The sequence below is a fragment of the Bradyrhizobium sp. AUGA SZCCT0169 genome, assembly GCF_018130085.1.
Classification (GTDB): domain Bacteria; phylum Pseudomonadota; class Alphaproteobacteria; order Rhizobiales; family Xanthobacteraceae; genus Bradyrhizobium.
In genome coordinates this window covers 1-57,671 of sequence record NZ_JAFCMC010000023.1, presented here as the reverse complement: position 1 = coordinate 57,671, position 57,671 = coordinate 1, and the positions used below count along the sequence as shown (strand labels likewise).

Here is a 57,671-nt window from a genome sequence, read left to right as displayed (position 1 = left end):
GATGCCGTGGCGGGCATCGATCAGCACATAGACCCGCGCCAGCGTGGCGCGCCCCTGCAGGAATTGATGGATCAGCTTGGTCCAGGACGCGACCTTGGCCTTCGGCGCCGAGGCGTAGCCATAGCCGGGCATGTCGACCAGGCGCAGCCCGGCGTTCTCAGGGCCTTCGAAGAAGATCAGTTCCTGGGTGCGTCCGGGCGTGTGCGAGGTGCGCGCCAGCGCGTTGCGGCCGGTCAGCGCGTTGATGAGGCTCGATTTGCCGACATTGGAACGGCCGGCAAACGCCACCTCCACGCTGGCCATCGGCGGCAGCGTTTCAATCGACGGCGAGGCCCAGACGAACTGCCACTCGCCGGCGAACAGTTTTCGCCCCTCTTCGATCAGCTTCGCATCGGTTTCCGCGGTCATGCGAAGGTTTCCTGTTCTTCGTCATGGCCGGGCTTGTCCCGGCCATCCACGTCTACTCTTTTCGCGGGTCCCAAAGACGTGGATGCCCGGCACGTCTAGCGCGAAGACGCGCTTCGCGCTTCTGGCCGGGCATGACGAGTTGGGAGTATCCGCGTCCAACAACCAGATGCCGGTCGTCAGGTTTTTGAATCGGCCTTCTTGGCGAACGTCGCCTTGAGATTGTCGAACAACTCCACCTTCACGCCGTTCTTGCGCATGATGAAGCCCTGCTGCAGCACCGACAGCAGGTTGTTCCAGGCCCAGTAGATCACGAGACCCGCCGGGAAGCCCGCCAGCATGAAGGTGAAGATCAGCGGCATCCAGTCGAAGATCATCTTCTGGGTCGGATCCGGCGGCGTCGGGTTGAGCTTCATCTGGATCCACATCGTGATGCCCATGATGATCGGCCAGACGCCGAGCATCAGATACGGGCCGACATGCGGTCCGAGCACCATGGGATCCCACGGGATCAGCCCGAACAGATTGAAGATCGTGGTCGGATCGGGCGCCGAGAGGTCCTTGATCCAGCCGTAGAACGGCGCGTGGCGCATTTCGATGGTGACGAACAGCACCTTGTAGAGCGAGAAGAAAACCGGGATCTGCAACAGAACGGGAAGACAACCGGCGACCGGGTTGATCTTCTCCTTCTTGTAGATCTCCATCATCTCCTGTTGCTGCTTCTGGCGGTCGTCGGGATAGCGCTCCTTCAGTGCGGCCAGTTGCGGCTGCACCGATTTCATCTTGGCCATCGAGGCGTAGGATTTGTTGGCGAGCGGGAAGAACAAGAGCTTCACCAGCACCGTCACCAGCAGGATCGAGACGCCGAAATTGCCGACCAAATGGAAGAAGTAATCCAGCGCCAGGAACATCGGCTTGGTGATGAAGTAGAACCAGCCCCAGTCGATCAACAGGTCGAAATGGTTGAGCTCGAGCTGCTTGTTGTAGCCGCCGTGGCCGGCGAAGGGAAAGTTGATGCCGACGACGTTGGCTTCCTTGGCGCCGGCGAACAGCCGCGCGTTGGTGCTGCCGGTGCCGCCGATCGCGACGGTCTGCGGATCCTGCAAATAGTCGGTCTGATAACGGACCTTGGCGCCCGGTTCGGCGAGGAAGCGGGCTTTCAGGCGCGCCGACGTGTCAGGCAACAGCGCCGCAGCCCAGTACTTGTCGGTGATGCCGAGCCAGCCATTGGTGACATTGAACTCGAAGCCTCGGCCGCCACTGCCCAGCACCGGCGCCTCGGCGACGGCCTTGTACCCGTGTTCCTGCAGGCCCTTGTCGCCGAGATAGCCGATCAGGCCTTCATGCAGGATGTAATAGCCCGAGACCTCAGGCGTGCCGTGACGAGAGATGAGGGCGAACGGATAGAGCGTGACCGGCGCGGTGCCGACATTGGTGACATCGTCCTTGACGCTGAACAGATAGCGGTCGTCGATCGAAATGGTGCGGCGGAAGGTGAGGCCTTCGCCATTGTCCCATTTCAGCGTCACCGGGTGGGTCGGTGACAGCGCGCCGGAGCCTTCCTGCTGCCACACCGTATCGCGGTCGGGAAGCCGTGCCGTCGAGCCTGCGGCCCCGACCCAGCCGAACTCGGCATAATAGGGATGAGCGGTGTTCGACGGAGAGAACAGCACGATTGCAGGTGATTTGGGGTCGACGGTGTCGCGGTATTGCACCAATGCGAGATCGTCGATGCGGGCGCCCTTCAATGCGATGCTGCCCGTCACCCGCGGCGTGTCGATCTTGACGCGGGGGCTTGCGGCAATCGCGGCCTCGCGGCTGATGACGGGCGCGGCCACGCTCGGCTGGGCGGGTGTGGTGGCGGACGGCGCCGAACCTGGCGTCGGCGTGGTGGTGGAGCCCGGCGCTGTCTGCGGCGAGGATTTTGCGAGCTCGGCCTGGGTCTGCGACTGCAGGCGCTGCCGTTCCATCTGCGGCGCGTTGTAGAAATATTGCCACGCAATCAGCACGAGGCCGGACAGAATGACGGCGAGGATGGTGTTGCGATTGTCGGTCATCGTTTCAAGGTCTCGTCATTCAACTCGGGTTCCGGCTCGCGCCGTCGTCTTTATCTTGGTGTCTTGGACGCGTTGTCTTGACGCGAACCGGTAGCGCCTTCGTTCGGAAGCGCTTTGGCCACTTTTGCCGGCTGCCGGTCGAGGCGAAGCAGCGCCTGGCGAAGGTCGTCGAGCATGGTCGTAAAGTCGCGGTGCAGCGCCGCGCGCCGCCCGACTAGCACATAATCATGGTGCGGTCGCATCGGTATGACGTCCAGCCGCTTCACCAGTTCGCGAAGCCTGCGCCGGATACGATTACGCTCGGTAGCGGTACCGTTCTTTTTGGTAACGGTAAAACCGATCCGGATCGGGCCATCATCGTCGCGGCAGCGTCCCTGCACCACGAAGGCGGCGCTGTTGGCTCGCGCGCCATTGGCAACGGCGAGGAAGTCCGCCCGCTGCCTTAGCCGATCCATAATAAGGTCTCCGGAGACGTCCGGCTCAGGCGCTCAGACGCTTGCGGCCACGCGCACGGCGCGCAGCGAGAACCTTGCGGCCGCCGGTCGTGGCGAGACGGGCGCGGAAGCCGTGACGGCGCTTGCGCACCAGTTTGCTGGGTTGATAAGTCCGCTTCACGGGTAGTTCTCCGCTAACCTGGCAAGCTGCCGCTGAATTGCAAACTGCCGCTGAATTGATGGTAAGTCCGGTAATGCTGGCCGGCCCAAGACGGGCCATTGACGGCCCCAAATGAGCCGCCCCCGGAAAGAACCGGGCCATAGCGGACAATTGCGCGGCTTATACGGGAGCGACCTGTTTTCGTCAATGTTGCGCGGTGCCACAATCGGGCTTCTTTGAAATGGCACAATTGGGGCGAATATTATTGTTTTCGCGGGGTTTTTAGGGACGGGACGGCAGCTCGCCCCAGTCATCGGAACCGGCGGACATTAGCGATCGGTAATTTGACCGGTCCGTGGCCGGAACGCATCCTCGCAAATCAGCGTGCGGGCGGCGGCAATGAGGCCGATCCTAAGGTCCGATCCTGCGCGTCAAACAAGGTTATCAAGGCGGATATTTCGTGTCAGCGACCGACGACCAGCCGACCATTGAAGCGCCGCGGCCCACGACGCCGCGCCGGCTCGGCCTGTCCGGCAAGCTGCTGCTGCTCACCATTCCCCTCGTCATGATCGCCGGCCTGATGATCTACGTGCCCGCGATCGCGAATTTCCGCATCAACCGCCTGAACGACCGCATTGCCGCGGCGAGCACCGCGGCGCTGGTGCTGGACGCCGCCCCCTCGGGCATGGTCCCTGAATCGCTGGCGCGGCAGATTTTGAAGAGCGTCGGCGCCCGCGCGGTCGCCATCAAGATGGGGCAGCAGCGCCGCCTGCTCGCCAGCGCCGATTTGCCGACGGCGATCGACCATGACATCGACATGCGGACCATCACGGTATGGTCCGCCATCGTCGATTCCATCGAAACCATGCTGGAGACGGATAATCATGTGATCCGCGTGGTGGGGCCTGCGCCCGGCGGCGGGCAATTCATCGAGGTCGTTGTCGACGAGGCGCCGCTGCGGCAGGCGATGTACCGCTTCTCGCGCAACACGCTCCTGGTCTCGTTGGCGATCGCCATGCTGACAGCGGCGCTGGTCTATTTCGCCATGCATCATCTGTTCGTGCGGCCGATGCGGCGGCTGACCGCGAACCTGGTCGGTTTCCATGAAAACCCGGAAAGTTCGGCGCGAATCATCGTGCCGAGCCAGCGCGGCGACGAGATCGGGGTCGTGGAGCGCGAATTGTCCGACATGCAGCGCGACCTGGTGTCGATGCTGCATCAAAAGAGCCGGCTCGCCGCGCTCGGCCTTGCGGTCTCCAAGATCAACCATGATTTGCGCAATCTTCTGGCGTCGTCGCAATTATTGTCGGACCAGCTCGCCAGCGTGCCCGATCCGCGGGTGCAGCGCTTTGCGCCAAAGCTGATGCGTTCGCTGGAGCGCGCCATCGATTTCTGCCAGTCGACGCTCTCCTACGGCCGCGTGCAGGAAGCTGCCCCCGACCGCCGCATGATCCTGATCGAGCCCGTGGTGGCCGAAGTGCGCGAATCCGCAGGCATTGCCGCCGACGCCTCGATCGCCTGGGTCAGCGCGATCGAACGCGGGCTCACTGTGGACGCCGATCCCGATCAGCTGTTCCGCGTGCTGCTCAATTTGGTGCGCAACGCCGCGCAGGCGCTGGAGTCCCGTCCGAAGGACGATGCGGCGGCGCTGCAGATCCGCATCACCGGCCGCCGCGAAGGCGCGGTCGCGATCATCGAGGTTTCCGATACCGGCCCCGGCGTGCCGGCGCGGGCGCGCGAGCATTTGTTCGAGGCCTTCCAGACCTCCGGCCGGCCCGGCGGCAGCGGGCTTGGCCTCGCCATCGCCGCCGAACTGGTTCGCGCCCATGGCGGCGATATCCATCTGGTCGAAGGCACCATCGGCGCCACCTTCCGGATCTCGATTCCCGACCGCCCGGTGGAACTGCAAAGCGTCCGCAACGAGCGGGCACGGGCGTAAGTCACGCTATTTGCTGCCTTTTGTGACCGATCTGGCCGGTTTGCCCCGGCCAAATCGTTTGCCAAAACCCGCGCTCCGGAGCTTGCCAATCGAACGCGGAGCGGGTAGCTAAAGCGCTCTTTCGCGACGTTTCCGACACCATTCGGATGCATCGGGGCGACTAGCCCACGATGGCCCTAGCGAAAAACGCGCCCGTAGCTCAGCTGGATAGAGCACCAGACTACGAATCTGGGGGTCAGGAGTTCGAATCTCTTCGGGCGCGCCATTTCGGAATACGCCATTGACGCCAACGTGCGCTGATCGAGCGTCTCACAATCTCAGTGCTACGGCGAAGCAGTAGTGCCCCATCTTCATCGAGCGCGGGGCGCCATTTTGCTACCACTCCAGAATAAGATGGGCACCAGGGGGCAGCTTTCGAGCTTCGACCGTCGCGTCAGTTCAGCCGGAAGCCGGGTGGGCGCGGTGAGCGCAAGGCCGCCTTCAGGACCGCATCAGCGTATCGCGCGGCGCTTCGGATTTCCGATTCGAGGATGGTCAGATAAGCGGACACAGCCCCCTCGTTGAACCGGTCGACCATGTTGTTCGTCGCGGCCGCGAGGCGATACTCGCCGATGTCGGCATATAGCCGGGCAATGTCCGACTTTCCATAGACGAAGAAATCATCGATCGATCCGTCGCTCGATTTGCGGAACAGGGCAGGATCGTTATCGTCCACCAGGTCGAAGGACCCGTCGAGAAACCGCTTGGCCTGCGCGGGAGCGCGTTTGGCCAGGGCATCCGCAATGCCGAGATAGAAGTCGAGCATCTGGGTGCCGGAGGCCGGCGATTGCTTCGGCAGCACTGCGTCGAGAAGTTTTGTGGACTGCTTTTCATGCCCGAGCCACGTCCAGGCCAGCGCCAAGCTGGCCCATCCGCACCTGGCGTCGGCGATGTCCATTTTGCCGGCTGTCGTAGGATCGATGAACTGCGGCTGTTTGAGCTCGTAATCGGTCCGAAGCGTGACCAGCCGCTTCACCTCCTCACGGTCGCGCGGCGTGAGTTCGTCCAGCCGGCGATTCATCGCCAGCATCTTCCCTCCATATCCGCTGCCTATCGCGGCGACGTCTTCGCGGCAGATCGGGGACTGCTGCTCAGCTCCTGATTTCCAGACATCGGATGTCCACCACGACAAACGGTCCTCCTCGGCAGATGGGATCGGAGGTTCGCTCCGCGTATCCGGCGACGCCGGCTCGCTTGCCCGTCGAAGGCAGAGCTGCAGGTACGCGATCCGGCTGTCCAGCGGAGAGAGACAGGACGGCAGGTCACTGCCGTACCGGCTGCCGTAATTGGAGATTTCTGTAAGCAGCGCATGTGCCGGCGTCGCTGGACTATACGTAAGCTCGCGCTGCTGCATGTCTTTGAAGATGGGAGTGAGATTTTTCCGGTCTTCCTCGCAACGGATCATCGCATTGGCTGCGCCAAGAACCTCTGATTTGCAGGACTTCAACTCGGAACCCGGAAGGGCCTTGATAACTTGACGCAGAACCGTCGAAGGAAGCGAGAAGTAGTTTCGGTAATCGTGGCTTTGTCCCGCCACATAGTCCTCAATCGGCGCATCCAGACAGTCTCGCAGCTTGCTCGGAATGCTATTGGTCGGGACTCCGTCGGGAGACTCACGCGCCCAATCTCTGACTCCGTCACAGAACGACGAATTAACCGCGGCGAAGCGCTCCGCCAGTTCGAAGGCTCCCGCATGCAGCATCACGCGTACGAGATACTCCGGCGACCAGGTATCCCGGCTCGCCTTTGACACCATCTCCTCGAGTTGCTTCTCCGGGATTCGGTGAAAGCCGTTTCCCGCTGCCCGTCCGCCAGCAGCCGCGTGCGCCAGGAGATATGCGGTCACTTCATCCTTGTTCCGGCCCTCGAGGCAGGAGGGTCCCCTCTTCGCGCAAAAGTCGCTGCGAAGGAGAAGAGCGAGATCGGCCGCCGAGCCTTTCGCGCCAATGGCGAAGGCGATGTCCTGCAGTCGCTCAAGCCTGGCGTTCACGCCCATGTATCGGATCATGTCGTCGAGTTTCAGTGCGGTGGATATCGCCATCTCGGTGCGGTCGAGCAGCACCCAGTGGATCAGAATTTTGTCGAGCCCCTGCATGAGGCGAAGCGATGTGGCTCGCGCCTCGAACAGGCTCGTGTAGATTCGGTCGATCTGGAACGCGTTCGTGTATGGCCAGAGCCAAGCCCGTTCGATGGCTACAGTGGAGATGGACGCGGCAGCGCAAACCGCGGCCGCCGCGCCGGTCAGCGCCAGGTATAGATATCGTGGCCGGAACAGCCGCTGCTTGCGACTTGCCGGCCCCGCTGATGCCGCGGAAGAGGTCGGCCCCGCCGCCCCGGCAACGCCGCCGCTCTCAATTATCCTCTGCGCAACGATCGCGGCGACGCCGCATCCCGGCTCGAAGTAGGCCGTGTGAATCACCTCTCTCCAGGAGAGCGCGCTGCTGAACGCAGACACGGGCGAGGTTCCCTCGCCGATCGCCGCAAGCCGGCTGCGGATGTTTCGTGCGGTGCCTGCCGCCGAGGAGTCCGCCAGGGTGGAGAGCTTGGCGAGAAAGTCCGGCGAACCCTCTTTCCAACAAGAGAGGAGTTCGGGAGGCGCACGGTCGCAGCGGATCAGGCACTCGCCCGCGACATCATTCCCCTGGGCGACCTGCTTCGCGGTCTCCCACAGGAACTGGTCCAGCAGCGGAGCTACGATCCTGTTGTAGAACGGCGCGGCGATCAGCGATACCACCGCAGTTGCTGCGGTGCCGAGCGTGATGGGCGGGCGGGCCGGCCTCCTGTCGGCAGGCCCTTCCTCGCGCGCGGTCTCGAATTTCCCCGCTTCCCGAACGCCGAGCCCTGCCTTCAATCGGGGCATGAACGGCTCCGCTGGCTGTATGACTGACGCGCGGAGGGCGTTGATCGGCTCGTCTTCTGGATGCGCCAGCGGGAGCCACCGCTCGCCCAGGAAAACAGCGTCGTGCGCCGAGATCTGTCGCGAGCGGCCATGCACTCGCCTCCACAGCTGGAGCGCGAACACCACGAGCGAATAGGCCACGAGCGCAACCACTACCGCACCGCCCGCAAGCGCGCCGACCAGAGCGAGGGGCGGTACATCGCGAACGATGCGTCCAAGCTCGGTTGCATAGATGCCAGGTAACGAGCCGAGCAGGAGGTAGGCCATGCCAACCGTGAAGAGCGAAAGGAAGAGGAATAGCACCAGGTAGAACGCACCTCTGTCGCCGAAGGTTAGGAAGGGGGTGCCAACGGTGGTCCAGCTTCGCAGCGATCGCGGCCGCCCATCCCGAAGCATGCGTCGCATCGCGTGCCAAATGACCGACCCGCCATGGCTGTGGCCGACGAGGTGAAAGGGGATACGTCTGCCTTCCAGATCCTTCAGCCGCTCGGCGAGAGTCTGGCCGGCGATTCGCCGTTCACGCTCGGAGTTGGCGCCCGACCAGACGAAGGCCTCTAGCCGGAAGTGCCGATCCGCATTGTCCGAGGCCTGCCTGGAGAGTTCGGTCAGTATTTCCTGTGCGAAGGCGCTCTCCGGCTGCCACCAGCGCTCCTGACCCTTCGGGCCGCGCTGCGACGCGCCCGTTCCATGGACGAGGATCACAAGTTCGTCGCAGCCTGCCCCCATTGCCATCCCCGTTCGAGTAGCCGGAGTGATCCCACGCAGCTTGAGGATGCATCACAACGGCTTCACTGTCTATGTTGGAGGCAGTCTGATTGCTACTTGCAAGTTGCAGTCGCGTGCTCACCGTCAGTCGGACGAGCCGGAACGGCCTTCGCGCTCGGGATGATCGCCTCCACCCAGGTCTTCGCCTTGCACGCCCGTCGGCGCCGATGCGCTGCGGGATCGAATGACGATCGCGATGATGTCGACCTCGACCTTGAGCAGGTCGAGGTCGCGCGTCATCTCGCGCAATTCCTGACCCTTGCGGGCAATCTCTTCCGAGACGTCGATAGCCATGTTGCGCTCGGTGACCCCGCCCGAACTGCCGGTGAACATCTTGGCCTTGATCCAATCCAGCCGCGCCCGGTGTGTATCGCGGGTGAATTTCTTTTCGACGAATTGTCGCCGGCCTTCGACATAGGCGGCCAGCAATTCCACGTCGGACATTTTGTACAGAGCGTCGGCTGAAAGGCTCATGGCACCGTGCTGAGGCAGTTGAGATCATGAATTCGCCAGGCGGACGCGCCGCCCCGGCCATGTCGTTCGGAACCTTGTCCCCAGAATATTGACCCGCCAGCGCTCAACCAAGTGGAGTCTTCGCCGTATCATGCAGGAATTCCGAAGCGCTGGAGGAATTGGCGATGGGATTATGGTGGCAGTGCACCTAATCTCATAGGAGCGCGCGTCGACTCGGCAGGCGGAAACGGCAACATGTCGAAACACCGGATCTATACAACGAGCTTTGCAAGCGTCTATCCCCTGTACATTGCCAAGGCAGAGAAAAAAGGACGCACAAAAGCGGAAATCGATCAGATCATCGCGTGGTTGACGGGTTATCGTGGTGAAAAGTTGAAAGCGCAACTGGAAAAGAAAACGGACTTTGAAACCTTCTTTGCAAAGGCCCCTCGGCTGAACCCTTCACGAACCCTGATCACAGGCACCGTCTGCGGCGTCCGCGTCGAGGAAATCTCCGAACCAACCATGCGCGAAATCCGTTACCTGGACAAACTCGTCGATGAACTCGCAAAGGGGAAAGCGATGGAGAAGATTCTGCGGAAGCCGTAAACGATTGTGATCTTCGGAGGCGCTGGGCTTCAAGCAACCACCAGGCCCGCGAAGAGTCCCGCGCTCGGATGGCACTGGCGCTGCCATGCCGAGGCCAAGCGTTTGATGGAGTTGGTCCAGGGGGCTGACGATCACTGACGCGCGACGTCAACTAGCACCTCGGACGGATCAGCCAAGCGCGATCCGCCGTCGCAGATTTGCCGATTGGCACGCGTTGCAGCGCTACCGCATCATAGGTCACCGGTCACCGGACGACGCGCGTGCGGCATCTATGTCAGTCGAACGGAGATGCCGCCATCCACGATCATCGGGCTTCCCGTCATGAAGGTCGACCGGTCGGACAGCAGGAAAAGGGCTGCCTGCGCCACCTCCTTCGCATTCGCCATTCGCTTCATGGGATGCAGATTTGCGATGAAATCCATCACCGGAAGATTTCCCTCGCCGCCGCTTGGCGTGATCGTGCCGCCCGGCAACAGCGAATTGACCCGGACGCCATCTGCGGCGTGGTCGGATGCCAGCGACTGCACCAGGCCGATCAACCCGGCCTTGGACGCCGCATAGGCTCCCATTCCCGGCATTCCCCCATTACTAAAGCCGACAAAGGAAGACGTGAAGACGATCGAGCCGTGCCCTTGCTTCTTCATGACCGGTATCTGGGCTTTCGCGGCCAGGAACGCGCTTGTCAGATTGACCGAAATGACATCGTTCCAATTGGCGATACCCATCTCCGCGACCGGTCCCATCTCTCCCACGATGCCTGCATTATTGAATGCGCCATCCAACCCACCGAACTCCCTCATGGCGAGATCGACGAGAGCATTGGCGTAGTTTTCATCCCTTACATCGCCGGGAAGGAATACAGCCCTGCCATCGCTTTGATTGATCTTGCCAGCAAGCGTTTCCAGCTCCGCCGATCGGCGCGCGCCAAGGACCACATTGGCCCCCTCGGCTGCGAACAGCAAAGCCGCTGCCGCGCCGATCCCGCTGCTTGCGCCAGTGACGATGATTGATTTGTTTTTCAGTTCCATGACGAGCGCTCCAGAAGGTTATGTCAGGGCGCTCTAACAGTTGGGTACGCAGCACAGCCACCCGTTTCCCGTCCTCAAAGCAACCGGTATTGGCGACATCGCAGGAAATGGATCGTGCCAACCTGCCGATGAAACCAACCCATCACGGATGAACAAAGGTTACGCTTCTCAATTTCGCCAATCGCGAGGGGTTCGCCAGAATGATTGGCTTGCCTCGTAGTAGACAGTGCCGGCATCGAGGCCGATGTCGCGGAGCATCCGCTCGTCGAGGCTGGCGAGTTCGCGGCGCGCCATGCTGCGGCGGCGCCACACGCGCAACGTGGCGACGATCGAGCCCAGGATCAGGCTCCAGCTCGCGGGCGGCGTCACCACCGCTGGAGCGGCAACCGCGGCTGCGGGCTCCTGCGTGGCCGATGTCCGCGGGGTCGAGCGTTGCGCCGGGACTCGGTCCAGGAGTCTGGGCGCGATGATCGGCTGACGGCGTTCTGACACCAATGTCGACATGATCGTCTCCTGTTCTCTGTGTTGCGGCCATTCGAAGGGATATCTTCGTAATTTCAGTGTGTTCTGCCGTATCTCGCCAGCCCGTGACGGCGTCGGCGATTGCTGTTCTGATTATGCGCCGCCATACCTGACAGGATGTGTCAGGTATTTTCTGCTAGGCTGCGGAAATGCGCGCGAGCCGGCTGTTGTCGATCCTGTTGCTTCTGCAAGCCCGCGGCCGGATGACGGCCGAAGAGCTGGCGAGCGAGTTCGAGGTTTCGGTTCGCACCATCTATCGCGACGTTGATCAGCTCAGCGCCGCTGACGTGCCGATCTATGCGGATCGCGGCCCGAGCGGCGGATTTCAATTGCTCGACGGCTACCGCACCAAGCTCACGGGCCTGTCGCCCGCCGAGGCCGAGACGTTGTCGCTCGCCGGCCTGCCGGGACCGGCGGCGCAACTCGGGCTCGCCGACGTGCTCACCGCGGCCCAACTGAAATTGAGCGCGGCATTGCCCGAACGGTCGCGCGCGACCGCAGGCCGCGTCGCCGCACGCTTCCACCTCGATCCCGTTGGCTGGTTCCGCGGTGCCGATGACGCGAGGCTGCTGCCGGCAATCGCCAACGCGGTGTGGAACGAGAAGTGCCTCGACGTGCACTACCGGCGCGCCGAGGGCGCGGTTGAACGCCGGCTGCAGCCGCTCGGTCTCGTGCTCAAGGCGGGCATCTGGTATCTCGTTGCGCAGGTCGGCGACCAGCCGCGCACCTATCGCGTCTCCAATTTCATCGATCTTGCCGTGACCGAGGAGTCGTTCGACCGGCGGAAGGATTTCGACCTGGCGCGCTTCTGGGTCACCTCGTCACGCGCGTTCGAAACCAGCGTCTATCATTCCAACGCCACGCTGCGCGTGACGGCGCGCGGCCTCGCCAGGCTCGACGTGCTCGGCTCACGCGTCGCTCAGGCGGCCGCCGAGACGGCAACGCCTGTTGATGCCGGCGGCTGGTTTGGCGTCACGATCCCGATCGAGTCGTTTGAGCGAGCCGCGTCCGACCTGATCGCGCTCGGCGCCGACATCGAGGTCGTCGAACCCCCGGGACTGCGCGAGCGGCTGGTCGCAACGGTGCAGGCGCTGGTCCGCCTCTACGCGCCCGTGCAGCCGACGGAGCGCCGGCCGCGACCACGCAAGCGCTGAAGGCTGCACCGCACCTCGATGGGCTGAGCCCCCGGTCGCAGTTTCTCGCAAGGTCCTCAGGTGATCCCGTGTTGCTTCAGAACGGCTTGTTCATCCCCCGATACCCATCCAAATATCTTTGGCGCGTCTTCAAGCTGCTGCACCAGGTAGTGGACCTCAAAATCAATGGAAATATCCGGTTCGCTGCCTCGGTCGTAGATCCCGGTCCAGGCGACGTGCGCCAGGCAGTGGTGCTCGTCGATAGGTGCGATACGGACATTGCGAAGTCGCATGTCCTTTGTACCAATTCGGCGATAGTTTTCGAATCCCTGCAGCATCACCTGCTTCAGGTGCTCGTCATTCTGGCCGACGCTGACGCCAGCCGGAGACGCCGCGACGAATGCGGCGGCGTATGAGGATGCCACCTTGTCCATGTCGATTTCATCCGCGAGCGCCATTCGGAACAGGTTCTCGTAGCGCTCAAACAACTCCCTCACGCTATTCTCCATATGGAGGCCTCCCGAAGATTGCAGCCGTAGCAATTTTGGCGGGTCCATGATGCAAGCTGCGGCCTCCCGCTGTTGAACGGCCAGACATCCTTGCGTTCCCGGCGGCAACGCAGTTGTGAGCTTCATCAACGGGGATCGCGATGCCGGGTTGCGATTGGCGGTGCATCAACGACAGGCGCCGCCACTGCGGTTTGTTAGGATCGAAAATTGCTTGTGAAGCAATTTTTATTGACAATAAGGCAAATACAGGAAATGCTCCATGCCATGAAAATCCAGGACGAAGCCTTGGTGAGGCTGGGCGGCCGCATCCGCGCGTTGCGCGAGGGGCGCGGCATGAAACTGAAGCAATTGGCCGACGCCACCGGGCTCTCGGATGCGTTCGTGTCGCGTTTAGAACGGGGCCAGGTCTCCAGCTCCGTCGCCAACCTGATCCAGATTGCAGAGGCGCTCGACATCGGCGTCAGTGAACTGTTCGCCGATCCGCCGGACCGGCTTCGCAGCGATATCACCGTGCATCGCCACGGCGACGGCGGCGAAGACCAGAGCATTCCGAGCACCGGCTATCGCTGGCGGCTGTTTGCCGGCGGCATGCCGAACGATGACCTCGAGGTCTTTCATCTATCGTTCCCGCGCAAGAACCGGATGGATCTGATGGTGTCGCATCCGGGGCAGGAATATTGCTACGTGCTCTCCGGCCGCATCCGCTTTCATGTCGGCGCGGAAATCTTTGAGCTTGCGGCGGGCGAAGGCATCTTCCTCAATTCCGAACTGCCGCACCGCGCCGACAATATCGGCGACGATGAAGCGCGGATATTGATGGTTGTCGCCAAATCCTCGCACGCCAAATCCTCCGAACATTTCGACTGGTGGCGCGTGGCCGGTGCCGCGGCCCCGACGAGATCCAGCACGCGGAAAACCAGCAAAAGCAAAATCAGCCAGGGAGAATGACGATGCAACCAGCGTCCAATGCAGCCGGCGGCAAGCATTTGCCGTACGAGGCCAAGCACATCAACGATTTCGAGTGGGAGACCATCCGTTGGCCGGGCGAAACCGGCAAGATGCTGTTTCACCCGCGGCCGGAACGGCCGACCGAACCAAACGCCGGAATTCTGCGGCTGGAGCCCGGTGCCCATCATCCGATTCACAATCACGATTTCGCGCAGGTCTGGTACATCCTGTCAGGCGAATTCAGGATCGACGACGTCATCTACACTGCCGGCACGATGATCTTTCATCCCGATCCGCATTTCGAAGGCAAGTTCGAGACGGCGACGGGCGGCGATATCCTGATCGTGCAATATCCGGGACCAACCACCGGCGGCAGACCCATTTATGCCGGCCGCTTCAACATGGAAAAACGCCGCGATATCTCCGAGGAGCGAACCGATCTCTGATCGCGGCTGATTGCAGCGGCGCGCAGAAAGACGTGATCGTCGCGCGTGACGTCACATGCGCAGCGCGCCGCAAGCTCCAACGGTGATGTCGATGCCGCGACGGCCGCGCCCTTCAGTTCGGCGTCGACACGATATCGAAATTCTTCATCGCCGGATTGCAGGCCATCTTGGCCGCCTTCTCGCAGCTATCCAAAGCGGATCTCTGCGCGGGTTCAAGCCCGCCGGTGCTTGCGGAATAGCTTGGGACGCCATTCGGCGCGCGGACCAGCACTTTTGGGGTGTAGAGCGAGAAGTATCCCTCGAGCCAGGGTCGGCGGGTCGCCGGCATATTATATTTCCGCATCAAGGCATCGAGCTGTTGCGCACTCCAGGTCGGCAGGTTCTGCGCGCGCAGGAAGGGATCGAGCGCCGCCAGCCAATGCTGCCGCCCTGCCGGAAGTTCGAAGATGTTGTGACCGTCGGCCGGTTGCAGCGACGGAGCGATTTTCAAGGTGGCGACGCCGCCTTGTGCAACATAGGCCGCATGCACCTTGCGTGCGGCGTCGGGCCCGAAATTGCCATCGTTCTCCGAATAGACCCACAGCGTCGGCGTCCTTGTCTGGCTGCCGAACGACGCCAGCGCCGCGATCGGCATATCCTGCGGACAGGCGAGCTGCCCCTGGGCGTCGGTGAGCCGCATGGCGCCGGCGAGATTCACGACCGCTTTCAGCCCCGGGGTATTGCGAGCCGCAAGCGCGAGCGCGGCGCCGCCTCCCACGGAGCCGCCGATCGCGATCACCTGCGTCGCATCGGCATCGCCGCGTCCGGCCACGACGCGCAGCGCGCGCTCGAGATCATCGGCCTCCACCGAGAAATAGCGGCGCAGGTCGGCATCATTGCATCTGGCATAGGCCGCATTGGTGGGTTGGCCCGTCGTCCCGCCCGACACCCCGTAACCTCGCCGCACCACGGCGACAGCGAGATAGCCGCGATAGGCGAGGTCGCGGGCTTGCGGCGCCATCAACGGGGCGCGCATGTTCACGAGTTCGGACGGCAGCCGAGGCTTGCCATGCGTGAGCAAAGCCACCGGCAGCCGTCCCTTCGCGGCGGCCAGCCGTACGATCAAGGCTTCCAGCCGGTAGTTTCCACCCGGCGCGCGAATATCGAGGAAGGTGATTTCTTCGAGCAGGGCCGGGTGGTCCGATGGCGAGGCAGGCCCGGCTTGCGTCAGGCCGGGTGTAGAAGCCGCCATGGTCGTGATCAGCGCCATCGCCGCCGCGATAGTTGAAATGAACTTCATCGTCGATCCTCCGCAGGCATATTGTGCAGTGTGACCTGAAAATGCAGTCACACATTCGGCCCGTGCCGATCGTGTCGCCGAATGATCAACCCCACTCATGCCACATAGAACCGTGATCTATCTCACCTAGCCGGCATGGAGCTGCGTCTACGGATGGGTCGCGTCATGCGCGAGCGCGATCGCCCGACTGCGGCATTCACGCAGCCCCGTCTCTGGCCAAACGGCGGCGGACGAACTATCGTCGCGGCATGTCAGCCCCTAAGCGCGTCCACGCCGATCGGTGTTGCGGCGCAATCATCGACTATCAGGATTTCTTTTTGGCGCAGCTCGAGCCGCGCAACCGCTCTCGCCTGCGCAAAAACATGCGCAACTTCGCGCGCCTTCTTGCGTATATGCGTATTCCGACGGTCGTCACACTCGAGCGACCAGTCCACCGCAAGGGCGCGGTGCCGCAGGATATCAAGGCGCCGCTCGGCAGCGCCGCAAAGGTTTTCGAGAAGGATTTCTTCGACCTCACCAAGGAGAAGCCGATCCGGGCCCATCTGAAACGGCTGAAGAAGACGCAAATCGTCGTTGCGGGTTGCGAGACCGATGTGTGCGTCCTGCAATCCTGCCTCGGCCTTCTCGAAATGGGTTTCGAGGTTTTCGCGGTCGAGGAACTGCTGTTCTCGTCGGCGCGTAATGTCGATGCTGCGTTGGTGAGGCTGAGGTCCGAGGGAGTGATCATCCTGTCCTACAAGACGCTGTTCTTTGAACTGATCGAGGCCGTGGCAGGTGCGCCACATGCCGAAAAGATGGTCGCGGCATTCGGCGAATTTCCTTCCGATCTCCCGGAGGAAGCCGTGTCTTGACGTGCAGTCGTCCCCGCGTGGCGGCGCTGTTGCCGCCCGGCGGCAGGCTGACGCTGATGGTGCGAATGCGAAATTCCCTGGTGGTGAAATAGATGTCGAACAAGAAAGTGGACGTGATCGTGCTCGGCGCGGGCATCGTCGGTGTGTCGGCGGCCTATGCCGCACAGCAGCAGGAGTTGTCGGTCGTGCTCGTCGACCGGCGTGAGCCCGGCAGCGAGACCTCCTACGGCAATGCCGGCATTCTCTCCAGCGGCTCGATATCGCCGCTGAACAATCCGTCGCTGTGGAGCGCGCTGCCGAAATATCTGACCAACAGGAATGCGGCGCTGCGCTGGAATATCGGCTGGTCGATTCGCAACGCGGAATGGGTGCTCCAGTTTCTGGCCAATGCGATCCCGTCTCGAACCAGACCGCGGGCGGCGGCTTTGCACGGGCTGATCGGCGCATCGCTGCAACTGCATCGGGACTGGATCGTGAAAGCGGGCGCGGGACACCGCATCCGCGAGACCGGCTGGCTGAAGGCGTGGCGCGGCGACGCGATCGATGCGGCGAAGCGGGAACAGGCCTTGCTGAGCGAATTTGGTATCGAAAGCCAGTTGCTTGACCGCCAGGCGATTTCCGCGCTCGAGCCGGGCATTGTACCGGTCTATAAAGTGGGACTGCTGCATTCGCAGACCGCCTCGGTCGATTCGCCGGGCGCGGTGGTGAAAGCCTATGCGCGGATGTTCGCGGGCGCAGGCGGCGAGATCCGTCAATCGGACATCAAGTCAATCGTGCCTCTCGACGAGGGCTGGCGCGTGGTGCTCGCCGATGGCGCGCTTTCCGCGCGCCATGTCGTGGTCGCGCTCGGACCGTGGTCGGCGGAAATGCTGCGGCCCCTCGGCTATCGCGTGCCGCTGGCGTTCGAACGCGGTTACCATCGTGAGTTCAAGCCGAACCCGGCGCGCACATTGCGGCGTCCGATCCATGACGCCGACGGCAGTTTCCTGATGACGCCGATGGAGCAGGGCATTCGCGTCACCTCCGGCGTCGAACTCACCGACCATGATGCGCCTTCGTCCTACGCCCAGATCGATGCGGTGGAGCCGCTGGCGCGCGAGGTGGTCGAGTTCGGCGAGCAGGTCGGCGATACCTGGCGCGGCGCGCGGCCGACGCTGCCCGACAGCCTGCCGATGATCGGCCACGCGCCGCGGCATGCCGGCCTGTGGCTGGCGTTCGGCAACCAGCACATCGGCTTCACCACGGGCCCTGCGACCGGCGTCGCGATCGCCGCCATGATCAAGGGAACACCGCCATCGTATGACGTCACAGCTTTTGCGCCGAGCCGTTACATCTGATGTGCCATGGCGCCTTTCCTCGGTATATCTATTGACCAGGGTCTGCTTGCGGATCCTGTGCTCGGGAGCCACATTTCTTCCTGACTGCTTGCGACACCATTGAAACTGGAGTTCTGCGATGGACGCGGCTTCGGGGCGCTTTTCGGCGGCAACGCCTGAGGCAGGGAATGCCGGCGACGGGCCGGCCCGCTCCAACCAGGTGAGGACGATCAATCTGGCGCTACAGGGTGGCGGTGCCCATGGCGCCTTTACCTGGGGCGTGCTCGACCGGCTGCTCGACGAAAAGGACGTTGCCTTCGAGGGATTGAGCGCGACGAGCGCCGGCGCGATGAATGCTGCGGTCTTTGCCTACGGGCTTTCCGTCGGCGGGCGCGAAGGGGCGCGCAAGGCGCTGACCGATTACTGGAAGCGTGTCAGCGACGCGGCGAGTTTGGGGCCGTTGCAACCAAGCCCGATCGACCGGCTGCTGGGGAACCACAAGCTGACCTGGTCGCCGGTCTTCTCGCTGCTCGGCTTCGTGACGCGCGTGCTGTCGCCCTATGAGTTCAACCCGTCGGACTATAATCCGTTGCGTGAAGTGGTCGAGCAATCGATCGATTTCGACGTGCTGAAGCGCGCCGACTGTCCGGTCAAGCTGTTCCTGTCTGCGACCAACGTTCGTACCGGGAAGGTGAAGATCTTTTCGGGGGCTGAAATTTCCGCTTCGGCCGTGATGGCTTCGGCATGTGTTCCGACCATGTTTCATGCCGTCGAGATCGACGGTGAGGCCTATTGGGACGGCGGCTACATGGGAAATCCGGCGCTGTTCCCACTCATCTACAACTGCAAGAGCTCCGATATTGTCATCGTTCATATCAATCCGCTGTTCCGCAAGGAATTGCCGCATGCGGCAGTCGACATCCTGAACCGCATCAATGAGATCAGTTTCAATTCATCGCTGATGCGGGAGATGCGGGCGGTCAGCTTCATTACCAGGCTGGTCAAGCAAAACCACATCGTCGGCGGAGACGTCCGGCAGATCTTCATCCATAGCGTCGCCGATGATGAATTCATGGGGGCGCTCAGCCCGACCAGCAAATACAACGCCGATTGGGATTTTCTGGTTTTCCTTCGCGACCAGGGCCGGAAATGCGCGAACGACTGGCTGACGAGCCATTTCGTCAAGCTCGGCGTCGAATCGTCGGTCAATATCGACGAAGTGTATCTCTAGATATGCAATGTGCCGAAGGGTGGCGCGTCGTTATTTGCTGGTGAATTATTCGCGGCGTTGTGCGATGACGGCAGCAACGCCACCTCCAGACCCGCCGCGCCATGACCCCACCCACCGTCACACCCTCGCAAATACGCACCGCGCTTCTGCTGCGCGATGAAATCGCGTTGCTCGATCTGCGGCATGAGGCGGCTTTCGCCACCGGCCATCCGCTGTTTGCCGCCAACATGGCGGCCGGCCGCATCGCGCTCGAAGCCGAGACGCGGCTGCCGCGCAAGGACGTGCCGATCGTGGTGTACGACGCGGGCGAAGGCCTCGTCCCGCAGGCGATCGATCGGTTCAAAGCGCTGGGATACACCAACGTCCGCGCGCTCGAAGGCGGGCTGCAGGGCTGGCAGGCGGCGGGCTATGAGCTGTTTCAGGACGTCAATTCCTACGCCAAGGCGTTTGGGGAACTGGTGGAGCATCGCCGCCACACGCCGTCGCTTGGGGCGGAAGAAGTCGCCGCCTTGATTGCGCGCAAGGCCAATATCAGGATTCTCGACGTTCGCCGCTTCGATGAATACGCGACCATGAATATCCCGGGCTCGATCAGCGTGCCCGGTGGCGAACTGGTGCTGCGTGCCGGCGAGGCGGCGCCGGATCCCGAAACCACCATCGTCGTCAATTGCGCCGGCCGCACCCGCTCGATCATCGGCACCCAGTCGCTGATCAATGCCGGCGTCGCCAATAAAGTGGTGGCGCTGCGCAACGGCACCATCGGCTGGACATTGGCAAAGCAGGATCTAGAGCACGGCTCTGGCCGTCGTGGTGCGATCGGCGCTTCCGAGAATGCAAAAGCCAATGCGCGCGATGTCGCCTATCGCGCCGGCGTCCGCCGTGTCGGCCCGGAAGAGGCGCGGGCGATGGCGGCACAGACCAGCCGCACCCTCTATCGCTTCGACGTCCGCGATGCCGAGGAATATGCCGCCGGTCACCTCCCGGGCTTCCGCCATTACGCCGGTGGGCAGCTGGTGCAGGAGATCGACATGGCCGCGCCGGTGCGCGGCGCGCGGATGCTTCTGTCCGACAATCTCGGCGTCCGCGCCGACATGACCGCGTCCTGGCTCGCGCAGATGGGATGGGAAACCTATGTGCTCGATGGCGGCTATGACGTCGCGCTCGAAGTCGGGCCGCCGGTGGTCCTGCCAAAGCCCGATCCGTCGCACCGCTACCGGCGTCCCTATGAGGGCACCGATGCCTCGACCGCTGCAATGCAGGCCTATCTCGATTGGGAATATGGCCTGGTCGACCAGCTCCGGCGCGACGCCAGCCATGGTTTCTTCGTGATTTGAATGGCTACCTCGTAATTTGATGCCGAAGGCGACGGCACAGTCCTTGTCGGCGTGATAGTCTTGGCCTTGCTGGGCGCCGCGAGGTGAGTCGAAAGGCAATGCGAGACAAAAAGGACATCGTGGAGAACTGGCTGCCGCGTTACACCGGCACACAGCTTTCCGAATTCGGAGACTATGTTCTCCTGACCAATTTCGACAATTACGTCGAATGGTTCGCCGCTGGGAACGGCGTTCTGGTCAACGGCATCGATCGACCGATGCCCAACGCGACGGCCGACGGCATCACGCTGATCAACTTCGGCATGGGAAGCCCGAACGCCGCGACCGTGATGGATCTGCTCAGCGCCATCGCGCCGAAGGCCGTGTTGTTTCTCGGCAAGTGCGGCGGGCTGAAGCGCAAGAACCAGATCGGCGATTTGATTCTGCCGATCGCGGCGATCCGGGGCGAGGGCACATCGAACGATTATTTGCCGCCGGAGGTCCCCGCGCTGCCCGCGTTCGAGTTGCAACGCGCGGTATCGACGATGATCCGCGATCTCGGCCGCGACTATTGGACCGGCACCGTGTACACCACCAATCGTCGCGTTTGGGAACATGATGACCGCTTCAAGGAAATCTTGCGCCGGACGCGAAGCATGGCGATCGATATGGAGACGGCGACGATCTTCGCGGCAGGATTCGCCAACCATATTTCGACCGGCGCGCTGCTTCTGGTGTCCGATCAGCCGATGATACCCGAAGGTGTGAAGACCGAGGCGTCGGACCGGACGGTGACCGAGAACTATGTCGAGATCCACATCAGGATCGGGATCGAAGCGCTGAAGCTGGTGCGCCGCCGCGGCCGCAGCGTCAAGCATTTGCGCTTCGAAGACGATTTCGACCGCGGGATCGAGACGTGACAAGGTATAGCGTCGGCTAGGAATATCACCCGGAGCGCAGCCAGCTTTCGGCCGTCAGCTTTTCAAGCTCGGAAAAATAAGGGCCCGTGACGTCGCGGTCGGACTGTTGCTCGGGCCGCCGAGCCTGCGCGTCTGCTTCGCGCAACTGCTCCGTGATATGAAAGGTAAGGACTGAGGCGATCGCATGGATCGCCTCGTGACGATCGAGTCCCTCGGTCATCAGCCGCAGCAGGGTGCGGCGGACCGGCAATCGATCTCCTTCCGCGATCTGGTTCTCGACGACCACGTGCATTGCCGCATGCGCTGCTGCGCGCTCCACCTTAATACCGGCGCGCCGGTGGTAGTGCTCGATCATGTCAAGACGTCGTTGCTCGTCGGTCGCGAGCCAGTCGCCTGGATCAGGCTCGACCAGCGGGTCGTAGTCCCGAAGCCGGGCTTCGACGTCGTCGAATTCATACACCTCGTCGATGTCGAAGGGATCGTCGATGTCGAAAGGATCGCCCGGCGATGCGATTTGCGGCAGTCTCGCCTTGTCGATACAGCACTTCTTGAATTTCTTGCCGCTGCCACAGGGGCAGGGATCGTTGCGCCCGACATTGCGGAACGGGTTGTGCGCCGGCATCGCCGGCCACGGATCGAGGCTCGGGTCGTCAGCGATCTGATCCTGATATTCCTCCGGATTGACTATCTCCCAGCCCGATAATTCCTCGATGACATCACCGAACGGCTCGTACTCCCTGCGCCGCCACGGCTGAAGCGGGCCGCCGGCGCAGGCCTCCTTCAAATCATCCTCGAAATCCTTCAAATCCTTCAACATCGGGTCATTGAAGCCGAGCCGGAATATCTCGCGCACCAGAGGCTCGAGTTCGACCAACCCCAGCACTGCGATCGTGCCCTGCCAGCCGTCCCATACGGCACACACATCCCGAGGCTGCAAATCGTCGAAGGCCGACCGCAAGAAATCGGCGACCGCAGCCCGGTCGAGTTCGCCGCGAAAAACCAGTATCACGAGGGCGTCGAGGGCACTCCAGCGCACGAACTCGTCCGCCTTGGGATCTCGAATGATGTCGTAGATCGGACCTGGATCGCCATCGAAAACACTTGCCAGTACCTTGTGACTGGTCGCCGTCGTGGCATCGCCGAGAATCAATTCGACGTCCGGCCGGCGCAAAAAGCGCGCGATCGTGAGATACGCTGATTTCTCCCGCCACTGGCCAAGAAGATGGAACGCGATGAAGAGGCCGTTCTCCTCCACTTCGCTCTTCGGTTCGCACCTGTCGATGGCGTCCAGCAGCAGCGGCGCCACGGTGGACCGATCGGCGGTCGCCGCACGGATCGCCTCGGTCGGCAGGCCCTCGCCGGAACCCAATTGCTCAAGGATTTGCACGGAACGGTCTCGCTTGTGTATCCAATGTCAGGGCAAGTTTGCAGCCTTTATCATAGCCGTCAGAAATACCGGCAGTAAACGGCGCTTTGCCACGCGTCGGGGTTCCGGCGGATGCCGTCGCTGAGGGTCAGCGCCACGCCAGAAGTATCGCGACCAGGATGACGAGGCCCGCCGACAATACTTTCCAGAACACCAGCGGGTTGCGCTCATAGAGCGCTCGCCGCTTCTCGGCGGCGGGCTTCGCCCACATGGCGCCGTTTTCCAGTTCGTGGGCGAATTCGATGACGTCGCCGAAGCGTTGCGTGGGATCGACGGCGAGCGCCTTGCCGATCACAGCATCGAGCCAGGCCGGCAAGTCGGGGCGGTAACGCGACAACGAAACCGGTTTGCCGAAGCGTGGCCGCGAAAACGGTTCGATCTCGCCATAGGGGTAGGCGATGCTGAACATTCGGTAGACCGTCACGCCCAGCGCATAGAGATCGGAAAACTCGTCGCCTGCGCGCCCGCCAAAGAGCTCGGGCGCCATGTAACTCGCCGTGCCGGGAATGTCCTGGGCGGGGAAGTCCTCGAGCAGCGGCACCCGGGCGACGCCGAGATCGACCAGCCGCAATCCGCCGGCCGTCAGCAGGATGACGTTATCAGGCTTGATGTCGCGATGAATGATGCCGGCGCGATGCAAGGTCGCTATCGCGCGCGCCAGCTTGGTGGCGATGCCGATGCCTTCGGTGAGCGAGAGCTGCGGCGAGCGGTTCAGGCGATGTTCGAGCGTTTCGCCCTCGTACAGCGGCATCACCGAATACAGCCGCGTCTGGCGCCCGGCGGGAACCTCGATGATTTCGCCGATCCACAGGCTCCTGACGCGGGCCGCCACCCATGCTTCGCGCACGAAGGCGAGACGATAGGAACCTTCGCTGGCGACGCGCGGATGCGGAAACTTCAGCACCAGTTTGCGGTTCTGCCGCTTGTCGGTGGCGACGAACAGCCGGCTATAGCGGCCGTCGGACAGCACCTCCTGGAGAACGAAATCGTCGATGGTCTCACCCGACGATGGCAGCTCCAGGATGGGAAGGGTTTCGATGGCGTGGGTGAGTTCGTTGCGGTCGGCCGGCGGCAGGTCGATGACGTCGAGCACCAGCGCGGTCATGTTGTCGCTGCTGCCGGCGGCCAGCGCCACGTCCACCAGCTTGCGCGCGGTTTCCTCAGGTGAAGCGCGCTCGTCGAGCAGGACCTGCAGGCGGCCGTCGTCGAGGACACCGTGAATGCCGTCGCTGCAGATCAGCAGTCGATCATGTTGCCGCAGGCCGACCGCGGCATAGTCGACGCGCGCGAAATCCTCGAAGCCGATGGCGCGGTTGAGCACGTGGGCGAGGTCGCCGCGTCCGGCGACGTGATCCTTGGTCAGCCGCTCGAGGCGGCCCTCGCTCAAACGGTAGGCGCGTGTGTCGCCGATGTGGACGATATGACAGGTGCGGCGCGACAGGATGATCGACGAGAACGCGCAGCTCATCCCGCTGAGCCTGGAGTCGACGCGGCCCTGCGCATGGATCCAGCTGTTCGTGGCCTCTAGCGCCCGCGAGGCGATGCGCCGGACGCCAAGCGTTTCGGGAAGCGAATAGTAGGCGTCGAGAAAACAACGCACGGTCAGTTCGGCGGCTTCCCGTCCGCCCTTGTGGCCTCCGACGCCATCCGCCACCGCGGCAACGATGTCGCGGTTGAATGCGCCGGTCTGGCCGAGGCAGGCCGCGACGTAGTCTTCGTTGGTCGCCCGCTTGCCGGTCTCGCTGACGAAACCCACGCGAACCTGAAGATTCCTCTGCGAACCGATCGTCACGTCAGCGACCTGCCAAGCCCTTGGAAGCGCGCGTCGTCAGACCCGCGCCCCCGAAACCGCGCCCCATGTCGTGCGCCAGCGGACCTTGACCATGGCAAGTCCGATAAAGCCAAGCAATGCCAGCGCCCCGAAAAACACGAAGCCGGCCCCGAAGCCGCCGGTTGCGGCCTTGGCCGTGCCGAGCGCCTGAGCCAGGAAAAAGCCGCCGACGCCTCCGGCGCAGCCGACCAGACCGGTCATCAGGCCGATGTCCTGACGGAAGCGGAGCGGGATCAGTTGAAACACCGCGCCGTTGCCCATGCCGAGCGCCAGCGTGCCGACCGAGAACAGCAGCACCGACATCCACGCGATGCGCGGCATCTGCAGCAGCGACCAGCCCGCCGCTGATGGCGCCGCCGGCCCTTCCGGCATGAAGGCGATGACGAGATAAGCCGCGATGACAACCGCGAACAGCACCGACAGCGAGCGGATGCCGCCGATGCGGTCGGCAATCAGCCCGCCGACCGGGCGGAAGCCGGAGCCAAAGGCGACGATCAGCGAGACCAGCAGACCCGCCGCCACACCGGACACATGATACTGCACGGTGAAATACAGCGGCAGCGCGTTGGCGAGGCCAACGAAGCCGCCGAAAGTGATGAAGTAGAAGAACATGAACCAGCGGCTATCAGGATCGCGTAGCAGCGTGGCATAGGCCTTCAGCGAGATCGGCTTGCGTTCGCCCGGCGCATCCTTGGCCGCGAAGACGTAATACGCGAGCACCAGCACCATCGGAATCAGCAGGAACCCGAACACGGCCTGCCAGCCGAAATGTTCGGCGATCGTCGGTGCGAGCATCGTATCGATGACGACGCCCATATTGCCGGCGCCTGCGATGCCCATCACCACGCCCTGATATTGCGGCGGGTACCAGCGGCTCGCCTGTGGCAAAGCGACGGCAAAGGACGCGCCGCCAATGCCGAGCACCAGGCCGAAGATGATGATCGCGAGTTTGCTGTCGAGTCCGTACCGCCAGACCCAGGCCGTCGCCGCCGTGACGATGAGCTGCGCGATAATGCCGGTTCGCTTGGCGCCGATGATATCGGCGAGGATGCCCATCGGGACGCGGAGCAGCGCGCCTGCCAGAACCGGGATGGCCACGAGCGTAAACTTCTCGCTGACCGCGAGGTTCATGTCGTGCGCGATGTAGACCATCAGCGGGCCGAGCGCGACCCAGGCCATGAAACTGATGTCGAAGTAAAGAAACGCCGCCAGCAGCGTCGGCCAATGGCCAGCCTTCTTGAACTCAGCAAACTTCATTGCGACAGCCTCGCGATCATGCGGCCGAGCATGCGCACAGGTGCGGCAGGTCTCGGCACATCTGATGGAATGTGGTGAAAGCGAGAGCCGTACTCGTCATTGAGACGGTCTCGATTGGTTCTAAAGGCAGCAATAACCGTGCCATTCGATCGCGAGCGGCACTTTGCCTTTAATCGCAACGCGTTGACCGCTATTCCACCGACAGGGAAGAAAACCCGACTTGCTGCAGCGGGCAGCATCCCGCGCCACTCAAACGCGCAAGGTGGTGCTTTTTTGTGCGGTGCGCACAAGCGCCCGAATTCGCGGCAGTCCGTAAAGCTATTGATATTGCTTGCGGAATCGCTGCGCCAAAGTTGGCACGCGTTTTGTATTGAAGGAAATATCGATCGTCATTGATGATGGTCACTGCCCGCGGATGGGCTCCTCAAAACTCCCAATCTCTCTTCCACCGATCGACGACGCATGTCGCGTCTACGCGCGGTGTCGTCGGAATGCGAAAGGCAGATCATGCTCGAGAAAGTAAGCAGGCAGAAGCTGGTGGTGATCGGCAACGGCATGGCCGGCATCCGCACAGTGGAAACGCTGCTTGAGCGTGCGCCTGACCTCTACGACATCACGGTGTTCGGTTCCGAGCCTTACGGCAATTACAATCGTATCCTGCTGTCGCCGGTTCTCTCCGGCGAGAAGTCCGTCGACGACATCATGCTCAATACCGAGCAATGGTACGACGACAACGGCATTACGCTGCGCAAGGGCGAGACGATCGTGATGATCGACCGGCGCACTTGCGAAGTCGTCACCGCCACGGGCGCGCGCGTCGCTTATGATCGGCTGCTGATCGCGACCGGCTCCAACCCGATCATGTTGCCGCTTCCGGGCAAGGATCTTCCCGGCGTCATCGGCTTTCGGGATATCCAGGACGTCGAGCGCATGGTTGAAGCCTCGACGAGCCATCCGAACGCCGTCGTGATCGGCGGCGGCCTGCTCGGCCTCGAGGCCGCCAACGGTTTGATGAAGCGCGGCATGAACGTCACCGTCGTGCATCTGCTCGACTGCCTGATGGAGCGACAGCTCGATCCGGTTGCCAGCGGAATGTTGCGCAAGTCGCTGGAAGAGCGCGGCATGGTGTTCAAGATGCCGGCGCAGACGCAGGCGATCCTGGGCGAGGACCGCGTCACCGGCGTGCGCTTTGCCGACGGCGAGGAACTGCCGGCCGACCTGGTCGTAATGGCCGTCGGCATCCGCCCGAACATCGAACTCGCGCAGAAGGCGGGCATCTATTGCGAGCGCGGCATTGTCGTCTCCGACACTATGCAGACCTATGACGGGCGCATCTATGCGGTCGGCGAATGCGTGCAGCACCGTCGCCAGACCTACGGTCTGGTCGCACCCTTGTTCGATCAGGCCAAGGTCTGCGCCAATCAGCTCGCCATGAAGGGCTTTGCCAGCTATTCGGGATCGGTGGTCTCGACCAAGCTGAAGGTGACGGGCATCGATCTGTTCTCCGCCGGCGATTTCGCGCCCGGCGCCGACAAGGAAGAAGTCGTGATGCAGGACGCCGCGCGCGGCGTCTACAAGCGGATCGTGCTGCGCGACAAGAAGATCGTCGGCGCCGTGCTTTACGGCGATACGGTCGACGGGCCCTGGTATTTCCAGCACCTGCGCGACGGCACCGACATCTCGCAGATGCGCGAGCGCCTGGTATTCGGCGCGGCCAATCTCGGCGACGGCGGTCACGCCGGCCAGAATTCGGTCGCCGCCATGGGCGACGAGGCGGAGATCTGCGGCTGCAACGGCGTCTGCAAGGGCACCATCGTCAAGGCGATCTCCGAAAAGAAGCTGTTCACGATCGATGACGTGCGCGCCCACACCAAGGCGTCGTCATCGTGCGGCTCATGTACCGGCCTCGTCGAGCAAGTGCTTGCGTTCACGCTCGGTGGCGACTACTCGACGGCGCCGAAGGTCAAGCCGATGTGCAAGTGCACCGATCACAGCCATGACGACGCGCGCCGCGTCATCGTCGAGCAGCAGCTGAAGACCATTCCCGACGTCATGAAGTTCATGGATTGGAAGACCGCCAACGGCTGCCATTCCTGCCGGCCGGCGCTGAACTATTACTTGCTCGCCACCTGGCCCGGCGAATATCGCGACGACCAGCAGTCGCGCTACATCAACGAACGCGTCCATGCCAACATCCAGAAGGACGGCACCTATTCGGTGGTGCCACGGATGTGGGGCGGCGTCACCACGCCGGATGAATTACGGGCCATTGCCGACGTCGCCGACAAGTTCAAGATTCCGACCGTCAAGGTCACCGGCGGCCAGCGCATCGATCTGCTCGGCGTCAAGAAGGAGGATCTGCCCGCGGTATGGGCCGACCTCAACGACGCTGGCATGGTGTCAGGGCATGCCTATGCCAAGGGGCTGCGCACGGTGAAGACCTGCGTCGGCTCGGAATGGTGCCGCTTCGGCACCCAGGACTCGACCGGGCTCGGCATCAAGATCGAAAGATTCATGTGGGGGTCGTGGGCCCCGGCCAAGGTGAAGATGGCGGTATCGGGTTGTCCGCGCAACTGCGCCGAATCGACTTGCAAGGATGTCGGCGTGATTTGCGTCGATTCCGGATACGAGATCCATTTCGCGGGCGCTGCCGGCCTTCACATCAAGGGAACCGAATTCCTCGCCAAGGTGGCGACCGAGGAGGAGACGCTGGAGTTGATCGCGGCACTGACGCAGCTCTATCGCGAGCAGGGCTGGTATCTGGAGCGGATTTACAAGTGGTGCGATCGTGTCGGTCTCGATGCCATCCGCAAGCAGGTGGTCGATGACCTCACCAACCGCAAAGCGCTGTACGACCGCTTCGTGTATTCGCAGCAGTTCTCGCAAAGCGATCCATGGGCGGAACGCGCCCAACGCGGTGTCGATCGCAACGAGTTTGCGCCGATGGCGGAGCTGGAACTCGCATGACCGGAGCTCGCATGACACGGTGGATTGAAATCGGAGCTCTGGACCAGATTCCGCGCCTCGGCGCCCGCGTGGTGCGCACGGCGTCGGGAAACATCGCGGTATTCCGGACCGAAGACGACGAGGTATTCGCGCTCGACGACCGCTGCCCGCACAAGGGCGGACCGTTGTCGCAAGGCATCGTGCACAACAAGCGCGTCACCTGTCCGCTGCACAATTTTGTCATCGAGCTTGCGAACGGCGAGGCGGTCGCTCCTGACGAGGGATGCGCGCACTCGTATCCGGCCAAGGTGGAGAACGGCACCGTGTGGCTGTCCGTTCGTGAGGTAGTCACCGCTTCCGCTGATTGAGGGTAACGACGCGTGCCAGTCAAGACGACATGTCCCTATTGCGGTGTCGGCTGCGGCGTCGTGGCCGACAGGGACCAGGCCGGGGCGGTCACGGTCCGGGGTGATCCGGTGCATCAGGCAAACTTCGGGCGGCTGTGCGCGAAGGGATCGGCGCTGGCTGAAACCATCGGTCTGGAAGGACGCCTGCTCGAGCCGATGGTCGACGGCCGCGCTGCGACCTGGGATGCCGCGCTCGGCCATGTCGCCGATGGATTCAGCAAGGCAATCCGGGAGCACGGGCCTGACGCGGTGGCGTTCTACGTCTCGGGCCAGCTGCTCACCGAGGACTACTACGTCGTCAACAAGCTCGCGAAGGGCTTTGTCGGCACCGCCAATATAGATACCAATTCGCGGCTGTGCATGGCCTCCAGCGTGGTCGGTCACAAGCGCGCCTTCGGCAGCGACACCGTTCCGGGGTGTTACGAAGACCTGGAACTGGCCGACCTGCTGGTCCTGGTCGGATCCAATGCGGCCTGGTGTCATCCCATCCTGCACCAGCGCATGCTGGCGGCGAAGGCGAAAAATCCCGCTTGCCGCATCGTCGTCATCGACCCGCGCCGGACGGCGACCTGCGAGGGCACCGATCTGCATCTGCCGGTTCGTTCGGGCAGCGACTCCGTTTTGTTCAACGGATTGCTGGCCTATCTTGCGAAGAACAAGGCGGCCGATGGCGCGTTCGTCGGCGATTTCACCACCGGCGCCGAGGCGGCGCTGTCGCAAGTCGCCGGCCAGACCGTGGCGCACACGGCCGATGTCTGCGGGCTGACGGGCGGTGCAGTCGAGCAGTTTTTCAGCTGGTTCGCCAAGACCGAGCGTGTCGTCACGCTCTACTCGCAGGGCATCAACCAGTCGAGCAGCGGCGTCGACAAGGTCAATGCGATCATTAACTGCCATTTGCTGACCGGGCGGATCGGAAAACCCGGCATGGGGCCGTTCTCGCTGACCGGCCAGCCCAATGCGATGGGCGGACGCGAAGTCGGTGGCCTCGCCAATCAGCTCGCCGCCCATATGGAGATCGAGAACCCCCGCCATCGCGAACTCGTGCAGCGGTTCTGGCGCTCGCCCGTCATCGCCGACAAGACCGGGCTCAAGGCGGTCGAGATGTTCGACGCGATGGCCGCCGGCCGCATCAAGGCGGTCTGGATCATGTCCACCAATCCGCTGGTCAGCCTGCCGGATGCAACTCGCGCTCGCGCCGCGCTGGATGCCTGCGATCTCGTCGTGGTGTCGGATTGCATGCGGCATACCGACACCACGCGTCACGGCGATGTGCTGCTGCCTGCGACGGCATGGGGCGAAAAGGACGGCACGGTCACCAATTCCGAGCGCCGCATCTCCCGGCAACGGCCGTTCATGCCGGCGCCCGGCGCCGCGCGTCCGGATTGGCGGATCATCTGCGATGTCGCCAGCCGCATGGGATTTTCGGGCTTCGACTATATGAGCGTCGCCGAGATCTTTCGGGAGCATGCCAGCCTGTCGGGCTTTGAGAATAATGGCGCGCGGGACTTCGATCTCTCCGCCTTGAGCACGCTCGATGATCGCGCTTACGAAACGCTCGCCCCGGTACAATGGCCGGTGACGCGGGATTATCCGACCGGCACGGCGCGGCTGTTCGAGTCCGGAAGCTTCTTCACCCCCGATCGCAAGGCGCGCTTTGTTCCGGTCGTGCCGCGACCGCCCAAGAACCCGACCAGCCGCGAGCATCCTCTGGTCCTCAACACAGGCCGGATTCGCGATCAGTGGCATACGATGACGCGGACCGGGAAAGCGCCGCGACTGATGATGCACATGTTCGAACCCTGTGCGGAATTCCACCCCGAGGATGCGCGCAAGGCCGGTATCGAAGATGGCGCGCTCGCCCGGCTGACCAGTCCCTGGGGCCAGATGGTGGCGCGCGTGACCGTCACCACCGAACAGCGGCGCGGCTGCGTGTTCGTGCCGATGCATTGGAATGGCGAGTATGCCGGCGACGGCCTGATCAACGCGCTGGTCAATCCCGCGACCGACCCGATATCCGGACAGCCGGAATCCAAGCATACGCCCGTGAAGGCCGAGCCCTATCTGCCGAAATGGCATGCCTTTATTCTCAGCCGTTACGAGATCGAGCGCCCGGAGCAGGGCTACTGGGTTTCCGGACGGGCGGGCATGTGCTGGCGCATGGAGCTGGCGATCGAGGAACGGCCGGCGAGCTGGCGCGATTGGGCGCGCGCGCAGCTCCGCGCCGAGCAGGCGGACATCGAATGGCTCGCCTATCGCGATCCGAGCATCGGCCGGTATCGCTATGCGAGCATTCGCGACGGGCGGTTGGAGGGATGCATCTTCATCGCCTCGGACCACAGACTGGTGTCGCGTTCATGGCTGACCAATTTGTTCGCGGAAAACACGCTCTCGCCAAAGGCGCGGATGTCGCTGCTCACAGGGCAGCCGCCGGAAGCCGGCGAAGATATCGGGCCGATCGTCTGTTCGTGCTTCGGCATCGGGCAACGGCAAATCTCGGCCGAGATCAACAAAGGCGCGCTAAATGTCGAAGCCATTGGTCAACGATTAAAAGCCGGCACCAATTGCGGGGCATGCAAGCCGGAGATCGGCAAGCTGCTCAATGGCGCGCCTGTGCCAAAACCCCTGCCGGCGTAAGTTTTCCGATTCCCGGCCTATTTGCCGGGCCATTCTGCCGGCGATGTCGGCCACGCGTTCCCACTGTACTCTTCCCATCGCTCGTCTTTCAGCCCCCACTGTGCTAATTTGAGCCGACAGCATGGCTCCAGGAACTTTCTGACGCCTAGCCGTGTTCGTCTCTCACGACGGAAAGATGCGGCTATGTAACGGCTCGTGTATCGCGACCAGACTTGATGACCCTGCTAACGCGAAGGGCTTGTCATGAACCAAATGCTTCCAGCCAACGAGCCCGGACGCCTTGTCGCGCTAGCGAATTACGCGATCCTCGACACGCTTCCAGAACCTGGATTCGACGAAATCACCGAACTGGCGGCGCAGATCTGCGGCAGCCCCGCCGCCCTAGTCAGCTTCGTCGACGCATCGCGGCAATGGATCAAGGCGAAATACGGCCCACTTCCCGCAGAGCTTTCGGAATGCCCGCGCGAAATTTCGATTTGCACGGCCACGATCTGCAACAACGACATCCTCTACGTTCCCGACCTGATAAAGGATCAAAGGTTCAATACCAGCCCGCTTGTGACGGGCGATATGCACATTCGCTTCTACTGCGGCGTTCCTCTCATCACGCAGGATGGTCATGCCCTGGGCACCTTGTGCGTGATCGACTTCGAGCCGCGAGAAATGACCTTCGAGCAGCAGGAGGCGCTCAGACGATTGGCACGGCAGACCATGGTTCACCTCGAATTGCGCCGGCAATTGCTCGTGCGCAACGAGATGCTGCGTGAGTTGGAGCGTGCGCGCGACCACGCAATTGTCGGCAAGGCCGAATCGGACAAGCTGCTGCTGAACATCCTGCCGTCATCGATCGCAGCCGAGCTCAAGGCAAATGACCGCGTTCAGCCGCGCTTCTTCGACTCTGCGACGGTGATCCTGATCGATTTCACCGGCTTCACCCGGCTGGTCGAAACCATGGAGCCGGCGAGCGTCATTGACCAGCTCGACCAGCACTTCACCGTGTTCGACGACATCATGGCCAAGCATCGCCTCGAAAAACTCAAGACGATCGGAGACGCCTATCTCGCCGTTGGCGGCGTGCCGGAGCCCAATCGCTCGCACGCCATCGATGCCGCGTTGGCAGCGCTGCAGGTCATCGATCATTTGGCCAGGATCAATCGGCAACGCGAGAAGCTGCACCTGCCGGCGTGGCAGGTGAGAATTGGAATCAATACCGGTCCAGTCATCGCCGGCGTCGTCGGGAAACACAAATTTACCTACGATATCTGGGGCAATACCGTGAATATTACCCAGCGGGTCGAAGCCGCCGGTGTTCCCGGTCGCGTCAGCATCGCCGAATCGACCTGGCAGCACATCAAGACGCGCTTCGAGACCGACGCCCGTGGTGCCGTCGAAGTGAAGCACCAGGGTTTGGTGAATATGTATTATCTCAACCGCATCAGACCCGAATTTTCTGCTGATCCAGCCGGGATAATGCCAAACGAGCGCTTCTGGAAACAGGAATGAGCGAGCGCTTTGCGCCGCCGCCGCCCGAAAAGGGTGATGCACTGCGTTGCGCGGCGTCAGCCGGTGATTTCAATGGAGTTGATCTCGCACCATTCGCGCAACGCGCGCGCAGTGCCTTTCGATTCGAAATCATACCAGCGCTCAAGCACATTCCTGCGGATCAGCAGCGCCCGAAATTTCTTGTAGGCACCACGCCTGCTGAACATATATCTGACCTCGTCGAAGTCATCAGACAGAAATTCACGCGCAAAATTCAGCGCCATGGGTTTGCCGAGATCGAGCTCCCGTTTGTCGGGGATTGCGATGTATTTCTCGTCGTCCTCGATGTCGTCGGGTAACTCGTCGTTGAATTCATCGTGATCGGAAAAATCGGAATGCCAGAGGATCTTGCCCGTCCGTCTGCACAGGAAGGCCTGATGCAGGCCGGCCCCGCTGCTTACGTATTCGTATGCGAGAAGTAATTCCTGAAAATCAGTGGGCATGGGTCTGCCGTCTCAAGCAAGCCAATTTTCCATGTTCAGGCCACGGATACATCGCCGATTTCAGGCAACGCCCCGTCAAGCGGCTTCATCGCCTTGAGCAAGGCGATCAGTCCGCGTTTGCGCACTGGCCCGATCACCAAGCGGTTGCCGTCGCGATGCATGATAGCTTCGTCGCCTGGCAATTCGAACTCCACAGGAATGCGGACCGCCTGGCTGCGGCCATTGCGAAACAGTCTGACGCGCCTCTGCTCAGGCATGGGCTCATCTCCAAGGCATATGCTATAGACATCGGCCAAAACCTGTCTGATCACAAGAGGCGCCTGATCCTTCGCGTCGCGCCCTTGTCAGCGGAAGTGGCAGGCGACCCAGTGGCCGTCGGCGCTTTGCTTGAGCGGCGGAGCCTCGCTCTTGCATAGCGGAAACTGCGCGATCGGGCACCTTGTGTGAAAGTGACAGCCGGTCGGCGGAGAAATCGGGTTCGGCACTTCGCCCGACAGCCGGACGCGCTGCCGCTTCACTTTCGGATCCGGTATCGGCACCGCCGACAGCAGCGCTTCAGTGTAGGGATGTCGCGGCGAGGCATACAGCTCGTGGGCCGACGCCATCTCGACGATACGCCCGAGATACATCACCGCGATGCGCTTGGAGATATGCTCGACGACGGCGAGATCATGGGCGATGAAGAGATAGGCGAGCCCGAACTTCTCCTGCAAATCTTCCAGCAGGTTGATGACCTGGGCCTGGATCGAAACGTCCAGCGCCGACACCGGCTCGTCGCAGATGATCAGCTTGGGCTCGACCGCGAGCGCCCGCGCGATGCCGATGCGCTGGCGCTGGCCGCCGGAGAATTCGTTCGGATAGCGGCCCATATGGTCCGCGCGCAGGCCGACGGTTTCCAGCAGATCCACCACGCGCTCTTCGAACTGCTGTTTGGTTTTGGTCAACTGGTGGATGATCAGCGCTTCGCCGACGATCGCGCCCACATTCATGCGCGGATTGAGCGACGCATAGGGGTCCTGAAAGATGATCTGAATGTCGCGGCGCAGGATCCGAAGGTCGTCGGCCTTGAGCGACCGGACATCCTTGCCGTCGAAATGGATTTCGCCCGAACTCGGCTCGATCAGGCGAAGCACGCAGCGGCCGGTGGTCGACTTGCCGCAGCCGGATTCGCCGACCAGGCCCAGCGTTTCGCCGCGATCGACGTGAAAATCGACGCCGTCGACGGCATGAACGCTGGCGGTGTGACCGCCGAACAACCCGCCCTTGAGCGGAAACTCCTTGGTCAGTTTTTTTACCTTGAGCAGCGGCTCGCTCATTGAACCACCGTCGCTTCGGCGTGGATGCAGGCCACCTTGTGGCCGGGTTCGAGCTCGCGCAAGGCAGGCTGTGCGCGCACGCATTCATCGGTCGCAAAACCGCAGCGCGGCGCGAAGCGGCAGCCGCCCGGCGGGTTGATCAGCTTCGGCACCGTGCCGGCGATGGTCTGCAGCCGGGCCTTGCGGCCGCCGCCCCGGTCGACGCGCGGGATCGAACGGATCAGGCCCTGCGTATAGGGATGGCGCGGGTTGGCAAACAGCTGTTCGACCGCGGCTTCCTCCACCACTTTGCCCGCATACATCACCACCACGCGCTGGGCGACTTCGGCGACGACGCCCATGGCGTGAGTGATCAGCATGATCGACATGCCAAGACGGGATTTCATGTCCTGCAGCAGATCGAGGATCTGTGCCTGGATCGTGACATCGAGCGCCGTGGTCGGCTCGTCCGCGATCAAGAGCTTCGGACCGCACGACAGCGCCATCGCGATCATCACGCGCTGCCGCATGCCGCCGGAGAACTGGTGCGGGTAGTCATTGACGCGGCGCGCCGGGTTCGGGATCTGGACCAGCGCCAGCATGTCGATGGTCCGCTCCAGCACGGCGCGGCGCCCTAAGCCCTCATGCAGGGCGATCACTTCGCCGATCTGGTCGCCGATGGTGTAGACCGGATTGAGCGAGGTCATCGGCTCCTGGAACACGATGGCGATTTCCTTGGCGCGAATCTGGTTCAGCTCGTCCGCCGCCATCGGCACCAGGTCGCGGCCCTGCCACAGGATCTGCCCGCCGGCGATCCGTCCGGGCGGCATTGCGATCAGCTTGAGCACCGAAAGCGCAGTGACCGTCTTGCCGCACCCGGACTCGCCGACCACGCAGACGGTTTCCCCGCGCCGGACGGCGATGTCGACGCCGTCGACCGCCTGCACGATGCCGTCATCCGTCGAAAAATGCGTCTTCAAGCCCTGGATGTCGAGCAAGGGCGCTTCGCCGGTCCGTGCTGCAGGCACGTTCGCGGTATCCTCCGGACGCAACATCACATGACTCTCCGGGGGTCGAGCGCGTCGCGCAATCCGTCGCCGATGAAATTGATGGTGAGCACGGTCAGGAAAATCGCGGCGCCCGCGAACAGCGCCCAGTGCGGCGCGATGTCGAGATAATCCTTGGCGTCGAACAATAGCCGTCCCCAGGTCGGGATGTCAGGCGGAAAGCCGAGGCCGAGAAACGACAGCGTCGATTCCGCGATGATGGCCGCCGCAACGTCGATGGTGCCGGCCACGATGACCGGCCCGAGCGAATTCGGCAGGATATGCCTGATCACCAGCCGCGGCGTGGTGGCGCCGAGCGCGCGCGCCGCCTCGACGAATTCCTTTTCGCGCAAGGACAGAAACTGCGCGCGCACCAGCCGCGCCACCGGCATCCAGCGAAACGCGCCGATCACCAGCACGATCAGGATGAAGACGCCGCCTTCGGCGCCGACCCAGTTCTTGAGGAAATCCCGGAACAGATAGATCACCAATAGCAACAGCGGCAGCTGCGGCAACGCCAGGAACAGGTCGGTGATCCACATCAGGGCGGCGTCGACGCTGCCGCGGGAGATGCCCGAGATCGCCCCGATCAGGACGCCGACGATGATGGCGACCGCCATCGCCGCGAACCCTACCGCCAGCGAAATGCGTCCGCCGTACAGCATGCGCGCCAGGAGGTCCTGGCCGAGATCGTCGGTGCCGAACGGGTGCTCCCACGACGGCGGACTCAGCCGCGCCGTGAAATCGATTTCGTTGATCGGCATCCGCCAGATCAGCGGCCCGAACAGGACAGCCGCGGTCAGCAACGTCAAAATCGCGATGCTCGCGACCGCCATGCGATGGCGGCGAAATTTTCGCCAGGCGTCAAAGCCGGGCGAGATGTGGCGCGGGCGTCCCTCGAGCGGAACGACGACGTCAGCGATAGGAGATGCGTGGGTCGAGCCAGCCATAGATGATATCGGCCAAAAGGTTGAAGACGACGACGAGACAGGCGAACACGAAGGTCACCGCCATGATGACCGGCGTGTCGTTGGCGAGGATGGCGCTGATCAGCAGTGAACCAATGCCGGGGATGCGGAAGATCTGTTCGGTGACGATGGCGCCGCCGAACACGGCCGGCATTTGCAGCGCGACCAGCGTCACCACGGGAATCAAGGCGTTGCGCACCACGTGCTTGATGACGACCTTGCCTTCATTGAGGCCCTTCGAGCGTGCCGTTGTAACATAGTCGAGCCGGATGACGTCGAGCACCGCCGAGCGCACGTAACGGGTATAGGAGGCGGCTTGAAACAGGCCGAGCACCGCGATCGGCATGATGGCCTGCTTGAAATATTCCCAGGCCCATTGCCAGCCGCTGCCTGGTATGTCGGCGCGATACACGAACGGCAGCCAGCCGAGATTGACGCTGAAGACCAGGATCAGCAGCAAGCCCGTGAAGAACGTCGGCAGCGAGAAGCCGACGAACGCAAAGGTGTTGGCGATCTGGTCGAAGATCGAATAGGGCCGCATCGCCGCATAGACGCCGACCGGCAGCGCCACCGCCAACGCCAGGATCTGCGACGAGCCGACCACAAACAATGTGGTCGGCACGCGTTGCAGGATCAGCTGGTCGACGTCGATGCGGCTGGCGAACGAAAAGCCCCAGTCGCCCTGCAGCATCGCCGCGAGCCAGCGCAGGTAGCGAATCATAATGGGATCGTCGATCCCGAATTTCACCCGCAACGCCGCGGCCACCTCGGGCGGAATATTGCTGTTGGTAGCCAGTTCGCCGAACGGATCTCCCGGCGCCAGCGCGAGCAGCACAAACAGAATGAGGCTGATGCCGAGCAGGCTGGGAAGGGCGATAGTCAGGCGTCTGAGAATGTACTTTCCCATCGTTCGTCCTGCTGCCGCCCGTTCAGTTTTTGCGCATCACGAATCTCACGTCTGATCTCACGCTTCCCGGTACCAGTTTGCAAGTTGCCACAAGTCGTTGTCCCAGCCGCTGAAATGCGCAGTCACGCCGCCTTTTACCGCCGAGACCCTCGACCGGGCGGCGACCGGCTGGATGTAATTGTCGCCGACCACCATGTCGTTGAGCTTGATGTACATCGCCGCCCGCTTCACGGCGTCGAGCTCCTGCTCGGCCTGCTTGTAAAGCTCGTCGTACTCCTTGTTTTGCCAGCGCGAGATGTTGCGCCCCTGCCACTTGTTCTCCTTGTTCGCAATCTGCCATGACACATACTGGTTCATGAACAGCTGCGGGTCGGGTTGCGGCATGGTGGTGTTGTACATCTGCGCGTCGCAATAGAAATGCGGGTAGGTGTCGGGATTGGCGGTGTCGGAGGAGAAGAACACCGATCCGACCACCGACTTCAGCTCGACGTCGATGCCGGCCTTCTGGCACGCCTGCTTGATAATGGCCTGCGTCTTCTGCCGGGGCGCGTTGATCGAGGTCTGGTACACGAACTTCAACGCCTTGCCGTCCTTGGCGCGAATGCCGTCGGCGCCCTTCTTCCAGCCGGCCGCCTCCAGGATCGCGTTGGCTTTCTCGATGTTGAATTCGAACTTGGTGTTTTTCGACCGGAAGCGTTCCGGATTGTTGAGGAAGTTCGCGGTGGCGGTAGCGGTCCGGCCGTAGATGAACTTCTCGATCGAGGTGCGATCGATCAGGAGGCCGATGGCCTGGCGCACGGCCGGGTCGCTGAACAGCGGATGTTTGGTCTTGACGCTGGCGCGCTCGCCGTCCACCTCGGTCCATGGATCGGTCGCGTTGAGCATGATGAACTCGACGTTGCCGCTCGGCGTAATGGTCACTTTGCCTTTGCCCGCCGCCTCCAGCCGGAGCAGGATTTCGTCTTCCACCTGCATGTTCCAGGCGTAATCATATTCGCCGGTCTGCAGCACCGCGCGCGCGGCCGACACGGCATCGCCGCCGCCCTTGACTTCCAGCGTATCGAACTGCGGTCGATTGGCGACGTGGTAGTCGGGATTGCGCTTGGCCACCACCACATCGCCCGGCTTGAAATCGACGAACATGTAAGCGCCGGTGCCCACCGGTTTCAGATTGGCCGGCGCGTCGCGTGACTTGGCGCCGATATAATCGGCAAACACGTGTTTTGGCAGGATCGGGCCGTAGTTGCCGACAAAGGCATCGGCCCAATACGGCGTCGGCTTGGCGAACACGACGCGAACGGTGAAATCGTCGATCTTTTCGACCTTGACGTCCTTGTAGCTCGCGATCGAGACCGCGGCGGTCTCCGGGTTTCGCGCGTACTCCCAGGTGAAGACAACGTCATCAGCCGTGAACGGCTTTCCGTCATGCCATTTGACGCCGCGCTTCAACTTCCACACCACCGAGCGGCCGTCTTCGGCGAGCCCGTCGTTTTCCTTGCTCGGAATCTCGGCGGCGAGCGCCGGAACCAGATTGCCTTCGGCGTCCCATCCGGCCAGCGGCTCGTAAAAGATTCGGGAGCCTTCCTGATCCTTGGTTCCTATGGCGAAATGCGGGTTAAGCAGGGTCACCGCTTGCCAATAGAGCAGCTTCAGCACACCGCCGCCGCCGGCCTTGGTCGGCTTGTAGGGGAACGTGGTCTGGGCCATCGCCACCCCGGATTGGGCCAGCATCATGCCGGCCATCGGCGCGGTCAGGCCGACGGCGATCATCTGCTGGACAAAGGACCGCCGCGACAAGCGTCCGGTCTTGACGTCTGCAATGAGATCTCGAAGTTCCCGTTCTTGCATCGGATTGACTCCTCGGCTGGTGCTGAATGCCTGACTTGCGCCCCCCTGGCGCCCCTGCCGCCGCAGGGGGGTGGACCAAATGATTGGACCACCAAGGAAATGGATCAGGTTAGTACCAGACTGTCAAAGCAGGAACTGGGCCACGCTTCGCCAAAACCGTCTTGACCAAAAGTCCGGCTTGACCCGGCTGACCAAGCGACCGGTTCGCCAGGAGACCGGCTATCCGGACTGCAGCCACGCGAGTTCGTTGGGAAAAGCGGCGTCCGCGATTAATTGCGGTGGTGCACCATGACCGGATCAAGCCCGGCAATGACCACCGGCGCCTGCGACGAAATGCTCGCGGTCGACGGCAAGCTGGCGACGGGGGCCGGGGTGCGGTAGCGCGGCAGATGATCCTCGAGCGAATAGAACACGCACAGCGCCAGGCTCGACCAGACCGCCAGGCTGAAATACAGCGACATCCAGGCAATCTCTTCCTTCCACTCGGCAATGTCGTGCGTCACGATCCAGCGCGTGCGCACGTCGCGCAGACCCTCGAGCGGATGCAGCAGCGGATTGCCGTCGGCGACATCGGCCCGCCACCGGCTCAGATACATCGGGACGTCGACGGTCATCAGGAACGCCAGATAGAATGCGATCCCGACGATGGTGACGACCAGGATCGCGCGCACCGCGCCGTCGAACTCCGGCAGCAGGCGGCAGAGGCCGACGCCGATGATGAAGAAGACGACGGCCCAGATCGAATTCTCGATGGCGTTGTTCAGATATTTGGTGGTCAGCACCGCGTGCCATGAGTAGCACTCCGCGATCACGATCAGCGGCACGATCACCCAGGCGGCGTTCACGGTGGTGTCGGCGCCAGTCATGGTGCCGAGCTGATGCAGAATGATCGCCCACTGCGCCGCGAAGGCGATCTCGGCCACGGTCGCGACCGAGCGGCCGACGAACACGCTCGACAGCCAGGTGTCGAACAGGCAGATCCGCTGCACGTCGGCGCGCGGCAGGATCGAGCGGAAGGCGCAGCCGAACACATAGGCGGCGCTGAGCGCGAGCATCAACTCCACGCCGGACGCGCTGGCTGGACTTCCAATCGGCTGTCCGTGGAGCTGGCGGTACAGCACGAACCAAACCGCGATATTGGCGCCGCTGACCAGCGTCAGCATGCCCCACCACCGGATCACCGGGTTAGACCAGGCCAGGGAGGCTGGTTGCGCACGCCATTCCAAGCTCATTTACCGCTCCGCATTAATCGAACTGACATCTGATTGTTTTACTTCTGTCATAAATTGCAGCGAATCACGACAAAAATATGCGTGCGGCAGGTGTCTTGCGGGGTGATGCTGAGCGCGTTGCGTTCTGCGCTTGCGCGAGCGGCGCTGTCATAAAACTGTCATCAAATATTTTGGGCGCGATCAAATTTGTCGCCGTGGTTATTCGTCAAACCGAATACGGCAGTCGCGTTCTTGACCAGACGCTAGCCGCTGGCAGGCCCGAAAGCCGGAGCGAGCTCGGAATAGACGCTATGGATGCCAGCCGAGATCCTCACGCGCACATCGGCGGCCGCGGCTGTTCCCGCGATCCGCGCACCTCACGGAGAGAAATCGAACGAGCGATCTTGGTTTCAGAGAGGGCTCTCCCGCACGAGTTGGTTGCCCAACACCGATTCAAGCCTGCAACTTTCTCTTCGCCATTTCCACCGCAAGCAGGATCGCCGCATGGGCGGCTCCGATCCCCGCGATTCCCTTCCCGGCGATGTCGTAGGCCGTTCCGTGGGCCGGCGTACAGATCGGAAACGGAAAGCCGCCCAGCAGCGTCACGCCACGATCGAAGCCCATCAGCTTCATCGCGATCTGGCCCTGGTCATGATACATCGTCAGCACCGCATCGAATGCGCCGGCTTTGGCGCGGAGGAACACGGTATCTGCGGGAAACGGGCCTTCGGTCGCGATCCCGTCAGCGCGGGCCTCATCTACCGCGGGGCCGATCGCGTCGATCTCTTCCCGCCCGAAATTCCCGCCATCGCCGGCATGGGGGTTGAGGCCGGCGACCGCGATGCGCGGACGCTTGAATCCGGCGGTCCGCATCGATGCATCGGTTAGCCGCAGTGCACGCAGGACGCGTTCCCTGGTGACGTGCGAAGCGACCTCCGCAAGCGGGATATGCGATGTGACGCGGGCATTCCAAAGCCCATCCAGCACGTTGAATTCGCTTGCCGGGCCGTCGAGCCCGACCACGTCGGCCGAAAAGCTGATCTCGTCGTCATAGACGGGATGTGCAAGTCGCATGGCGTTCTTGTTGAATGGCGTAAAGCAAACGGCGTCGGCCCGGCCGTCGCGTGCCATCGTCAGCGCCTGACGATAATTCGTCAGCGCAAACCGCCCGCCTTCGGCTGTCGCGGTGCTTCGCGCGACCGATGCCGGATCGAGATGGCCGAGATCGATGAAAACCGGGGCCCGCTCTTCCTTCGAGAGGTCGGCGTCGGGCGACGCGGTTACCAGATCGAGCTTCACGCCGGCAACGCGCGCGCCATCATCGAGGACGCGGCGGTCGCCGATGACGACGATCCGGGCCCGGGCCGCGACGTCATCGAGGGCGAGGAGTTTTGCCGTCAGTTCCGGGCTGATGCCGGCGGGGTCGCCCATCGCAAGCGCTATGATCGGTCTCATCAGGATCTCCGGGGCCTTATCTGCGGTCAATCTGTTCTGTGCGACGATCATGGCTTCACCTCTGATCGCGGCATCATCCGGCCGATCGTTCGCCAGATTGTCGGCATCAGCAGCAGCGCCGCGCCAAGCAGGATCAGCGTTGTCACCAGCGGTTTGGCAAAAAATATTCCGAGCGAGCCCTTCGACATCAGCATGGATTGGCGAAATGCGTCTTCCGCCTTGTCGCCAATCACGATCGCGAGCACCAGTGGCGCCAGCGGATAATGAAGCTTCTTGAACAGATATCCCAGGACGCCGAATCCCATCATCAACATGACGTCGAGATAGGAATTGGAAACCGAATAGGCTCCGACGGTGCAGATGATGACGATCACCGGTGCAATGATGAAGAACGGCACGCGCATCAGCGCCGCGAAGATCGGCACCGTCAGCAGCACCAGCACCACGGCGACGACGTTGCCGAGATACATCGAGGCGATCAGTCCCCAGACGAAGTCCTTTTGCTCGACGAACAGCATCGGTCCGGGATTGAGGCCCCAGATCATCAGGCCGCCCATCATGACGGCCGCGGTCGCCGATCCCGGGATGCCCAGCGACAGCATCGGAAGCAGGGCGCTGGTGCCGGCGGCATGGTCCGCGGCTTCCGGAGCGACGATGCCTTCCGGCTCGCCCTTGCCGAAATTCGCGCGCCGGGGCGAAAGACGCTTGGCGATGCCGTAGCTCATGAACGATGCGGCGGTCGGGCCTCCCGGCGTGATACCCATCCAGCAGCCGATCGCCGCGCTACGCAGCAGCGCCCAGCCATGTTTCGGAAGACCCACGAGCGTACGGAAGACTTCGCGCCACTCCACCTTGGAGGAGATCGCCTTGACGTGAAATTCCTCTTCCACGGCAATCATCAACTCGCCGATCCCGAACAGGCCCATGACGGCGACCACGAAGCTGACGCCCTTCACCATCTCGTCGATGCCCATGGTGAGCCGCACGCTGCCGGAGACCGTGTCGATCCCGACGGCCGCCAGGGCAAAGCCGATCGCGAGCGACACCAGCGTCTTGATCGGCGGCGAGCCGCCCATGCCGATGAAACTCGCAAACGCGAGAAAGTAGACCGCGAAATATTCCGGTGGCCCAAAGGCCAGCGCCACTTGCGCCACCCATGATGCCGCAAGCGTAATCAGAACGACACCGACGAGCGCGCCAAAGGCAGCCGAGCCGAACGCCGTCGCCAGCGCGGTGGTCGGCCTGCCGTCGCGCGCCATCGGATAGCCGTCGAACGTGGTCGCGACCGAGGATGGCTCGCCGGGAATGTTGAACAGGATCGACGTCACCGAGCCGCCGAACAAGGCGCCCCAATACATCGACGAGAGCAGGATGATGGCCGATACCGGCTGCATTCCGAAGGTGAGCGGCAGCAGCAGCGAAACGCCGTTGGGCGCGCCGAGGCCGGGCAGTACGCCGACGAGAATGCCGAGCAGCACGCCGATCACCATCAGGAAAATATGATTGCCTGACAGCGCGATGCCAAAGCCGTGCATCAGGGCTTCGAGATTTTCCAACGAAGCGCTCCCCTAGAAGCCGAACCAGGTGCCGAGCGCGCCGCGCGGCAGCGAGATCTGGAATGTCAGCTCGAATGTCAGATAGAGCGCCAGCGCCGCGCCGATCGCGGCGAGGACCGGAACCAGCAGCGAGCCGCGCCTGTGCCAGGCCAGCGCTCCGAACACATAGAGCGCGGCGGCCGGATACATCCCGATCAGCGGAATGACCCCGACAAAGACCGCCGCCGGGACGAACAGGATCGCCAATCGCCTGAACTCGCTTGGCCCAAGAATGACGGCCCGCGCTTGCAACCATCCCTGCACGAGATTGAACAGACTGCCGGCCAGGATGATGAGGCCGACGATCAATGGAAAGGTGCCGGACTCGACGCCGGCGGCGGACCAGCCGATCCCGTTGTCGAGGCTGGAGACGATCACGGCTGCGCCGAATGCCCCGGTAATGAGCGCCGTCGCCGCTTCCAGACTGCGTCCAGAGACCATCGCCCGAACCCTAGTTGGAGATCAGCCAGCCTTCATCGACAGCAACCTTGCGGGTGCGTTCGATGTCTTCCTTGATGAACTTGTTGAAGGCATCACCGATCAGGAAAGTGTCGGTTTGCGACGTCCGCTCGATATATTCCTTCCATTCCGGCGTGGCCTGCACCTTCTTCATCAGATCGACATAGAAGGCGGTCTGATCGGCGGTCACCTTTCCCGGCAGCCACACTGTGCGCGGTTGCTGGAATTGCGGAATGGCCAGGCCGGATTCAACGCAGGTCGGGATATCGTGCCAGTTCTGCGTTGCCGTGACCTTGGGTCCGTCGGGCAAGCGCTGCGGGCTGAAGGCGCATAGCGGACGCTGCGTGCTGCCCTTCCACTGTCCGATGCTTTCGCTGGGATTGTTGACGTGGGCGTCGATATGGCCGCCGGCCAGTTGCACCGCGGCTTCGGCGCCGCTCTTGAAGGGAATGTAGACGAATTTCACCTTGGCCGCCTTGTCGATCATGCGGGTGAGGGTTTCATCGGTGTCCTTTGATTGCGCGCCACCCATCTTGACATCGCCCGGCGGCTTGGCGGCAACGGCTTTGAGAAAATCCTGCACGTTTTGATATGGCGCATCCTGCTTCACCCAGAGCAGGAATTCGTCCTGCACCATCGCGGCAATCGGCGTCAGGTCGGTGTAGTTATAGGCGACCTTGGAGACCATCGGCTGGTTCCAGGCGTTCGATGTGCCAAACACGACCTTGTAGGGATCGCCGGCCATGGCCTTGGTGTAGGTATAGCCTTCGGCGCCGCTGCCGCCGGCCTTGTTGACGACGACGATCGGCTGCTCGACCAGCTTATATTTGGTGACGATGTTCTGGACCGCGCGGGCGAAATTGTCCGTGCCGCCGCCCGGGCCCGCCGTGGCAATGAATTCGATCGGCTTGGCCGGTTGCCACGCGGCATTTGCCGCTCCCGTGAACCCGATGGCGAGACCAAAGGCGATCGCAGCGAATGTCGGCTTCTGAGACATCTCGTCCTCCCATGTATTTTGGTTTTATTTTCTTATTATCGGCGTTTCCGGGCTTTTGCGTCAGCCCACTTCATCCTTCGCAAACTCCGGCGCGGCAATCGCGCCCTCCTTGTGAAGCGCGGCAATCTCGTCGGCGTCAAAGCCGTAAGCGCCGAGGATTGCATTGGTATGCTCGCCGTAGAGCGGCGCGCCCGAGCGCACCTTGCCGGGCGTCTGCGAGAACTTGATCGGCAATCCGATCGTCTTGACTTGGCCGAGCGTGGAATGGGCGACCTCGACCACCATTTCACGCGCAATCGTCTGCGGGTCGGCGAGAGCCTGCAGCATGTCGTTGACGGGCCCGCAGGGGACGCCGGCCTCCTCGAGCGCAGCCAGCCAATATTCGGCGGATTTGGTTTTGAAGCGCGCCGTCAGGACGGCTTCCAGTTCCTTCAAATGCCCCATTCGATCGGCGCCGGTCGCAAACCGCGGATCCCGCGCCAGTTCGGTTGCATCAAGCACTTCGAGCGTGCGCATCCAGTTTTTCTGGTTGGCGCCGCCGACCACGATCCACTTGTCTGATGTTTCGAACGCCTGGTAGGGCGCATTGAGCGGATGGGCCGAACCCATCGCCTTCGGCGCCACGCCGGTGGCCATCGCAATCGCCGCCTGCCAATAGGTTTGGACGAGGGCGGCCTCGAACAGGGAGGTTTCGACCCATTGTCCTTCGCCGGTTTTGAGACGGTGCGCATAGGCGGCGAGAATGCCCATGGCTGCGAGAATTCCCGCCGTGATGTCGGACAGCGGCGCGCCGCATTTGACGGGTGGTCCGTCGGACCGCTCGCCAGTGAAGCTCATGATGCCGCTCATCGCCTGCGCCACCAGATCGAAGCCGCGGCGATGCTTGTACGGGCCGGTGCGGCCAAAGCCTGATAGCGAACAGTAGATCAGGGCAGGGTGCGCCTTCTTGATATCGGCGTAACCGAAACCGAGCCTGTCCATCACCCCGGGGCCGAAATTCTCAACCAGCACGTCCGCCGATTCGAGCAGGCGCCGCAGCACCTTTGCGCCGCCCGGCGTCTTCAGATCCAGCGCAATGCCCTTCTTGTTGCGGTTCATCATCAGGAATGAGGCCGCCACGTCGCCGATCTTGGGAGGAACCATGTAGCGGGTGTCGTCGCCGGCCGGAATCTTTTCGATCTTGATGACCTCGGCGCCCATGTCGGCGAGCATCAGCGTGCAGGTCGGGCCTGCCATGACGTGCGTCAGGTCGACAACCTTCAATCTACTCAGCGGACCCATTGTTTCTCCCGCAATCTTTGTTGTTGTTTTTGTTGTTGTTGCTTAGTCGCCGGTCCATTGCGGCTGGCGCTTGTTGAGGAAGGCATCCATGCCTTCGCGGAAATCCCGGCTTTGGTAACACATCAGGATCAGGTCCTCGTCTTCGGCCGGCTTGGGCTGCGCGCGAAGCAGCGCCTGCTTGGTGGCACGCAGCGTCAGGGGCGCATGACCAGCGACAAGCCGCGCCAGTTCATCGGCCCGCCGTTCGAGGGCGGAAAGATCCTCCACGACCTCATGCAGCAGGGCGATGCCGGCGGCCTCTTCGGCTTCGATCAGGCGCGCGGTGAAAATGATCTCCTTGAGCCGCGTCGCCCCGATCAGGCCCGAGAGCCGGCCGATACTGGATGCCGACAGGCAGTTGCCGAGCGTACGCGCGATCGGAAACCCGAATTTCGCGGTCCTGGTGCCGATGCGCAGATCGCAGCATGCGGCGATCGCGGCGCCACCGCCGGTGCAAGCGCCGTTGATCGCCGCAATGGTCGGCACGGCGCATTGTTCGAGTGTGGTCAGCACGCGGTCGATCCTGGCTTCGTAGCCGATGGCGTCTTGCGGAGTCTTGAACGCGCGAAACTGGTTGATGTCGGTGCCGGCCGCGAACGCCTTGTCGCCCGCGCCGCTGAGGATCAGCACCTTGAGGCTGCGGTCGCCGGCGGCGGCTTCGCAGATCGCGGCCAGCCGCTCATACATGCCGAAGGTCAGCGAGTTTCTCGCCTGCGGCCGGTTGAAGGTAATCCGACCGATACCGTCGCGGACCTCGTAAAGCAGGTCTGTGTCGGGGGTGACGTTTTCATTCATTTTCTTGACAGACCCCTCAGGATGGAACCTCAGTTTGGCTGTGGAGGGCATTTTTGAATGCAAAAACTATCTAATGCAACAGAATTCTGGTCTAATTTGCTTTGTCTGGATCATTTTTGCATTCAAAATGGTTCCATGAAGTCACTGAGGAGAACCTCGATATGATGCATGACGAGGTGGTTTCCCGCCTCAGGCACGTCTTGACGGAGGGCGAAATCCCGCCGGGCGCGCGCATTCCGGAGCGCGAGCTGTGTGCGTCGTTCGCGATATCGCGCACCCCGCTGCGCGAGGCGCTCAAGGTGCTTGCGGCCGAAGGGCTCGTGGTGCTGTTGCCCAATCGCGGCTCGCGCGCCGCCAAGCTCACCCGGAAGGACGTCAAGGAGCTGTTTGAAGTCTGCGAGGCGCTCGAGGCCGCAGCCGGTGAGCTGGCATGTCCGCGCATTTCCGACGCGCAACTGCGCGAAATTGCCGAGCTGCAGGCCAGCATGGTTGAACATTATCGCGCGCAGGATCTGCTGTCGTACTATCGCTGCAACCGGTTGATCCACGAGGCCATCGTTCGCGCGGCCGATAACGCGGTGCTTGCCGGCTTTTATGAGTCGATCGCCGCAAGGATACGGCGGGCACGGTTCATCACGCCGATGTCGCCTGAGCATTGGGCGCTCGCCATCCAGGAGCACGAAGGAATCCTGAACGCGCTGCAGCGGCGCGACGCCGGCGGGCTCGCCCATATCCTGCGTAACCACCTGCGGCGAAAGCGCGAGGAAGTCGTCCGGGCCGGCTTCGCCGAGGGCGAATGAAATTCGAACCGGCCAGGGTCTGCTTGTTGCCGCGTGCGGCGTGCACGCGGCTGCGCCGACATCCACCGCAAGCTGATTAAAACGATTCTATTTTCAAAGCCTTCTAAACTGGATGCGGCGATCGTCGTTGAGGACGATCTGGGCAGATTGCATAGTGGCGGCATGAGCGTTTTCGAACCGCGTTGATGCCGCATATCTACGACCACATTTTCGAGCAGTTCCGCATCGTCGATCCCGATGACAATGACAGGTCGATCGTGGAAGATTTTGCCAGCCGCACGCAATGGCTGGAGACGCCGGGCTGCCTTTTCCAACGCAACAACATGGTGCTGAGCACCCGGATTCGTACTGAAGGCGTCATCAAGGCAGGGCTTTTTGTCTCCGTGATACTCAAGGGGGCAGGGAGCGGCCGGGCGCGCAAGGGCGCCACCCGCATCAGCTATTCGGATGCTTCCATCGTGGTCATGGCGCTCAAGGAGCCGACGCTGTGGGACGGCGATGCGCCGCGCGGCGCGCACATGCAGGCGGCCGGCGTCGCCTTTCCCCTCGCGTCCCTGGAGCGGCTCGGACTGATGGATGAATTCATCGGACTGTTCGACACCAGGGACCAAAACGTCTTCGTCGCTTCGCTGAAGGCGTCGCCCCGGATCAAGGCGATCGCCATGGAGATGATTTCCCCGGTGGCCGACGGCCGGACCGCCGAGCTGCTGCTGTCGGCGCATGCGACGGAGATGTTGGCCCGGGCCATGCTGGCGCTGCGCGGCAACGAGGGCGTCAGTCTCGTATCCGACCATAAGCGTTTACGCCTGCAGGCGGTCAGGGAGCTGATCGAATCCGATCTGCGGCATCCCTGGACGATTGCCGAACTGGCAAGGCATGCCGGCGTCAGCCGCCGTTCGTTCACCGCGCAATTTCATCGGGTTTATGGCGTCAGCGCATCGGAATATCTTCGAACCAGCCGGCTGAAATCGGCGCGCGAAGCCTTGCTGCATCAGGGATTGTCGGTCACCGAGGCGGCCTATGCCGTGGGCTACGCCAACCCGGCGAATTTTTCCACGGCGTTCCGCCGGCATTTTGGCTACGTGCCGAGCAGCTGCCAGCGCGACGGACTGTCCTGACATCACCGCATTCCCAAGGGGGAACCGGGCCGCATGCGCGGCGGCTGGCGGCATCGTGCTGCGCCGATGACCGGGGCGGCGAGTTCCTGCGTTGAACTTGGAGAGTGTCGACGCACGATCAAAGGTTTTTTGCGCATACGCAAAGGCATCCAAAAATCAAATCTGATCTCTCGTGAATGGGGATTAGTGAACGGGGTGAGACTGATGCGTGATTCTGTACAGCCGTCGGCGTGGGGCGCGGCGTCGAAGGCGTTCTTCTGCGTAACCGTATTCGGGTTGAGCATGCAGATCGGGGAGGTTCACGCGCAGTCCGGCCAGACCTTGCCGCCCGTCACCGTCGATGCCCCGAAGCCGCAGGCGGCACGTCCAACCCAGCCGGCGAGAAGGGCCGCAAGGTCGCAACGCGCGACCAGGCAGGTCGCGGCACCCACCCGGCAGCAGGTGGTGGAACAGAACGCCGGTGGCGGTCCCGCAAGAGAACGCGCCAACGGCCCGGTTAACGGGATTGTCGCGCGGCAGAGCGCAACCGGAACCAAGACCGACACGCCGATTCTCGAAACGCCGCAATCCATCAATGTCGTACCTCGGCAGCAGATCGAGCAACAAGGCGCGCAGAGCGTCGCAGAGGCCATTCGGTATACGTCGGGGACGCAGGGCAGTTTGTACGGCGCGGCGTCCGTGTTCGACACCGAGGTCAAGATCCGTGGCTTTGTCGCACCGCGTTATCTTGACGGCCTACGCCTGCCTTACGATACGACGATCCAGTTCGCTCAGCCGAGGACAGAGCCATACGGGCTCGAACGAATCGAGGTTCTCAAGGGCCCCGCATCGGGCATTTACGGCCAGGCCTCTCCCGGCGGCATTCTCAACATGGTGAGCAAGCGCCCGACCACTGAGCAGCGCGGCGAGGTAGAGGCACAAACCGGCAGCTTCAATCGGATTCAGGGGGCCTTCGATGTCTCCGGTCCCATCGACAAGAATCGCGAATTTCTCTATCGCTTCGTCGGCCTGGCGCGCGAAAGCGACACGTTCGTCGACATGAACAAGGAGCAACGCTATTTCATAGCGCCGAGCTTCACGTGGCAGCCGACCACCGACACCAGCCTCACCGTGCTGGCCAGCGCGCAGCGCGACCGCCTCAACGGCCAGGTCCATCAGTACCTGCCGGCGTACGGTACGCTCCTCGCCAATCCCAACGGTCGAATTCCCGTCAGTAGGTACACCGGCGAACCGGCGTTCGACCGGATCGGGTATGACCAGGCCATGATCGGCTACGAGTTCAAGCATCGCTTCAACGAGGGCCTCGAGTTCCGCCAGAACATGCGGGTGGCGTCGGTCGACATTGATATGTTTTCGATGCGCAATGCCGGGACGCTTTGCCCTGTCGCGGGCGGCCATCCCGCCTGCGCGGGTGCTTTCGATCCGGCCCAACGCATCACCTTGCGCGATGCGAATTTTGTTGGCGGCAGCACGAAGAATTTCGCGATCGACAACCAACTGCAGGCGGATTTCAACACGGGCTGGCTGCGTCACAAGGTATTGGCCGGCCTGGACTACCAGACAACCAGAGTCGATACGGACTACCGCGGGACTTTCCCCGGCTTCCCGATCGATGTCTACAACCCGGTCTATAATGCGACGCCGCTGCCGACCAAGGCCGGGCTGATCCCGTTCATCAACACGTCGACAAACAAGGACCAGATGGGCGTCTACATTCAGGACCAGATCAAGCTGGATCGATGGAATCTGGTCCTGACGGGACGTCATGACCGTGCGACTGCCGAGACAACCAACAGGCTGGCCAACGTGAATGTCCCCCAGGATGATTCTGCGTTCACCGGAAGGGTTGGTCTCAACTACGTGTTCGATATCGGCCTGGCTCCCTACATCAGTTATTCCACGTCGTTCGAGCCGGTCGCAGGATTGTCGCTTACTTCGGCAACGGGACAACCCTTCAAGCCCACGACGGGAGAGGGAATCGAGGCGGGCATCAAATTCGCCCCACCCGGCACCAGTATGCTGTTCACGGCTGCGATCTTTGACATGACCCAGAAGAATGTCGTGGTGAACACGCCGACATTTGTTCCGTTCCAGGTTGGCGCAATCCGCGTCAAGGGGGTGGAAGCCGACTTCCGTGCGAGCGTTACGGACAATTTCGACATCATTGCCGGCGGCTCCCATCTCATACCGATCGTGGAGGATCACGTAGATCCTGCCATCATCGGCAAGGACGTTGCGAGCGTGAATCGCGATAGTGCATTCCTGTGGGGGCTCTACAAGTTTACCGGGGGACCGGTCGCGGGCCTTGGTTTGGGAGGGGGCGTCCGATACACGGGGAGCTTGTTCGGCGACGACGCCAACCTGATCAGGGTCCCCGGCTATACGCTGTTCGATGCGGCGCTGACGTACGACTTCAGCTATCTGAACCGTGATTGGCGCGGTCTTCATCTGCGGGTCAACGCCATCAACATCGGCAACACCTATCACGTGACGAATTGCTTCACCGGCCTTGCTTTCTGTGCGCTGGGTCAGCCCCGCACCGTCCTCGCGACACTGACCTATCGCTGGGGGGAAACCCCAAAGCCGCCAGCGCTTGTTACGAAGTATTGAGCTCGGACGTCGGGATGCCGGGGCTGTGAATGGCACCGGCACCCTATCGGGACGGAGGAAGAGTCAATTGACGCCAGCGACCAGATCCCTTCGCAGATGGGGCGCCGTCCATAAATGGACGAGCCTCATCTGCACGATTTTCATGCTGATGCTGTGCATCACCGGCCTGCCGCTGATCTTTCATCATGAGATCGACGAGCTGCTGCACAGCGAGGTGAAGCCGGCCGAGGTCGCGCCCGGCACACCGTTCGCCGATCTGGACAAGCTGCTCGCCAACGCGATGGCGAATGCGCCGAAGAGTATGCCGGTGCCGCATTTCCTGATCTGGGACCGCGACGATCCCAACGCGATGTTCGTCAGCGTCGGCGAGTCCCTCACGTCAGACCCCACCAACAACCGTTTCGTCCGGATGGATTCGCACACCGGCGCTTATCTCGATTCGCCCGACGTCACCGGGCGTTTCACCTACATCATGCTGAAGCTGCACACCGACATGTTTGCGGGTTTGCCGGGCAAGCTGTTTCTTGGCCTGATGGGGATCCTGTTCTGTGTCGCGATCATCTCCGGCATCGTGGTCTACGTGCCGTCGATGCGGAAACTTGACTTCGGCACCTACCGCAGCCAGCGCCCGCGCATCGTGCGCTGGCTCGACATCCACAATCTGGCGGGCATTCTGCTCGTGATGTGGACGCTCGTGGTCGGCTTCACCGGCGTGATCAACACCTGGGCCGATCTTGTCCTGAAGATGTGGCAATACGGCCAGCTCGCCGAGATGACGTCGCAATATCGCGATCGCGCGCCGCCCACCAGGCTGACCTCGCTGCAATCGGCCGTGACCGTTGCGACGGACACGGTGCCGGGCATGACGCCGAGCTTTGTCGCCTTCCCCGGAACGCTGTTCAGCAGCAAGAGCCATTATGCCGTCTTCCTGAAGGGCGACACGCCGGTGACTTCGCGCCTGCTCAAGCCGGCCTTGATCGATGCGGAAACCGGCAAGCTGACCGACAGCCGCGACATGCCCTGGTACGTCACCACGCTGTTCATTTCGCAGCCGCTGCATTTTGGCGACTACGGCGGCATGCCGCTGAAGATCCTCTGGGCGCTGCTCGACGTGCTGACGATCATCGTGTTGGGGACAGGGGTCTATCTCTGGCTGCGCCGGCGCAAGGCCGGCGTCAGCGTCGATCGCGCCATCGCCCGGGGTTCCGCCCTGGATACGCCCGTGCTGTCCAGGTGATCGCTTGAGAAACCATCGGACGCTGCGGCAAATCTTTTCGCTGCCTATACTGATAGGCATCCTCTCCACCGTGGGCCTTGTTGCGGCCCTCGTCGGTGACGGCTGGTGGGACGGCCTGTCATGGACCTCGCTGTCCCTGCCGGTGTTGCTGTATTTTTTCTTCACCATCCGCAGGCAGGCGACGTCGCGCGATTAATTGCTGCGACATTTGTGTGACGTGGCATTCGTGAAATGCCATGAGCAAATTGCCAAGAGAAAGTCGTCTCCATGGCAAACTTCCGACACATGATGGCGGCGAAAAGGGGCTCTCCGACATGACGCTGGCGCGGCGGCAAACCGGTTCCGGTTTTGCCGTCGTGCGCATTTAAAAGGGGCCTCGATGTCGCACAAATTCCTGCCCTCGCTGCTGCTCGTGTGCGCGCTGTTTGCCTGCCCCGCGGCGCTTGCCCAATCCAACACCGCGCCGGCCGCCGCTGCCCCGGCGGCCAACAGCACCAACGCGCTGACGCCTGATCAGGCGAAGCGGGCGCTGGAGACGCTGCAGGACGACAAGAAGCGCGCGCAGATGATCGACACGCTGCGGGCGATTGCGGGTGCGTCTTCATCGCCGCAGGCCGCCGAGCCCGCGCCCGAAGCGAAGCCGGCCATCCCGCTCACCGCTGACAGTCTTGGCGCGCAATTGCTGCTGACGGTCTCCGAACAAGTCGGCGATATATCGCGCGAAGTCACCTATCTGGTGCGGTCGGTGACGCATTTTCCGGCGTTCTATTATTGGTTCCTGCGAACCGTCAACGATCCCGCGGCTTACGGCCAGATCTTCGACATCGCATGGAAACTGGCGCTGGTGTTCGGCTGCGCTTTCGCCGCCGAATGGCTGGTGTTCCGCCTGATCAAGCGGCCGGTGGCGCTGTTGGAAGCGCGGTTGCCGCAAACCGCGCGCGCCCCGGCGCAGACGCTGGCAATGGTCGATCCGCCGTCCTCGGCCGCTGGCGTCACCGTGGAGCCGGCGTTGCACCGGCGGCGTCTCAGCCTGGCGCGGGCCTGGCAGTCGCTGATCAGGTTGCCGTTCGTGCTGGGGCGGCTCGCGCTCGAACTGCTGCCGGTGCTGGTCTTCGTCGGCGTTTCTACCATGCTGCTGAGCACCGAGATCGGCGATCGCCCGACGGTCCGGCTTGCGATCCAGGCGGTCGTCAATGGCTATGCGCTGTCGCGCGCGCTGATCTGTGCTGCGCGGGCGCTGGCTGGGCCGTACGGCCTGTTTCGGGTCCGCGCCGAGACCGCTGCCTATATCGAGATCTGGGTCCGGCGCATCGTCGCCGTCGGCGTGTCCGGCATCGCCTTTGCGAACGTGGCGCAGCTGCTCGGGCTGAGCCGCGGCGGCTATGCCGCGCTGCTGCGCCTCGTGATGCTGGTCGTGCATCTCTTTATCGTGGTCATCATCCTGCAATGCCGCCGCCAGATCGCCGCCGCCATTCGCGCGCCTCACGGTCGCACGGGTGCGGCCGCCCAGATACGCAACCGCATTGCCGGTGTGTGGCACTATCCTGCAATCGCGCTCGACCTCGCGCTGTGGACGGTGTGGGCGCTGCACATCCGCAACGGCTATTCGCTGCTGTTGCAGTATTTCGTGGGCGGCATCGCCGTCATCCTGATTGCAAGGCTCGCGATCATCGTGGTGCTGAGCCTGATCGACCGCGGTTTCCGCATCCGCCCCGAGATTCTGCAGCGCTTCCCGGGTCTGGAGACCCGCGCCAACCGCTATCTGCCGCTGCTGCGCAAGATCGTCGCTTCGGTGATCGGCTTCATGGGCTTCGTCGCACTGCTCGAAGTATGGGGCATCGACGCCATCGTCTGGTTCTACGGCGGACAGATCGGCAGCCGGCTGCTGTCGGCGGTGGTGACGATCGGCATCGCCGCGCTCGCGGCCGCCGCGATCTGGGAGATCAGCAACGCGCTGATGGATCGTCAGGTCAATGCGCTGTCGCGCGAAGGACATTACGCGCGCGCGGCGCGGCTGCGCACGTTCCAGCCGATGCTGCGAACGGCACTGCTGTGCCTGATCGTCACGGTGGTCGGTCTGACCACGCTCAGCGAAATCGGCGTCAACGTCGCGCCGCTGCTGGCTGGCGCCGGCATCGTCGGCATCGCCATCGGCTTCGGTTCGCAGAAGCTGGTGCAGGACCTCATCACCGGGCTGTTTCTCCTCCTGGAAAACACCGTCCAGGTCGGCGACAACGTCACGGTGTCCGGGCTATCAGGTACGGTCGAGAATGTCTCGATCCGCACCATCCGCCTGCGGGCCGGCGACGGTTCGGTGCACATCGTTCCCTTCAGCGCGGTAACGACTCTCACCAATTCCAGCCGCGGCGCCGGCAATGCGGCTGTCAGCGTCAATGTTTCCTACAAGGAAGACACCGACCGCGCCGGTCAGATCCTGAAAGACATCGTCGCCCAAATGCGGCGCGAAGACGAATACCGCCACGCGATCCGCGGCGATCTCGAATTGTGGGGCGTCGACAAGGTCGACGGTTCGATGGTTTCGATCGTCGGTCAGATCCGTTGCACCGACAGCGGCCGCTGGCCGGTGCAGCGCGAGTTCAACCGGCGCATGAAGCAGAAATTCCAGGACGCCGGAATCGAAATCGCGTCTACAGGGAAAACCATTCTGATGCAGATCCCGCAGCCTTCCGAGGTGGCGCCGGAGCAGATGCCGCGGCGCGCGGCGGGCTGATGGCGACGAAGGCCTGTGTCCTGATAAGGAAACCCCCGACCTCAGATCTTCATTCCTCCCCACCCAAGAACCGCGCCAGCGTCTCGTTGCTATAATTCTCTCCGGCCGACATCGCGCAGATGCGTGAGAGCTGCACGTAAGGCAGGCCGGTTTCCTCGGCCCAGGCGTTGAACTGCGCCTGCACCTTGGCAAGGTCGCGCTTCGAGGTCACGGTCTCGGCGATATCTAGGCCGGACTCGCGCAGGCAGGCCACCATGTCCTTCGACGTGACGAAGCCGTCGAAGCCGATAAAGCGCAGCATCATCTGCCCGGTGTTGCCGCCGAGCCGGCTGCCGCGCTTGGCCAGCAGATCGAGTAGTCCGATCTGGTCGGAGGAGGGCCAGTTCGCGAGAAACTTGCCGAAGCTGCCATGTTCCTTGGCGATCTCGCGCACGAAACTCGCATTTGAGCGCACCGACATGATCTTGGCGCCGTTGCGCACGATGCGCGTGTCCTTCATCAGCGCGTCCCAGAACTCATCCGCCTGCAGCGTCAGCGGCCCGGGCTTGAAGCCGAGGAACGCCTTCTCGAAGCCGGGCCATTTGTTCTCGATCACGCTCCAGGCAAAGCCCGCCGAAAACACCCGCTTGGTCATCTCGGCGAGAACCCGGTCGTCGCCGAGTTTGGCGAGCGCCTTCACCTCCGGCTTGGGCGGCAGCAGCTGCTGCAGCGCCTTCGGCCCGCCCTTGCGCTTCTCGGCGCGTGCGCGAATGGTCTTGAATGGGATGGTCATGCGGAAAATCCTGCGGGCTGTCTCGGCCTCTGGCGCGGCACTTAGGATGGGTCGAGTGCAGGGCCAACTGATGCGCATCCATCCTACGCAATGATGCCGAGCTTGCGCCACACGAATGGTCGGCTCCCTCCCCCCTTGCGGGGGAGGGTTGGGGAGAGGGGTGGCCACAAGCGAGACTGCCCGTGAGAACCCCTCTCCCTAGCCCTCCCCCGCAAGGGGGGAGGGAACAGAGCGAGTTCGGGGCGAGCTTCAGTGCCTGAGTCGCATCGCTCGCAATCTCAAATGTCGTCGTCGCCTGCGACAAAACAACCCGACGGGCAAATCACTTCTGATTTGCGGAAATCGTGTCAAGTAGAAAGTTTCTGTAAATCAAAAATATTTCTGTTGCCGGCCGACCCAAATCAGTGCGCATCTATCGCCATCCCGTCCTGGTCAGAAGGGCGTCGGCCGTCGTCACGGACGTTGGGCGGGTTGCGGTGGACGCTGGTTTACGCTGAGACGACGGCGTGGATGAGCGTACGGCAAAACCGTGTGGTCCTGGCACCCGTTGCAGGTGTCAAGCTGTCGGGTAGGCGAGAGCCGAACGGCAGCGACGGAGTCAACCCAGAACTCGTCTCCGGGGAGAGCACGGCATAAGCCGTAAAGCCATTGCGCAGGGAAGGCCGGGTGTTCTCCGCTGCCCTGTATGCTCGTGTGCAGCATTTCTTGTGCTAACCGCACACGGGACCGCGGGTGCAGCGCGCACCCGGTCTTCCTTGCGCCCTC

At 62.6% G+C, this 57,671-nt stretch carries 49 protein-coding genes and 1 tRNA gene (1 of these 50 running past the window's edge); 22 read left to right on the top strand and 28 right to left on the bottom strand.

Going from position 1 to position 57,671, the window contains the following annotated elements; genetic code table 11:
* From yihA to rpmH, 4 genes are all read right to left on the bottom strand, one after another.
* A protein-coding gene (gene yihA / locus JQ609_RS23420; protein ID WP_212275109.1) for a ribosome biogenesis GTP-binding protein YihA/YsxC crosses the window boundary here: on the bottom strand, positions 1-408 show its 5' portion. The gene continues 243 nt to the left of window position 1, outside the view; 408 of the gene's 651 nt are visible here — the first part of the coding sequence; its start codon is at positions 406-408; its stop codon lies off the left edge, out of view.
* Positions 409-584: 176 nt separating this feature from the next.
* A complete protein-coding gene (gene yidC, locus JQ609_RS23415) occupies positions 585-2,462 on the bottom strand; it encodes a membrane protein insertase YidC (RefSeq protein WP_212275108.1) in 1,878 nt (625 codons plus the stop codon).
* Positions 2,463-2,512: 50 nt separating this feature from the next.
* A complete protein-coding gene (gene rnpA, locus JQ609_RS23410; protein ID WP_212275107.1) occupies positions 2,513-2,917 on the bottom strand; it encodes a ribonuclease P protein component in 405 nt (134 codons plus the stop codon).
* Between the two features lie 25 nt (positions 2,918-2,942).
* The gene (gene rpmH / locus JQ609_RS23405; RefSeq protein WP_006609582.1) at positions 2,943-3,077 is read right to left on the bottom strand and encodes a 50S ribosomal protein L34; all 135 of its coding nucleotides are present in this window, start codon (positions 3,075-3,077) and stop codon (positions 2,943-2,945) included.
* Positions 3,078-3,516: 439 nt separating this feature from the next.
* Here rpmH and JQ609_RS23400 point away from each other — a divergent pair, with 439 nt between their 5' ends.
* Together JQ609_RS23400 and JQ609_RS23395 are read left to right on the top strand one after the other, a co-directional pair.
* A complete protein-coding gene (locus tag JQ609_RS23400; RefSeq protein WP_312014711.1) occupies positions 3,517-4,995 on the top strand; it encodes a HAMP domain-containing sensor histidine kinase in 1,479 nt (492 codons plus the stop codon).
* A gap of 188 nt (positions 4,996-5,183) precedes the next feature.
* Positions 5,184-5,260, top strand: a tRNA-Arg gene (locus tag JQ609_RS23395).
* A gap of 168 nt (positions 5,261-5,428) precedes the next feature.
* On the opposite strand, the gene JQ609_RS23390 is transcribed toward JQ609_RS23395, so the two are convergent.
* Both JQ609_RS23390 and JQ609_RS23385 read right to left on the bottom strand, forming a co-directional pair.
* On the bottom strand, positions 5,429-8,665 hold the full coding sequence (locus tag JQ609_RS23390; RefSeq protein WP_212275106.1) for a triacylglycerol lipase: 3,237 nt from the start codon (positions 8,663-8,665) through the stop codon (positions 5,429-5,431).
* Positions 8,666-8,782: 117 nt separating this feature from the next.
* Positions 8,783-9,172, bottom strand: a complete 390-nt coding sequence (locus tag JQ609_RS23385) for a hypothetical protein (protein ID WP_212209332.1) — start codon at positions 9,170-9,172, stop codon at positions 8,783-8,785.
* 234 nt (positions 9,173-9,406) lie between these two features.
* On the opposite strand from JQ609_RS23385, the gene JQ609_RS23380 reads away from it, so the two are divergent.
* Positions 9,407-9,760 (top strand): DUF2200 domain-containing protein, encoded by a 354-nt coding sequence (locus JQ609_RS23380; protein ID WP_212275105.1) that lies wholly within the window; start codon positions 9,407-9,409, stop codon positions 9,758-9,760.
* Positions 9,761-10,029: 269 nt separating this feature from the next.
* On the opposite strand, the gene JQ609_RS23375 is transcribed toward JQ609_RS23380, so the two are convergent.
* Both JQ609_RS23375 and JQ609_RS23370 read right to left on the bottom strand, forming a co-directional pair.
* Positions 10,030-10,788 carry an SDR family oxidoreductase gene (locus tag JQ609_RS23375; RefSeq protein WP_212275104.1) on the bottom strand — a complete coding sequence of 253 codons (759 nt, stop codon included), beginning with the start codon at positions 10,786-10,788 and terminating at the stop codon, positions 10,030-10,032.
* 168 nt (positions 10,789-10,956) lie between these two features.
* Positions 10,957-11,292, bottom strand: a complete 336-nt coding sequence (locus JQ609_RS23370) for a DUF1127 domain-containing protein (RefSeq protein WP_212209335.1) — start codon at positions 11,290-11,292, stop codon at positions 10,957-10,959.
* A 167-nt stretch (positions 11,293-11,459) separates the two neighbouring features.
* On the opposite strand from JQ609_RS23370, the gene JQ609_RS23365 reads away from it, so the two are divergent.
* Entirely contained in the window at positions 11,460-12,464 is a 1,005-nt protein-coding gene (locus JQ609_RS23365) for a YafY family protein (RefSeq protein WP_212275103.1), read from the top strand.
* A 56-nt stretch (positions 12,465-12,520) separates the two neighbouring features.
* On the opposite strand, the gene JQ609_RS23360 is transcribed toward JQ609_RS23365, so the two are convergent.
* The gene (locus JQ609_RS23360) at positions 12,521-13,078 is read right to left on the bottom strand and encodes a nuclear transport factor 2 family protein (protein WP_409411194.1); all 558 of its coding nucleotides are present in this window, start codon (positions 13,076-13,078) and stop codon (positions 12,521-12,523) included.
* A gap of 138 nt (positions 13,079-13,216) precedes the next feature.
* On the opposite strand from JQ609_RS23360, the gene JQ609_RS23355 reads away from it, so the two are divergent.
* Positions 13,217-13,900 carry a helix-turn-helix domain-containing protein gene (locus JQ609_RS23355; protein WP_212209337.1) on the top strand — a complete coding sequence of 228 codons (684 nt, stop codon included), beginning with the start codon at positions 13,217-13,219 and terminating at the stop codon, positions 13,898-13,900.
* Positions 13,901-13,902: 2 nt separating this feature from the next.
* Positions 13,903-14,346: a cupin domain-containing protein gene (locus JQ609_RS23350; protein WP_212209338.1), complete on the top strand. Its 444-nt coding sequence runs from the start codon at positions 13,903-13,905 to the stop codon at positions 14,344-14,346.
* 112 nt (positions 14,347-14,458) lie between these two features.
* Here JQ609_RS23350 and JQ609_RS23345 read toward each other — a convergent pair whose 3' ends face one another.
* A complete protein-coding gene (locus tag JQ609_RS23345) occupies positions 14,459-15,625 on the bottom strand; it encodes a S9 family peptidase (RefSeq protein WP_212275102.1) in 1,167 nt (388 codons plus the stop codon).
* Positions 15,626-15,873: 248 nt separating this feature from the next.
* Between JQ609_RS23345 and JQ609_RS23340 the strand changes: the two genes are divergently transcribed.
* From JQ609_RS23340 to JQ609_RS23320, 5 genes are all read left to right on the top strand, one after another.
* Positions 15,874-16,476 (top strand): isochorismatase family protein, encoded by a 603-nt coding sequence (locus JQ609_RS23340; RefSeq protein ID WP_212275101.1) that lies wholly within the window; start codon positions 15,874-15,876, stop codon positions 16,474-16,476.
* A 92-nt stretch (positions 16,477-16,568) separates the two neighbouring features.
* The gene (locus JQ609_RS23335) at positions 16,569-17,813 is read left to right on the top strand and encodes an FAD-binding oxidoreductase (RefSeq protein WP_212275100.1); all 1,245 of its coding nucleotides are present in this window, start codon (positions 16,569-16,571) and stop codon (positions 17,811-17,813) included.
* A 118-nt stretch (positions 17,814-17,931) separates the two neighbouring features.
* Complete coding sequence (locus JQ609_RS23330) at positions 17,932-19,023, top strand: patatin-like phospholipase family protein (protein ID WP_212275099.1); 1,092 nt, start codon at positions 17,932-17,934, stop codon at positions 19,021-19,023.
* A gap of 101 nt (positions 19,024-19,124) precedes the next feature.
* Positions 19,125-20,357, top strand: coding sequence for a rhodanese-like domain-containing protein (locus tag JQ609_RS23325; RefSeq protein WP_212275098.1), 1,233 nt, complete (start codon positions 19,125-19,127; stop codon positions 20,355-20,357).
* Positions 20,358-20,455: 98 nt separating this feature from the next.
* The gene (locus JQ609_RS23320; RefSeq protein WP_212209344.1) at positions 20,456-21,256 is read left to right on the top strand and encodes an AMP nucleosidase; all 801 of its coding nucleotides are present in this window, start codon (positions 20,456-20,458) and stop codon (positions 21,254-21,256) included.
* Between the two features lie 25 nt (positions 21,257-21,281).
* Here the strand turns inward: JQ609_RS23320 and JQ609_RS35810 are convergent, their stop codons facing one another.
* The 3 genes from JQ609_RS35810 to JQ609_RS23305 all read right to left on the bottom strand — a co-directional run bounded on the left by JQ609_RS35810 (position 21,282) and on the right by JQ609_RS23305 (position 25,770).
* Complete coding sequence (locus JQ609_RS35810) at positions 21,282-22,643, bottom strand: DUF1186 domain-containing protein (RefSeq protein ID WP_312014885.1); 1,362 nt, start codon at positions 22,641-22,643, stop codon at positions 21,282-21,284.
* Between the two features lie 127 nt (positions 22,644-22,770).
* The gene (locus JQ609_RS35805) at positions 22,771-24,438 is read right to left on the bottom strand and encodes a protein kinase domain-containing protein (protein WP_312014884.1); all 1,668 of its coding nucleotides are present in this window, start codon (positions 24,436-24,438) and stop codon (positions 22,771-22,773) included.
* A 72-nt stretch (positions 24,439-24,510) separates the two neighbouring features.
* Complete coding sequence (locus JQ609_RS23305; RefSeq protein WP_212275096.1) at positions 24,511-25,770, bottom strand: NarK/NasA family nitrate transporter; 1,260 nt, start codon at positions 25,768-25,770, stop codon at positions 24,511-24,513.
* Positions 25,771-25,908: 138 nt separating this feature from the next.
* On the opposite strand from JQ609_RS23305, the gene JQ609_RS23300 reads away from it, so the two are divergent.
* The 5 genes from JQ609_RS23300 (at position 25,909) to JQ609_RS23280 (ending at position 33,260) form a co-directional block, all read left to right on the top strand.
* On the top strand, positions 25,909-26,166 hold the full coding sequence (locus JQ609_RS23300; protein ID WP_212209348.1) for a hypothetical protein: 258 nt from the start codon (positions 25,909-25,911) through the stop codon (positions 26,164-26,166).
* Positions 26,167-26,277: 111 nt separating this feature from the next.
* Positions 26,278-28,737 (top strand): nitrite reductase large subunit NirB, encoded by a 2,460-nt coding sequence (gene nirB, locus JQ609_RS23295; protein WP_212275095.1) that lies wholly within the window; start codon positions 26,278-26,280, stop codon positions 28,735-28,737.
* Between the two features lie 11 nt (positions 28,738-28,748).
* The gene (gene nirD / locus JQ609_RS23290; RefSeq protein ID WP_212209350.1) at positions 28,749-29,084 is read left to right on the top strand and encodes a nitrite reductase small subunit NirD; all 336 of its coding nucleotides are present in this window, start codon (positions 28,749-28,751) and stop codon (positions 29,082-29,084) included.
* 12 nt (positions 29,085-29,096) lie between these two features.
* Positions 29,097-31,757 (top strand): nitrate reductase, encoded by a 2,661-nt coding sequence (locus tag JQ609_RS23285; RefSeq protein WP_212275094.1) that lies wholly within the window; start codon positions 29,097-29,099, stop codon positions 31,755-31,757.
* 243 nt (positions 31,758-32,000) lie between these two features.
* The gene (locus tag JQ609_RS23280) at positions 32,001-33,260 is read left to right on the top strand and encodes an adenylate/guanylate cyclase domain-containing protein (RefSeq protein WP_212275093.1); all 1,260 of its coding nucleotides are present in this window, start codon (positions 32,001-32,003) and stop codon (positions 33,258-33,260) included.
* A gap of 56 nt (positions 33,261-33,316) precedes the next feature.
* On the opposite strand, the gene JQ609_RS23275 is transcribed toward JQ609_RS23280, so the two are convergent.
* The 14 genes from JQ609_RS23275 to JQ609_RS23210 form a co-directional block, all read right to left on the bottom strand.
* Positions 33,317-33,742, bottom strand: a complete 426-nt coding sequence (locus JQ609_RS23275) for a hypothetical protein (RefSeq protein WP_212275092.1) — start codon at positions 33,740-33,742, stop codon at positions 33,317-33,319.
* A gap of 35 nt (positions 33,743-33,777) precedes the next feature.
* On the bottom strand, positions 33,778-33,999 hold the full coding sequence (locus tag JQ609_RS23270) for an antitoxin (RefSeq protein WP_212209354.1): 222 nt from the start codon (positions 33,997-33,999) through the stop codon (positions 33,778-33,780).
* Positions 34,000-34,086: 87 nt separating this feature from the next.
* Complete coding sequence (locus tag JQ609_RS23265; RefSeq protein ID WP_212275091.1) at positions 34,087-35,058, bottom strand: ABC transporter ATP-binding protein; 972 nt, start codon at positions 35,056-35,058, stop codon at positions 34,087-34,089.
* A complete protein-coding gene (locus JQ609_RS23260; RefSeq protein WP_212275090.1) occupies positions 35,055-36,092 on the bottom strand; it encodes an ABC transporter ATP-binding protein in 1,038 nt (345 codons plus the stop codon). Before JQ609_RS23260 ends, JQ609_RS23265 begins: the two co-directional genes overlap by 4 nt.
* A complete protein-coding gene (locus JQ609_RS23255) occupies positions 36,092-37,033 on the bottom strand; it encodes an ABC transporter permease (RefSeq protein ID WP_212209357.1) in 942 nt (313 codons plus the stop codon). Before JQ609_RS23255 ends, JQ609_RS23260 begins: the two co-directional genes overlap by 1 nt.
* A complete protein-coding gene (locus JQ609_RS23250) occupies positions 36,999-37,958 on the bottom strand; it encodes an ABC transporter permease (protein WP_212209358.1) in 960 nt (319 codons plus the stop codon). The genes JQ609_RS23255 and JQ609_RS23250 overlap by 35 nt, the downstream gene beginning before the upstream one ends.
* Before the next feature lie 57 nt (positions 37,959-38,015).
* Positions 38,016-39,806, bottom strand: a complete 1,791-nt coding sequence (locus JQ609_RS23245; RefSeq protein WP_212275089.1) for a peptide ABC transporter substrate-binding protein — start codon at positions 39,804-39,806, stop codon at positions 38,016-38,018.
* A gap of 269 nt (positions 39,807-40,075) precedes the next feature.
* Entirely contained in the window at positions 40,076-41,038 is a 963-nt protein-coding gene (locus tag JQ609_RS23240; protein ID WP_249128332.1) for a hypothetical protein, read from the bottom strand.
* Between the two features lie 432 nt (positions 41,039-41,470).
* Entirely contained in the window at positions 41,471-42,472 is a 1,002-nt protein-coding gene (locus tag JQ609_RS23235) for a 4-hydroxythreonine-4-phosphate dehydrogenase PdxA (protein WP_249128331.1), read from the bottom strand.
* Positions 42,473-42,519: 47 nt separating this feature from the next.
* The gene (locus tag JQ609_RS23230) at positions 42,520-44,028 is read right to left on the bottom strand and encodes a tripartite tricarboxylate transporter permease (RefSeq protein ID WP_212209361.1); all 1,509 of its coding nucleotides are present in this window, start codon (positions 44,026-44,028) and stop codon (positions 42,520-42,522) included.
* A gap of 12 nt (positions 44,029-44,040) precedes the next feature.
* The gene (locus JQ609_RS23225) at positions 44,041-44,508 is read right to left on the bottom strand and encodes a tripartite tricarboxylate transporter TctB family protein (protein WP_212275087.1); all 468 of its coding nucleotides are present in this window, start codon (positions 44,506-44,508) and stop codon (positions 44,041-44,043) included.
* A gap of 10 nt (positions 44,509-44,518) precedes the next feature.
* The gene (locus JQ609_RS23220) at positions 44,519-45,523 is read right to left on the bottom strand and encodes a tripartite tricarboxylate transporter substrate binding protein (protein ID WP_192736992.1); all 1,005 of its coding nucleotides are present in this window, start codon (positions 45,521-45,523) and stop codon (positions 44,519-44,521) included.
* 60 nt (positions 45,524-45,583) lie between these two features.
* On the bottom strand, positions 45,584-46,804 hold the full coding sequence (locus tag JQ609_RS23215; RefSeq protein ID WP_212275086.1) for a CaiB/BaiF CoA-transferase family protein: 1,221 nt from the start codon (positions 46,802-46,804) through the stop codon (positions 45,584-45,586).
* A 42-nt stretch (positions 46,805-46,846) separates the two neighbouring features.
* Positions 46,847-47,638, bottom strand: a complete 792-nt coding sequence (locus tag JQ609_RS23210) for an enoyl-CoA hydratase/isomerase family protein (RefSeq protein ID WP_212209363.1) — start codon at positions 47,636-47,638, stop codon at positions 46,847-46,849.
* Between the two features lie 161 nt (positions 47,639-47,799).
* Here JQ609_RS23210 and JQ609_RS23205 point away from each other — a divergent pair, with 161 nt between their 5' ends.
* From JQ609_RS23205 to JQ609_RS23180, 6 genes are all read left to right on the top strand, one after another.
* Positions 47,800-48,438 carry a GntR family transcriptional regulator gene (locus JQ609_RS23205; protein ID WP_212267934.1) on the top strand — a complete coding sequence of 213 codons (639 nt, stop codon included), beginning with the start codon at positions 47,800-47,802 and terminating at the stop codon, positions 48,436-48,438.
* Positions 48,439-48,623: 185 nt separating this feature from the next.
* Positions 48,624-49,556, top strand: a complete 933-nt coding sequence (locus JQ609_RS23200; RefSeq protein WP_212275085.1) for an AraC family transcriptional regulator — start codon at positions 48,624-48,626, stop codon at positions 49,554-49,556.
* Positions 49,557-49,589: 33 nt separating this feature from the next.
* The gene (locus JQ609_RS23195; RefSeq protein WP_249128330.1) at positions 49,590-52,166 is read left to right on the top strand and encodes a TonB-dependent siderophore receptor; all 2,577 of its coding nucleotides are present in this window, start codon (positions 49,590-49,592) and stop codon (positions 52,164-52,166) included.
* 67 nt (positions 52,167-52,233) lie between these two features.
* Entirely contained in the window at positions 52,234-53,403 is a 1,170-nt protein-coding gene (locus tag JQ609_RS23190) for a PepSY domain-containing protein (protein ID WP_212275084.1), read from the top strand.
* Between the two features lie 4 nt (positions 53,404-53,407).
* A complete protein-coding gene (locus JQ609_RS23185; RefSeq protein ID WP_212209366.1) occupies positions 53,408-53,599 on the top strand; it encodes a hypothetical protein in 192 nt (63 codons plus the stop codon).
* Between the two features lie 183 nt (positions 53,600-53,782).
* A complete protein-coding gene (locus JQ609_RS23180; protein ID WP_212275083.1) occupies positions 53,783-56,134 on the top strand; it encodes a mechanosensitive ion channel domain-containing protein in 2,352 nt (783 codons plus the stop codon).
* Positions 56,135-56,183: 49 nt separating this feature from the next.
* Here the strand turns inward: JQ609_RS23180 and JQ609_RS23175 are convergent, their stop codons facing one another.
* On the bottom strand, positions 56,184-56,906 hold the full coding sequence (locus JQ609_RS23175; protein ID WP_212275082.1) for a DNA-3-methyladenine glycosylase I: 723 nt from the start codon (positions 56,904-56,906) through the stop codon (positions 56,184-56,186).
* Positions 56,907-57,671 lie beyond the last annotated feature (765 nt).

Coding starts and splice junctions, on each gene's coding strand:
- JQ609_RS23380 (WP_212275105.1), top strand. CDS start 9,407: ATGTCGAAACACCGGATCTATACAACGAGCTTTGCAAGCGTCTATCCC.
- JQ609_RS23385 (WP_212209332.1), bottom strand. CDS start 9,172: ATGAGCCTTTCAGCCGACGCTCTGTACAAAATGTCCGACGTGGAATTG.
- JQ609_RS23195 (WP_249128330.1), top strand. CDS start 49,590: ATGCGCGGCGGCTGGCGGCATCGTGCTGCGCCGATGACCGGGGCGGCG.
- JQ609_RS23235 (WP_249128331.1), bottom strand. CDS start 42,472: ATGAGACCGATCATAGCGCTTGCGATGGGCGACCCCGCCGGCATCAGC.
- JQ609_RS23205 (WP_212267934.1), top strand. CDS start 47,800: ATGATGCATGACGAGGTGGTTTCCCGCCTCAGGCACGTCTTGACGGAG.
- JQ609_RS23330 (WP_212275099.1), top strand. CDS start 17,932: ATGGACGCGGCTTCGGGGCGCTTTTCGGCGGCAACGCCTGAGGCAGGG.
- JQ609_RS23320 (WP_212209344.1), top strand. CDS start 20,456: ATGCGAGACAAAAAGGACATCGTGGAGAACTGGCTGCCGCGTTACACC.
- JQ609_RS23360 (WP_409411194.1), bottom strand. CDS start 13,078: ATGAAGCTCACAACTGCGTTGCCGCCGGGAACGCAAGGATGTCTGGCC.
- JQ609_RS23335 (WP_212275100.1), top strand. CDS start 16,569: ATGTCGAACAAGAAAGTGGACGTGATCGTGCTCGGCGCGGGCATCGTC.
- JQ609_RS23175 (WP_212275082.1), bottom strand. CDS start 56,906: ATGACCATCCCATTCAAGACCATTCGCGCACGCGCCGAGAAGCGCAAG.
- JQ609_RS23245 (WP_212275089.1), bottom strand. CDS start 39,806: ATGCAAGAACGGGAACTTCGAGATCTCATTGCAGACGTCAAGACCGGA.
- JQ609_RS23220 (WP_192736992.1), bottom strand. CDS start 45,523: ATGTCTCAGAAGCCGACATTCGCTGCGATCGCCTTTGGTCTCGCCATC.
- JQ609_RS23280 (WP_212275093.1), top strand. CDS start 32,001: ATGAACCAAATGCTTCCAGCCAACGAGCCCGGACGCCTTGTCGCGCTA.
- JQ609_RS23260 (WP_212275090.1), bottom strand. CDS start 36,092: ATGTTGCGTCCGGAGGATACCGCGAACGTGCCTGCAGCACGGACCGGC.
- JQ609_RS23210 (WP_212209363.1), bottom strand. CDS start 47,638: ATGAATGAAAACGTCACCCCCGACACAGACCTGCTTTACGAGGTCCGC.
- JQ609_RS23355 (WP_212209337.1), top strand. CDS start 13,217: ATGAAAATCCAGGACGAAGCCTTGGTGAGGCTGGGCGGCCGCATCCGC.
- rnpA (WP_212275107.1), bottom strand. CDS start 2,917: ATGGATCGGCTAAGGCAGCGGGCGGACTTCCTCGCCGTTGCCAATGGC.
- JQ609_RS23265 (WP_212275091.1), bottom strand. CDS start 35,058: ATGAGCGAGCCGCTGCTCAAGGTAAAAAAACTGACCAAGGAGTTTCCG.
- JQ609_RS23215 (WP_212275086.1), bottom strand. CDS start 46,804: ATGGGTCCGCTGAGTAGATTGAAGGTTGTCGACCTGACGCACGTCATG.
- nirB (WP_212275095.1), top strand. CDS start 26,278: ATGCTCGAGAAAGTAAGCAGGCAGAAGCTGGTGGTGATCGGCAACGGC.
- JQ609_RS23180 (WP_212275083.1), top strand. CDS start 53,783: ATGTCGCACAAATTCCTGCCCTCGCTGCTGCTCGTGTGCGCGCTGTTT.
- JQ609_RS23370 (WP_212209335.1), bottom strand. CDS start 11,292: ATGTCGACATTGGTGTCAGAACGCCGTCAGCCGATCATCGCGCCCAGA.
- JQ609_RS23350 (WP_212209338.1), top strand. CDS start 13,903: ATGCAACCAGCGTCCAATGCAGCCGGCGGCAAGCATTTGCCGTACGAG.
- JQ609_RS23250 (WP_212209358.1), bottom strand. CDS start 37,958: ATGGGAAAGTACATTCTCAGACGCCTGACTATCGCCCTTCCCAGCCTG.
- JQ609_RS23270 (WP_212209354.1), bottom strand. CDS start 33,999: ATGCCTGAGCAGAGGCGCGTCAGACTGTTTCGCAATGGCCGCAGCCAG.
- JQ609_RS23200 (WP_212275085.1), top strand. CDS start 48,624: ATGCCGCATATCTACGACCACATTTTCGAGCAGTTCCGCATCGTCGAT.
- JQ609_RS23275 (WP_212275092.1), bottom strand. CDS start 33,742: ATGCCCACTGATTTTCAGGAATTACTTCTCGCATACGAATACGTAAGC.
- JQ609_RS23255 (WP_212209357.1), bottom strand. CDS start 37,033: ATGGCTGGCTCGACCCACGCATCTCCTATCGCTGACGTCGTCGTTCCG.
- JQ609_RS23365 (WP_212275103.1), top strand. CDS start 11,460: ATGCGCGCGAGCCGGCTGTTGTCGATCCTGTTGCTTCTGCAAGCCCGC.
- JQ609_RS23325 (WP_212275098.1), top strand. CDS start 19,125: ATGACCCCACCCACCGTCACACCCTCGCAAATACGCACCGCGCTTCTG.
- JQ609_RS23340 (WP_212275101.1), top strand. CDS start 15,874: ATGTCAGCCCCTAAGCGCGTCCACGCCGATCGGTGTTGCGGCGCAATC.
- yidC (WP_212275108.1), bottom strand. CDS start 2,462: ATGACCGACAATCGCAACACCATCCTCGCCGTCATTCTGTCCGGCCTC.
- JQ609_RS23240 (WP_249128332.1), bottom strand. CDS start 41,038: ATGAGCTTGGAATGGCGTGCGCAACCAGCCTCCCTGGCCTGGTCTAAC.
- JQ609_RS23390 (WP_212275106.1), bottom strand. CDS start 8,665: ATGGCAATGGGGGCAGGCTGCGACGAACTTGTGATCCTCGTCCATGGA.
- nirD (WP_212209350.1), top strand. CDS start 28,749: ATGACACGGTGGATTGAAATCGGAGCTCTGGACCAGATTCCGCGCCTC.
- JQ609_RS23305 (WP_212275096.1), bottom strand. CDS start 25,770: ATGAAGTTTGCTGAGTTCAAGAAGGCTGGCCATTGGCCGACGCTGCTG.
- JQ609_RS23225 (WP_212275087.1), bottom strand. CDS start 44,508: ATGGTCTCTGGACGCAGTCTGGAAGCGGCGACGGCGCTCATTACCGGG.
- JQ609_RS23345 (WP_212275102.1), bottom strand. CDS start 15,625: ATGAAGTTCATTTCAACTATCGCGGCGGCGATGGCGCTGATCACGACC.
- JQ609_RS23375 (WP_212275104.1), bottom strand. CDS start 10,788: ATGGAACTGAAAAACAAATCAATCATCGTCACTGGCGCAAGCAGCGGG.